Source organism: Paenibacillus sp. OT2-17, assembly GCF_009827695.1.
Classification (GTDB): domain Bacteria; phylum Bacillota; class Bacilli; order Paenibacillales; family Paenibacillaceae; genus Paenibacillus; species Paenibacillus polymyxa_B.
In genome coordinates, this window is record NZ_WUDQ01000011.1 from 1 (window position 1) to 51,248 (window position 51,248).

Consider the following 51,248-nt stretch of genomic DNA (forward strand, 5'->3'; position numbering starts at 1 on the left):
TCCTGTCGAACTGAATGCAGTGCTACTCAAATGCAAAAACGATCTGGAGGTCAAGGTGGCCGAACAGCAGCAAGAAGCAACAGAGCTGGATTATGAGTTTTTTCACAAGCTGACCCGGTATAAGCAACTGCTGCGTCTTTATTTTAATGAGCTGAACTGTGACGGGGTGAACTTAACCTGCAGGCAGGTTATGCAGGAGCTGGAGAGTTATGGAGCACCAAGTCCACATATGCTAGGCAGGCTGGTGCAGGAGCTTCTTTCCCTGCTGAAAGAGCTAGCAGCGGATAACGGGCTGGATAATTCTACGACAAAGGCAGGATTTCCACTGCCGCAGGATGCCGTGTCCTCTGTAGAACATGCGCTGGAATTCGTATCGTCGTGCTATGTTCAGGAACTGGATCAGCTCATTCGGCAGCGAAAATACAAAAACAAACTGAATTTAGAAGAGGTACGGCGATATATCGACAGTCACTTTGCTGGGCCGATTACACTGGAGCAGTTGGCGAAAAACTTTTTTGTGAGCAAAGAGTATATGAGCAAGGTATTTAAGCAGGAGTATGGTCAAAATGTAACGGACTACATCGTAGAGCGAAGAATGGAAAAGGCGCGGGAATGGCTGGCCAATAAACAGATTTCAATTAAAGCAGTTGCGGAGATGGCAGGATATGAGGATGTGTCTTATTTCTATCGGGTATTTAAAAAGCATTTTGGCATGGCACCCGGTGAAATGAGGAAGGAAGTTTAAAAAAGTCCAATTCAATAAGCTAAGGGTGTCCAATGGCAGAAGTGACCTCCCATCCTATAATGAAAGCGTATACAAAACAAGCAGTACAAAGGAATTTGGCCTTACGAAGTTCGCACAGAGCTGAATAGAGGTTGAAGACCGGCGGCATAGCTGCTTTGAATAACAGCTGATTTGCCGATGGGTAACAGTTATTTTCAAAATAGGGGAGGTCATTTTTCATGAAAGTGTGGAAAGGTGTATTGAGCACGATGCTGGTTGGCACGTTATTGGCCGGGTGTGGAGCGAATTCTTCAGGCAGTGACAGCAGCGGTTCCGGTGGAGACGGCAAAACGGTGAATCTCAAAATGTTTATTGCTCAGCCCCGTTTGAAGGAGCACTACGATAAATACATTAATGCGTTCGTAGCGAAAGAGAAGAAAGATAAAAATATCGACGTTACGGTCCAACTGGAGATGCCGCCTGCTGACAACGCCGCACAAATTTTGAAGACAAGACTCGCATCCAACGATGCGCCGGACGTATTTGCATTGCACGCGGTGAATGAAATTCCTCCGTTTTATAAAGCGGGCTATTTGGAGGATTTGTCCGGTCAGCCTTTTGTTAACAAATTGATGGATAGTGTGAAGCCTTCGGTGACAACCAAAGACGGAAAGGTCGTAGCGGTTCCTTTGGAGACGATCTCATGGGGCTACTTGTACAATAAAAAGATATTTAAGGATTTGGATTTGCAGCCGCCGGGAACGTTGACCGAAATGAAGGCTGTGGTCGAGAAGCTGAAAGCGAATAATGTGAAACCGTTCCTGTTGTCCTACAAGGAATCCTGGATTCCACAGCTGTTTGTGCCACTTACGGCAGGTGCAATGATGAACACACAGAATAAGGATTTTATCGACCGGATGAATCAGGATAAAGGCTCTTTTTCCGAAATGAAGAGCATGTTCGATATTATTGATCTGGTGAATAGCAACGGTACTGATAAGGCGCTAGAAATCGGCGGGGATGATGGATCGGCTGCGTTTGCCTCGGGTAAAGCGGCGATGTGGATTCAAGGGCCGTGGTTTGCGGAAACGATTTTAAAATCGGATCCGAAGATGGATTTTGGGGTAGCACCGCTGCCGATCAATGACGATTCCAATGCGACATTGATTAATTTGTCCACTTCGACTTCGCTGGCTGTATCCTCTACAAGCAAGAATAAGGAGGTTGCGCTCGATTTTGTTAACTATGTGCTGGATGACAAGGATTCTAGCGCGTTCTATGAAGCATTGAAATTTAACCCGATCTCCAAAGTGCATACGTTTAAAAGCTATCCTTGGGTTAATGACGCTACCGAATACGTGAAAGCAGGCAAGTCGTACCAAGATCCATCTATCCCGCAAGCGGTCAAGGACGAGGCAGGCAAATCGCTACAATCCTATTATGCTGGTCAGCTCTCGCAGGATGACGTAATTAAGGCGCTGGATAAGGCATGGAAATCGTATAACAAAGTGAACAAGTAACGGTAACCTACAGAATTACACCGGGAGGGAGAGACTCCATGCCTTTTAAAATCTATAAAAAATACGTCATGTTACTGGCGTTTACAGCCCCGGCGCTGATCTTTTATGCTATCTTCCTGCTCATTCCAACGATCAGCGGCATGTACTACAGCTTTACAGACTGGAACGGATTGAATCCTAATTACAGCTTTATCGGCTTGGGGAACTTTGTGGAATCGTTGAAGGAAGACCCCGATTTTCTCAATTCCCTTTGGTTTACCCTTAAATACGTATTGGTCATGATTGTGCTGCAAAATGTACTGGCACTGGCACTGGCAGTGTTGATTGAGTCGCGTACACGTACCAAAGGATTTTTTCGGACGATATTTTTTATGCCCAATATGATCAGTACCATTATTAGCGCATTTATGTGGACCTTCGTTTTTTCTTCCGTGCTGCCACAGATCGCCGAAAAGACGGCTATCGCCTTTTTGGGCCAATCGTGGCTGGGCGATCCGAAAGTATCTTTCTTCTCAATTATTATCGTGTCGCTCTGGAATGGTGTCGGTTATATGATGATCATCTATCTGGCTGCGCTTCAAGGTGTACCACAAAGCTTGAAGGAGGCTGCTATTATTGACGGGGCGAACGCATTTCAGACATTGCGAAGCGTAACGATGCCAATGATTACTCATGCGATTACGATCTGTTTCTTCCTGACGCTGAATGGTGCCTTCAAAGTGTATGAGGTCGTATACGGACTGACTGGCGGGGGGCCGGGGCGCAGTACACAGGTGATTACGATGAACATTTATGAGGAGGCGTTCTCCAACAACTTCCGTTATGGTTATGCGAGCGCCAAATCCGTTATTTTGTTCGCAATCGTTCTCATTTTCACCCTGATTCAGCTGCGTGTCATGAAGAAGAGGGAGGTGGAGGCATGAGGCTGAAGAAAGCCAATTCCTTGTTGATTACGCTGATTCTGTGCGTGGGCGCAGTCGTGTCCTTCTTCCCAATCTACATGGCGGTAATTAACTCGTTTAAAACACAGGGTGAGATGTTTGCATCCTTTACGGCGCTGCCGACAAAGCTTCACTTTGAAAATTACAGTCAGGCTTTTCATCAGACTCATTTGCTGAACAGCGCTCTTAATTCCACGATTATTTCTTTTATCGGCATTGGTGGCATTGTGATCTGTTCGGCACTGGCAGGCTACAAGCTGTCTCGTACACAGGGGAAACTGAGCAGTGCGATTTTCTTCCTGTTTGTCGCATCGATGCTGGTGCCGTTTCACTCTATTATGATACCGCTTACGCGAATGGCAAAAGATTTGTCCGTTCAGGGCAGTACGTACGGCTTGGCCCTGATCTATATCGGCTTGGGTGTGAATATGGCGATCTTTTTGTATCATGGATTCGTCAAATCCATCCCACGTGAGCTAGAAGAATCCGCGCAAATGGACGGCTGTAATGAGTTCCAAACGTTCTTTCGCATTATATTTCCTTTGCTGCTGCCGATCACAGTTACCATCGCGATTTTGGATTTTCTGTGGATTTGGAACGACTTTTTGCTTCCATTGTTAATGCTGACGGATGTGAACCATTACACCCTGATTCTCTCGACCAATATGCTGTTTGGAGAGTACAACAAGGATTGGTCGCTTATTCTGGCCGCACTTGTGCTGACCTCCATCCCGGTTATCCTGATCTACGCCTTCTTTCAGAAATTCATCATGGAGGGCATTGCGGAGGGAGCGGTTAAGGGATAACTGGAGGCGGCGGGCAGTCAGATGGTATTTCCCATCGCCTTCACAACATAAAGATCAAAGCCTTCCTATAAACAAGGAAGGCTTTTGTTTTGGAACAACTGTACACCCAACTTTCACTTCGAGAAAATGCTGATAATAAGCATTTTGCATAAATCCCAAGAGCGTTTTCAAATCAGTAATATATAGATCGAAACGCTTTAGTTCGTCTATATATTGTACTTACGAGCGTTGGAAATCAATTATGCAAAATACTGATAATAAAAAATAAAAGCGAAATGATGATCAAAAATAGATATATACTAGAAATCCGTTTTCCAATTGTAGCTCCAAACTCCTTAGGATTTTTATATCCAATGATTAAACTGGGAATAAAAAAAATACTGGATAGAAAAATGGTGTAGTGAAACCTAGTATTATCAACACTGTTAGACCAGGCGGGCAATCCTAAAAAGGAAAGCAACTGGTCTCCCAATATGTAATTGCCAAATTCGAAAGAAACAGCCATACCAAGAAGAGATAAAAGCAGTGAAAGCGATCCCCAGCCTATTTTTTTTCTGTTATTTCTCAACAATTCAAAGATAATCAGTAAAATTACAATTGCTTGTATGCTATATGTCAACATGATTGAAAACATAAAGTACCTCCTTGAACACCAGAATCAAATGATAAGATGTCAATTTCGGAAATGAGTATACCATTTTTTGGAATGTTTTCATATGCCTTTCAATACAGCGATCGTATGATCAAATGGAACGCGAAGCGGCCTTAGCCATACAATATTTCATCTGAATGTAAAAGGAGATGATTATGTTGGCTACCTTCTCGGCCGCGCTTCAAGTGAAAAAGCGGATGGCCAAGCGAGTTTTAAAAATGTCCGGTGTCCACGGCATTGGCGTAGGGTACAGGGACCCTGCTCATCCCAAAAGAGGAGCCGCTGTCATTGTGTACACGGACCGTTTAGCGTCGGCCTCTACTGGACTCCTGTCGGCCACCGCATTAGGAAAGAAAACGAACGTTCCAGTCCGAATTGTAAAGACTGGAAAGATCAGAGCCAATGCCACGGACTACAAAGTGCGCATACGCCCGGTCATCGCCGGCTACAGTGTCGGGACGATTGAAGGCTCCGGTTCAACCGGACTCATCGTTGCCCCAACTGGAGCGCCGGCGACACGTTATCTTTTTAGCAATAACCATGTCCTCAATCCCTCCAATACAGACAATCGAGAGGCTACAATTCAGCCAGGCGGAGCCGATGGGGGGACGGTTGCCCAGGATCGTATAGGACGGCTTTATCGTTACGTACGCTTGAATCCCACCGGAACGAACCTGATTGATGCGGCGCTTTCGCTTCCGACCCGTAACAACTTGCTCAATCCGCGTTATGCTACAGTAGGAGCAATTCCGGGTCATGTGACCGCATATCGCATAGGGGAAAGATTGAAGAAGGTAGGGCGTACGACCGGGCGGGTCAATGGCACGGTAGAGTCCGTCTATACGGACCTGCAAATCAATTATGGTGGAGAGTTGGGCTTACTGACCTTCGAAGATCAGACGGTTATTAGAGGTACGACTCCCGTATCACTACCTGGGGATTCCGGCTCTGTATGGCTCAGACAGTCAGATAATTATGCAGCTGCGGTCAACTATGCAGGTACGGCAGATGGTCGCTTATCCATAGCCTTTCCGGTGCAGTGGGCCATGCAGGTATTCAACACACGGGTAGCCCGCCCCAACGGGGCAGGCAGGGTGCTCAGGGTAGATACAGGATCTTCCCCTCGCTCTTATACTAGGCAGCTCACCAGTGAGGAACTGGTTCGCCTAAGACCAAGGACGACACGCATTAGACGGAGCTAAACGCCCTCCAGATGGAAAAGTTGCCGCTGATCGTCCCGGTAAGGCGGTCGCTTTAAATGCTTTCCATAGGGTGGCTCGCTCGGAAGCATCATCTCCCCGGATTTCTCCCCTGATTACAGACTTAACTTAAGAAATCCGGGGGTAGAGCTAATATAAGCAAGAATCATTCACGATACCAATCATTTACGACGCAAATGATTCACAGTACAAATCATTCACAATCTAAAACGTTAACGGCATGAATGAATGCGTAAATGTATTCTAATCTGCTCCTTCGGCATATGAACGGGCTCCCTCATCATGGGCTGTAATGGTGCTGCTTGCCGAGGCCAAGCCCCGGATTTCCTGAGCGGTCAGGGCTCTGTTGTAAATGATCAGTTCATCCACTGCACCGTTCAGATAGGGATCATCAAACTGGGATTTCCCAATATAGTTCCGGTCTGTCAGTCCAAGGCTGGAAGGCTTCAGCGTCATGTTGGTGTTACGCGTCGCCTCTACACCGTCCACATACATCATTCCAGTATTGCCTGACAAAGTCACGGCGACATGCTTCCAAACCCCAGTTGCCAGCTCTGGCGCATTCAACTGTTGTTCCTCTCCGTTCCCCGAGACGGTGATAGCAAAGCGCATGCCAGTTCCCTCGGCCTTGGGTGTCAAAAACATATACCGATCCGTGCCTGCTCCAAAATCAAACAGGCGTGCCCAGCCGTTATGCGTGTTCACCCGTACCCACGCGGCAATCGTAAAGTCATTTATGCTGCTAACGATACCACCGGGCAGGCTAGCATAGGCGTCTGTACCGTTAAAGTACAGGGCATTACCTTTTCGTCCGGCGCCCCACGCGCCTCCACTTACACTGGCCTGCTGTCCATAACCTGACGAATCGGCTGCGGTAGATCCGGCCGTTTCGTCAAATTCATAACGGGCTACAATGTCTCCGGCGGGAGACGGGTTGTCTGTACTCGACTGGATACGGATATCATAGTTGGCTGCCGTACCAATATTCAGTCTGACCGTGGTCGCAGAGCTGTTAGCAGCCGTGACTGACCCGGTTTTTGTGCCGTCTACGAGCACGTCATACGTACCTGCCGCGAGTCCGGTCAAGCTCATAACGGTGGTATGAGTCGTGCCTGGGGTCATATTTTTCAGTGTCAGACGGATGTTGTTCTTGGACTTGGACACGATGGCCAAGCTATATTGATCCCGATTCAGCTCCAAACTCAGCTTTTGGGTGATCAGATGCAGACGTTGGAATACACCGTCCTTTGGAGTAATCGCGTAGCTGTTACTGCTTTCTGTAACGTCACAGCCATAGCCGAACAAGCCGAATATTGGATCTACAGCAACATCCGAGCTTAGGATTTTGATGGCTCCAAACAGTCCCAGATCGGCTTCCCCGGACATGCCGCGCCATCCGTTAAAGAGAGGGCCACCGTCCAGACCGAGTGCGCCGTAATTGCCCTTGCCCGCCTGATATGTCCACGATACCGCCCCGATGTTGGCAGGATCAGAGCTGATCTGTCCCGAGTTAATCGCTCCGATGTTCGCCAGCTTGGCGGCATAGGATAGACGCTGATCCACTTCGGGCTTGGACGAATGCCGACATGTCCAGTCATCCATCACATAGCCGGCCAGTGAGGTGGTGTACTGGAAGTTCCACCAATTCTCTCCGGTGATGGTGACCGGATCGGTGTAATAGTACCAGACAGGCATATGACCGCGTGCAGCACGCGTTTTGGCGTTGATTTTGCTCATCATCGTCGTGTTGTTGTTCATTTTGGCGAGTGTATATACGGCTTCTTCGCCTGTATTGTCATAGTTATACTCAGAGCCATAAGGATAGGTGGTGTTTTTGAAATTGTTGTACTTGGTAGCCATTTTGCCAATCAGGTCGTTAGCCTCGGTGGTCAAGCCTTCTTCCTGAAGCGCTTTAATCATATCAGGTGTAGTTAGCTCACCCATGAGTCCCGTGTTCCAGTTATAAGCAACAGGGCCTTCATACAACGCTTTAAAAATACGATAAGCACGTAGCAAATATGTGTTTTTGCTATTGCGATAGCTGATCAGGTTGGGATACAGCTTGGCAATTTTATACATGCTAAAAAACGTATTATAAATGTGCGGATAGGCATAGCCACGGTACGTTGGTGTCGTGTTAGGCTGCGGCATGAGGAAATCAGGGACCAGATAATCGGTATGATGGCCTTCCATCAAATTCGTCCAGATGGCTACTTCCAAATAATCATCGACTGCCTTGATCTCAGATGCCACGGGCTTCTGAACGTTTTTCTCCGCCAGAAACTGGCCGTGAGTTAGTCCCCAATCATCACCCCAGCCCCAGTAACCAGCAAAGCTGTTGCGTCTAGCCTTGTACTGCATCATCCAGTCATCAAAGACCTTGTCCCTCAGGTCGCCCGGCACGTTCCATTGGGTGCTGTTGACCATGAAGGTAGAGTGACGCTGAAGTGCAGCTTCGACTGGCTCGATGGCATAGAACTGGAGAACGGTTTTTTCGCCGTTACCATAGTTTACAGTAATATTGTTATGTCCCAGTCGTCCCAGTGTAAGTTCATATATTTTATGGTTTGTAGGGGCTGTTTCCAGATAGCTGATGGTCGTTTCAGACGGATATTGCGCTGTGACAGAGGTAATGGATTTGCTGGTATGCAGATCGAATTTGGCCTTGAGATTCGTCGGGAAAATCATGCCCGGAACCACGGTCACATCCACATGTCCCTCACTGTACAGCCTGTCCTTTACGGCCTGCTCGTCCGCTACCTTGTAAAATTTAAAGGCATACGTTTTGCTTTCACCAGGAGCCAGCGACAGACTGGTGCTTCCAAGATAGCCACGGTTGGTGCTCTTGATGACATTGGAATGGATATAGAACACATTCAGTCCTTCGGACCAGCCACCTTGCTCCATAGCCCATGTGCTGCCTGGATGCTCCTCAGTTCTCCAATGGTCCTGATATTCGAGACCAGCACCCGTTGAGGCATCAGGGATCAGCAGTACATACGGTCCGATGCCGCTAGGTCGTCCAGCGGTAATAAAGGAGCTGTTATGGCCTACAAAGGAGTGTGAGAGTACTCTGGTTTCATAAATTTGTTCATTATTGCCGCCGGACCAGTACTCGTTAAACGGAAGCGGCAGTCCCCAATCTCCGATCTCCAGTGTTTGATTAGAGGTGTTCGTTACTTTCATTTGCCAATGCAAATAATCGTTAACCAACGAATAAGTTTCATGTAAAATGAAATTACGTATTCCCTGATTGTTTGATGAATTCTGATAGGCTACCTGGACACTGTTTCCAGAAGAGGTGATCTGGCGCGCATCAGCAGAATTACTTGTCCATGCCCGAGTCCACGCTCCGTTGCCGAGACGATAGGTGAACATCAGTTCACCCAGCCACTGATGATCCGACGTATTCTGTTTAGGTGCGTTGGAGCTGTTCATGACATAGTTGGTATTAAAAGTGTCCCCTACCAGCCGTAAGGAAGAGAGATCGCCGTAATCTCCGACAGAGATGGAGAACACTTGATTAGATAGTTGTACTGCCATGCTATCAACCTCCTAACAAAGGTTCGTGAGCGTGCTCACTACGTTAATATATGTGTGAGAAATACTTTTGCTACCCTATGTATGAGAATTGATAGAAAATAGATTCATATAGATGTCCTAGAGGGCTCTCAATCGTGGAGGTAGAGTTATTATGAAAATTAAAATGGAGTTGCCGAAAATTCCTGTGGACTTGCCCGTACTAAACGAAGAAATGTATTCCTTACGGTCCAAAGGCGAATATAGTATGGGGTCTGTAGAAGATATGATTTTGGATAATGTGGAAGCGGTTAAGGTTTCATTAGAGAAGATGACTTTTAAAAATGTAACGATCATGGAATCGTCATTACCGGAAAGTGAATGGACAGACGTCATTTTTGATAAATGCGATCTGTCTAATGTTAATTTTTCCGGTTCCTTTATCCATCGGGTAGAGTTCAAAAACTGCAAATTGCTTGGAACAGACTTTTCCAGAAGCAGGCTCCAAAACGTTCGTTTTTCGGATTGCTTAGCGGATTATTCGATGTTCCGTTTTGCTAATTTTAAGCAAGTTGGTTTTGAGGATTGTTCTTTAATAAGTGCCGATCTGTATCATTTAACACTACAAAAAACCTTTTTTAACCGTTGCAATCTGGATCAAGCGGTACTATCCGGGTCCAAGCTCAAAGGAATTGATCTGAGCGATTGCGAATTTGATGGGTTACAGGTGGATATAGAAGATTTGAATGGCTGCATCATCTCACCGCATCAGGCTTCATCATTTGTAGGGCTGTTGGGGCTAGTGATTAAATAAGGGAACTCCTCATTGATTTTTAATATGGTCCCAAGCCTGGCGCAGACGGTTAAACCCTTCAACAATTTGTTGCTCCGTTAAATGGGCAAAGATAAAGCAGGCTGATGGAGGTCCCGGTGTCAGTTGGTAATCGGCGGCATCACGCCATGTGACTCCGTAAAACTGTGTTGTCTGCATCAAATGATAATACTGGGCAGGCTCATGCTTCCAGATGGCATAGGCATGTAGTCCACAATCGTTCTGATGCCAGTGAAACAGTTCACTTAACTGCTGTATTTCACGTTGGAACACGTCGTAGCGTGATCTGTATATTCGAGTCATCCGTCGCACATGGCGAACGTAGTCGCCGCGCATCATAAAACGTGCCAGTGCGCGCTGTTCCAAGCGGGCAGGCGGCAGGGGATCGTATAGTCGTTTGGCAGCTGTCAGCGCTTGGGCTAATTCAACGGGCAAGATTGCAAACCCGAGTCGAAGGCTGCTGAACATGCTTTTGGAAAAGGAGCCGACATAGATGACACATTCTGTACGATCCAGTGCTTTTAATGGTTCAATGGGCCGTCCTGCCCAACGGAATTCACTGTCATAATCGTCCTCAATGATCCACGCTCCCTTGGATGCTGCCCATTGCAAAATATGTTGACGGCGTGTTAATGGCAACACTGCACCGGTTGGAAACTGTCGTCCAGGTGTAACAAATAGGAGTTTGGAATCCCAATCCTGTGGGACAATTCCATGTTGGTCCATTTCAGCAGCATGTATCTGTCCGCCTGAGGCAGTAACTGCACGGTAGATGCCGGAATAACAGGGATTCTCCAATACAATTCGATCTTGTTCATGAATAAGCAACTGACTTAATAACGTGATCACTTCCATGGAACCACTGCATAATACGACTTGATCCGGCGTGGCCGTAATTCCGCGTGTTCTGCCAACATGATGGCAAATCGCTTCACGCAGCCATTCATCACCGCTCACTGGTGCAGTCGTCGCGTCAGCCGAGGGCTTTTGCAGATCCTTTCCAGCGGCAGTCATTGCGCTTTTCCATGCGATCTGTGAGTTGCCCTCCAATACAACTTCTCCTGCCTGAAAAGAAATCAAAGGCTGTTGCGCACTGTCTCTATTTGTAGCAGAAGCAGGAGACCGCTGTAAGTTTCGTTCCCTTTCGATCTGCATGATTCGTTGTCCCCAAGCTGATAGAGCAGGGGCTTTTTGTTTTACAACAGGTGAATTCTGGTTCTGCTGGTTGATTAAAGATTTGTCGGGCAGCACCGCTGTCTGTTCCATAACAAAGGTTCCTCTGCCTACTGCCGAATCTATATATCCTTCTGCCAACAACATATCATATGCCTCTTTAACGCTCCCTCGCGAAATTCCATACATCACAGCCAGATCACGAGTGGAAGGCAGACGCGTACCACTGGCAAGGGAGCCATTGAGGATTCCCTCACGAAGAGCATGATACAATGCCAAATATTTTAAATGATACTTTTGAAGCGCACGCTGATAAGCCATCGTAATATCCATACTTTTCTCCTTCGATTGGGCCACTCATTTTCGTTCATATTGGATCTTTTTATGAATCCATTTTCAACATAATCTGAAATGTATCATTGGTCAATAGATGGAAGGAGAGTTCCCTGTGAGAAGAAAAGAATTTACGGTGGCAGAACTAGAGGAAATAGAGCAGTTTCTAAGCGAGGTCAGTTTCGGATTTTTAGGCATGAACAGCGAGGATGGTTTTCCGCGTGTGGTTCCCTTGAATTTCGCTTATGGAAATGGCGTTTTTTATATTCATGGCAGCCGTGCTGGAGAAAAGATGGAACGGATGAAAGAAGATAATCGAGTTACTTTTTCAGCCGCCAAAGAATATGCGCTCATTCCGTCTTATTTTACGGATGAACATATGGCATGTCCGGCGACTTCATTTTTTAAAAGTATTACCGTGCGTGGTCATGCGGAGCATGTAGTGGATCTGGAAGAAAAAGCATCGGCCTTTTCCATTTTTATGAGTAAGCTGCAACCGGAAGGCGGGTATGACACGATTGATGCCAGCGATTCTCGGTATGCTTCACGTTTAAAAGGGGTCGCTCTGATCAAAATTGTACCGGAGGAATGGACTGCCAAGTTTAAATTCGGTCAAAATGTTAAAGATCAGGAACGTCAGCAAATTATCGATGGCTTGCAACAACGGGGGTTGGATGATGATCTGACAACGATTGAGATGATGCGCAAATATTGTCCTCATCACTGATATATATCGAAAGTCAGGGTTGTGCAAAATCCTCAAGTATAAATATTTGAATTCGGCTTAATAATTCCTGCTCGCTCACCGTCAGATTGGTTAATTATACCTTGTAGGGAGATGCCCTTGATTTTCCAAAACGTTCAGTCCTTCTGTATTAGGACTTTTGAAGGACAGGTATATATCATCCTCAAGCCCGTTGTTCTTACTGCAAAGGAACTTTATAATACGATAGATTTGTGGCGTAAGGGGGCAAGACCGTGATGAGAGCAGGAGTCAGAAGTCGGGAGAGTCGACGGTTGTTACTGGAAGCGGGGGCTGAAGAGTTTGCTCAGACGGGGTTTTATCAGACAAAGGTAAGTTCGATCGCGGCACGTGCAGGATTGACGCAGCCGGATTTTTATATTCATTTTGAAAGCAAGGAACAGTTATACGAGGAGCTTGTGGAGAGCTTCGGTACTTTGGTGAATGATACGGTACAAAGCATGAAGATAGGCCCAGACCTAAGCGAGGCTGAAATTTTGAGACGGGGACAGGTGTTTCTAGAAGCTATTTTTCGTGTGTTGTCTAATAATCCGGCGATCACTCGTGTCGGTTTTTACCAGGCGACAGACTCGGTGCGTATTAAGGCGGAAATGGCTGAGCATATCAAAAAACATCTGCTGGCGGCGCAACGATGGGGCTCCTGCCGTGAGGAACTGGACCCTGAACTGACAGCAGAATGCGTGATCGGCTTGATTGAACGACTGACGTTAACTAAATTGCTGCCTGGACGTGAAAGTCCGTCTGTGCTTGCCAAGCAGGCACGAAACCTCCTGTATCACGGCATGCTCGGGTCCGAAGAATAACAGGACAGTACAACCCCAACCTAGATTTGGGCGGCAGGCGCGGCATTTGTCCCTATCATGGATGATGGCATAAGCATAAGATGCTCTTGTAAACCATGAAGGGAGGAATCACCATGTCTGGAGTAGGCGCTGGTTATGGAGCTTTTACATCTACAGGAGCGATTCTGGTACTTTTCATTCTGCTCGTTATTATTTCCAAAGCATTTATCATCTAATTCGTAGCTCAAGGATTTAAAATTCGGGAGATTTGCTGGAATCAGTAGGGAGGAGGAATACGAAATGGGTGAAGTAGATAGAGGTTGTGGCGGTTGTAACATGTTCACCTCCACTGGTGTTATTCTGGTTCTCTTCATTTTACTGGTTATCATCACTCGTACTTGTTTCATCTAAAGCTATATTCATGGGCTTGAGCACCGATGCTCGGGTCTATGACCGTACTAGTCAAAATAGGAACCGTCTCCAATTAGAGGCGGTTTTTTTTATATTGAAGTTTACGTTGACGTTAACGTTATAGAGGCGTAGTATTTATATATAATCTTTTTCATAAGGTGGGTGTCATGGTTACGTATAAAATTGATGAGGTCGCCAAACAAAGCGGATTAACCAAGCGAACCATTCGTTATTATGAGGAAATCGGCTTATTGCCCTCTCCGCAGCGCAGTGAAGGAAATATGCGCCTGTATACGCAGGAGGATGTGGACTTACTAAAAAAAATAGTGAGTGCCAAGGAAGTACTTGGATTCTCCTTGCAAGAGCTTCAGCGTTACATGTCCGCAGCGGAAATGCTTAAGGGTCAGCGGGAGGAATATCGCGAGCGAACGGAGCATTTGCAACCGAACGAGCGACGGGCCATGTTGGAGGATATGGAAAGTACATTGAACGAGCAGTTGGAATTAATGGAGGGAAAAATCAACAGCATCCGTATGCTCCAGACTGAGTTGGAGGAGTTACGGGTTAGGGTGCGTGAACGCAAGGTTCTTCTGGATGATGAACTTGATCACGACCCGTCATAACAAGAACATTTACATTCAGATGTGGAGGTAACATCATAATATGAGTTCACAACATGCATTACCTGAAGAGTTAAAAGAACGCTCAGGCTTGCTGTCTCAACCTAAAGCGGTCTGGGCAGTCGCCTTTGCTTGTGTTATTTCATTTATGGGTCTGGGATTGGTCGATCCGATTCTTCCGGCCATTGCTGATCAGCTTCATGCTACGAAAAGCCAAGTGTCATTGCTGTTCACCAGCTATAATCTGGTAACAGGCGTTGCGATGCTGATTACAGGCGTTGTATCTAGTCGATTGGGTGTCAAATGGACACTACTAACCGGGATTTTATTTATTATTGTGTTTGCTGGACTGGGCGGCACAGCCAGTACAGTTGGCGGAATTGTGGGCTACCGGGCAGGCTGGGGTTTGGGGAACGCTTTGTTTATCGCAACAGCGTTGTCTGCGATTGTAGGTCTGTCCACTTCTGGAACAGCTAAAGCAATTATTTTGTATGAAGCGGCATTGGGCCTCGGGATTTCAGTGGGTCCGTTGCTGGGCGGTGAGTTAGGTTCCATTTCCTGGCGCGGTCCGTTTTTCGGTGTAGCCGGACTGATGGTAGTGGGATTTTTGTTCATTACGTTTATGCTGCCTTCCATTCCAAAGCCCAAAAAACGCGGTTCCATTGCCGATCCGTTCAAAGCGCTCAGTTATCCGGCTTTGCTCACGCTCGGTATTGTAGCGTTGTTATATAACTTTGGATTTTTTACGTTGATGGCGTATTCTCCATATGTAATGAATCTGGACGAGCATGGTTTGGGTTATGTGTTTTTTGGCTGGGGAATTATGCTGGCCTTTACCTCGGTGTTTGTAGCACCGAAGATTCAAGCACGCTTGAGCGTGGTATCTTCCATTAGTATCATGCTGACGCTGTTTGCCATTGATTTAGGTGTTATGGCGATCGGGACGGTAGCTGGTTCACCAACGACTGTCATTGTCGCCGTCATTGTGGCTGGTATTTTTCTGGGGATTAACAATACATTGATTACAACTGCTGTTATGCAGGCTGCTCCAGTGGAGCGCTCGACAGCATCTGCGGCCTACAGCTTCATGCGGTTTTTGGGCGGGGCAATTTCGCCGTGGCTTGCAGGGAAGCTGTCAGAGTGGTACTCAGCAGAAACCCCATTTTATTTTGGAGCATTGATGGTACTGATTGGCGTAGCTGTGCTGATCGTACGTCGTCGACATATGCAGGATATTCAGGTGGATGCACACTAAGATCGAACTTCTGAGGAGGAAAAGAGTATGAGCGAATACAAACATATTCTGGTCGCGATTGATGGTTCGGAACATGCTATGAATGCGTTGCAGACAGCCAAAACGTTGTCTAAGCAGCTTCAGGGGAATCCACATCTGACTGTATTACATGTAAACCCAGCTTTATCCATGAATGAGCCCCCGGTTGGGGTTGATGTGGATGAGCGAATCGAAGAGGAAGGTCGTCATATCTTGGAACCAGCATCCGACTATTTGAAGGACGAGGGTATTTCTTACCGTATGCTGGCGGGTCACGGTGATCCGGCGAGTGTCATTTGCGAAAGTGCAAAGCAGGAAAAGACGGATTTGATCATTATGGGAACGCGGGGCAAAGGACTTGTTTCTGAAATGATACTGGGTAGCGTGAGCCATCAGGTGATTCAGCATGCACCTTGTCCGGTGTTGACGGTAAAATAGATGGTAAAAGGAACGTTGATATCAAGAGAAGGAGGAAAAAGCATGCAGCAGCATTTATTTATCGGTGGAGAATGGAAAGCAGCTTCATCGTACACGACGTTGAAATCACCGTATTCCGGGGAAATCATTGCTGAGGTGGCAGAGGCCACAGCAGAGGATGCCAAGGCTGCTATTCAGGCGGCCTCTGATGCACGCTCGGAGATGCGGACCATGCCAGCGCACCAGCGGTCAGCCATTTTGGAGAAGCTGGCTGACCTGCTGGAAGAGCGGCGTGAGGATGCAGCGCGCATCATTGCACGTGAAGCATCCAAACCATGGAAGGCTGCGCTGGCGGAGGTTGACCGGACGGTGCAAACCTACAAGTTCGCAGCTGAAGAAGCCAAACGGATTCACGGGGAAACCATTCCGCTGGATGCCGCACCGGGCGGCGAGGGCCGTATGGCCTACACGCTCAAAGAACCTGTAGGGGTAGTAGGAGCTATCACACCATTTAACTTCCCGATGAATCTGGTTGCTCATAAAGTGGGTCCCGCGCTGGCAGCAGGCAATACGGTCGTATTGAAGCCTGCGGAGCAGACGCCGTTGTCGGCTTACTTGATTGCGGAGCTGCTGGAGCAGGCTGGATTGCCTGCGGGCGCTCTTAACGTGATCAGCGGCGATGGTAAAACCATTGGCGACGTACTTGTCACTGATCCACGCGTCAGCTATATCACTTTTACCGGTAGCCCGGCGGTCGGTACAGAAATTCGCTCCAAGGCTGGCTTGAAGCGGGTCACGCTGGAGCTGGGTTCCAACGCGGCCGTTATTATCGACCGTGATACGGATGTAGACGCGGTCATCGACCGTTGTGTGAGTGGAGCCTTTGCCAATCAGGGGCAGGTATGTATCTCAGTTCAACGTATTTACGTTGTCGATGAACTGTATGATACCTTTGTATCCCGATTTATAGAAGCAACTCAACGTTTAAAAATTGGAGATCCGCTAGAGCCGGACACGGATGTATCCGCGCTTATTTCAGCCAAGGATGTCGAACGTGTCCGTGAATGGCTGGAAGAAGCGGTTCAAGCAGGCGCAAGGATCGCTCTGGGTGGCCAAGCCAAGGGAGGTATTCTGGAGCCGACGGTTTTGCTTAATGTGGACCCGACCTCCAAGGTGTCCTGTCGTGAAGTGTTTGCCCCGCTTGTGCTGATTCATTCTGTTAGCTCTATAGATGAAGCCGTAAACCATGTAAATGATTCGATCTATGGCCTGCAGGCGGGAATTTACACTCGTAATATCACGACCGCGCTGGATGCAGCGGACAAGCTTGAGGTGGGCGGCGTGATGATCAATGACATTCCAAGCTTCCGTGTTGATCATATGCCGTATGGTGGTGTGAAGCAAAGTGGCACGGGACGCGAAGGTGTAAAGTATGCCATGGAAGAAATGCTGGAAACAAAGCTGATCGTTATTAAACGGTAGTAGTTATATAAAAGCCTATCTGATGGACATAGATAATACGTTTTGCGTATGTCTGCTCATTAGATGGGCTTTTTTTTCACCTTTTGCGTGATTGTCAGATGAAAATAAAGTGTTAGACCGTTGGAACTGTTCCACCGTCAATATTATATTCACTTCCTGTAATTGAAGCGGCCCGGTCGGATACCAGAAAAGCAACAAGCTCAGCGACTTCTTCTGGTAGTCCTGGACGACCAATTGGAATTCCTCCCAACGAGTCCATCAGTTGCTTTAATGCACTTTCTCGGTCACCTGTCGTCTCAGCAATCCGATCAATCAAACTTTGTGCTGCCTTCGTTTCGATAAAGCCTGGCGCAACTGTATTAATACGAATGCCTTGAGGTGAAAACTGCTTGGATAACCCTTTGCTGTAAGTAGTTAAAGCTGCTTTGGCCGCAGCATAAGCCAATGTTGCATCATATAGCGGCAAGCGACGTTGAATGGATGAAATATGAATAATAACACCGGAACCCTTTTCCACCATAGCCGGCAGCAGTCCACGGTCTAAACGGACGGCAGCAAACAGATTGGCGTTAAAAGTTTGCTGCCAATGCTCGTCTGTCAAGATAAGAGCTCCCCCAGATGGGGCTGACGAGCCTCCAACATTGTTGACAAGAATATCTACACCGCCTAGGCGCTCAAGAACACTGTTTACTACTTGATCTACACCTTCAGGCGTACTAATATCGGCTGGAATAAACAGGTCTGGATTTTCTAAATTAACTGGAGTCGTTCGAGCCGTAGTTATTACGGTAGCACCTGCAGCCGTAAGTCTCTTAGCAATAGCCTCTCCCATTCCTTTGGTACCGCCTGTGACCAAGGCCCTTTTGCCTTTAAACTCACTTAATATGCTTTCTAATTGAAAACTCATGCGAATAATTCCTCCTAAATTTTACAATGTGGTTGAGGAATACCTCTAGGTATCTCCACTCCGAGAATAGAGTTGGAGTTCAGTTTGATCGGCACTCTGTTCACGTATAAAAACAACATAAGCAGGCATATTCGTTTTCCCTTTCTTATTTTTTAAATTCCTTTATGGAAGTGTAATAATCAGTTCTTTAATTTTATTGTTGTTTACTAGAAATTGATGTTTAAGGAGGAGTGGGTCGGGAAGATTCGATTTATCAAAGTCTCCGTCTACTTTCGCAATTACGACGATGGTATTATTACTGTCATCCATATCCACGATCTCGAAGGTGACATTCGGCTCCAATATTTCTGCTTCACACCATGATTTTATGGCTTCCATACCTTTGATTTCGCGATGATTATCCAAGATCAACGCATCTTTATCGAAAGCGGAAGTAAATACTTCAAGCTGGGATTTGTTCGCTGATGTAAAGTAAGTTTCTACTGCCGGTGGCATGGTTTTATGTGGATTCATTAATCCTTCAACCTCCTATGGTGAGTATGTTGTGAGCGATAACTTCAAACTCATCATAGCAGTAATAATATGACTACATAGTGTCATATTATAGAGGATCATTTAAATTTCTTTTCATCGTTTCTAAATGAGACAATATTCTTGTACGTACTTGTTCGGGGCTAACCTCTATAAGGAGGGGACCAAAGGACAGCAGATAACTGTCCAGCCAATTGCCTACAGGAAATTGTGCCGTGACGGTATAAGAGCCGTCTTCCTTCTGAGTAATTGTTTTCTCGGCAAATTCATCGTATACGCGGTAAGCTCCTTGAGCAGAAATGTGAAGAGTTACTTCAATGGTATGAAGCAAGTCGTTCATCTTTGTATCTGTAGATGCTACGACTGTTCTTGGCTCATAACTAATTTCGGTAACTGCAATCTCTTTCATTCGGCTAATCTTAAATACACGATGACTTTCCGTATTTAAACAGTAACCTTCCACATACCAGGATTTATCTTTAAACAAGAGCTTGGCAGGTTCGACGCTACGATAACTCTGTTCCCCGGCGACGTTATAATAGCGGAACTTTATAACACGGTTTGTGATTATTGCGTTGCGTATAAGAGTGAATAGCTGTCTCTGGCTGTTTTGGCTTCCCCATGGCGAAAAATCTACTTCGATCCAGTTTCCCATGTCTTTTTTAAAAAGCCTACTCAACTTGTTTAGCACTTCTTCTACCTGTGGGATGGTAGCTGTAGCCACACTCTGAAGGGCCATTAAGATATCATCTTGTTCCTGCTCGGACAGTAAAGAGGTGTTAAAGACATAACCCTCCATCAATGATATTCCGCCACCCTTGCCTCTACTGCTGTAGATGGGAATCCCAGCTGCGCTTAAGGCATCTATGTCCCGATAAATCGTTCGTGTGGAAACCTCAAAATGCTCTGCCAATTCATCAGCAGTCACTTTTTTCTTATGGAGTAACATATAAACGATTTCAAAATGTCTGCTTAACGGCATACGCTTCACCTCTCTCAGTAGCATACAACTTATAATATGACATTATAAAGTCATATTAAGTGATTGCTTGACATCACACCATGATGGACATCAATCTGTTTAAAACCAACTGGGGGACTTAATTTACTTTGAACAGCGATAATAACACTGTTTTGGGATCAGACCTTTTTACAATCTTTTATATAAAGTTGAACAAAAAGCACTTGTAAAGTAAAAAGGAATATACTATACTGAGGCCAATCATTAGTAATTGATCAATCACTAACTAAGCAACGGAGGTGATATTCATGAGCAGGATACCGCTAAAGTTTACTCAAACGTATCTTTATCCGAACTATGGATTGAGCATATTCAGTTGATTGAAGGAGTACGTAGTTAAGTGATTGATCAATCACTTATTTTAAAGTAAATGGAGGAGAGAACATGAAGCATCTTATTATTTACGCACATCCATCCGAGGGAAGCTTTAATCATGCAATTTTGACCACAGCAGTCGAGGGGCTAAAGCAAAAAGGACATGATGTGGTTGTTCGTGATCTATATGCAATCAACTTTCAACCTGTGATTAGCAGCAGCGAGGTCATTGAAGGAATCGGAGAAGATGTTGTACGGGAACAGGAATTTTTGCAATGGGCAGAGGTAATCACCTTTATTTATCCTATTTGGTGGACGGGGATGCCAGCCATTATGAAGGGGTATATAGACCGCGTATTCTCTTACGGATTTGCTTATAAATATGTAAATGGAGTGCAGATGGGACTGCTCAAAGGAAAGAAAGCCATTATCCTCAATACGCAAGGAAAATCACATGCGGAATATGCTAGCAATGGCATGGATCAGGCACTTCGCTTGACGTCCGACAAAGGTATATTTGAATACTGTGGGCTTGACGTCATGTATCATCTGTTCTTCGAGTCGGTACCCCAATCCGATGAGGATACACGTAAAGTGTGGCTTCGCCAGATTGCAGACATGGCCAGCAAAGCCTAATGGAAATATGTTTAGGAGCAGAGGATTAAGAATTAGGGGAATCGAAGTAGCCAGTGGCTAATCCAAAAGGCATCGCGTGCATTTGCAGGCGACGCCTTTTTGTTTGGTCCAATATTGAATGTGTTCCAATCGACACTCGCTCATGGCAAACGGCAATTGCTACAATAAGGGTTGGGTATTAGTTTTTCCGATTTTTCCGATTGGCGCTACGAGATCCACCGGAAGGCCACTGTGATCCACCACCTTGACCATGTTGAGGCCACCACTGTGATCCACCACCCTGACCGCCACCTTGACCATGTTGAGGCCACCACTGCGACCCACCGCCCTGACCGCCGCCTTGACCATGTTGAGGCCACCACTGCGACCCACCGCCCTGACCACCGCCTTGACCGTGAGGAGGCCAAGGCGATCCACCGCCTTGATGACCGCCCTGACCACTGCTTTGTCCTGGAATAGAAGGCATACTTGGATAAGGGCCTTGTGCCTGACTGATTTGAGTTACATCAATATATGATTGTGTACCATTAGGATATAGCACTAACATTGATTTGTTAGCGGGATCTACGCTTTTTACAAAAGCAACGATCTGTTGACCATTCACAGTAAATATTCCCCATAAATTAACAAAATTGCTCACTTCAGTAGTGGTCGCGAAATGTGGTTGTAACGGCCCCATCGAACGATGAGAAGAATGTTTAGACAAGGTGTGTATCTCTCCTTTAGATTGAATTTTGTGACATCATATGTGCAAACGTACTTGTTGGAATGGGCAATGTTGCTACAAGATATTTTTTTGGAAAAATTCATTGTCCCAAAAAAGTACAAAAAGGAGCATTTTTGCAACGGTCCCTATTGTTAGCCCGTTAATTAAAAAAGGCAGTCCATCCCTTTTGGACGGCTGCCTTTATTAGAAGTGTGCGGTAGTTTACTATAGAAAAATGAATAAATAAATGAAATGACCTTCTCTAATTAAAGAAGGTCATTTTTTAATTCAGGAACCATTATTAAATGTAGCACAGCCTTCTGCTTATAGGCGTTCTCGCTTGCAAGTCATTCACTGGTTCTTTATACCTAGTGTGGAATTTTCGCATGGACGTTCATGCGTTTTGTCGGTTAGCTATGATGCTGCGTATCACGGTTCAAAAGTAGCTACACATGATGAAATCTCTGGTGTATATCTATGTAGGGTATCAAGCTGTAGTTAGAGCATTTTTTTGAGCTGGGATATACGGGCTTGGGAAACCTCAAGTATTTTGGCATATTCGTGCTGTGCTGCATTGGGGTGTTTTTGCATTAATTCTTTTAGACTTTCGATCATCTGTTGTGTCGATCGCCGCAGACGTTTGGACTCTTTATTAGATCGTTGTGAGTTGGATAAAGCTGACTTGGCTGGTCTTAGGATAGGGCTAAAATGTATTCCCTTTTTTAAACTTTCAATACATTCCCCGCAAATAAAGCTGTCTCTAAAATAAGTTAATTGTTCTGTTGAACCACACATTTTACACGTCACCCCAGTATATTTTCGAAAGGCAAGAATACCAGTTTCCTCATCTGCAAAAATCTCAACAGGATCACCCACATTATAATCCATGGAAATTCGCATTTCTTTGGGGATAACGATACGGCCTAACGCATCTAGGGGACGTGTCATACCTGTACTTTTCAAATGATAACCTCCTTTTTTTATATCCTTATAATACTAAATAGTTATGATAAAAAAGAATAGGCTTAGAGAAGCAATCGCATATATTTAGTAAACTGTTGAAAAGTATACAAGTAATTTCCAAAATATGTTTTATTATTGGAGAAAACGTGTTGAGGAGATTATAAAGAATTTCCGATATATATTCATAAAGAATATTCTAGTTGGCAATGAAATTGTTAGTAACACGGGATAAGGAGCTGTGAATTACATATGAGAATATTTCAGTTTTGGAAGAAGAATAAGAAAGCTGTAGTGGCAATCGATTTGGATACTGCTATTCGGTGTGTACGATTGGACGCAGTATAAGGCGGTGCGGATACTAACTCGATTAGCACGTGAAGGTCTTCAGACCGACCAGATTGTGGACGATATTATCAGCCATGTCGACGATTTTCGTTATGAGGCACAGATGCCCACGTTCTATTTTCTGTCTGGACTGACGGGCAATAAGAAGGTTGCTTCGCTGCTGCAAAGGCATTTCCTTGAGAATCTGGAATACGATCCGATTGATGCCTTTGATATTTTCGAGAATTTGTACCGTTGTTCGCCGGATGTTGCCATGAGGCATGCCGATTTTCTCAAAGCAATTGCCCGTGGTGAAGGGTTAGAAGGCCGTTCTCCCTTGCTGGATGGAGCTATAGGGACTACCGATGAGAATGGCAAGCAAGAGTACCACTGGCCCGACGATGAACCTGTCGAGGAGCATCACCAATTACGAGCTGCCATATTTTATTATCGACTGCACCCTCTGGATGAGGAGGTTAATCGGCTGTTGGATCATTGGGAAGTGAACCATCCGGAGGAGAATGTTAGGAGTTATATTGGGAAATTGAGAGAAGAAGGACAGGGAGAGGGCTAGCTTTTCTGCTAGACGAATATAGGAATCTTAATTTTGCACTCTTTACTATGAAAACTTATACTAATCGTTAAAGCTGACTTGAAGAGAAAATAAAAGAATAAGGAGTGGAATTAACCATGTACTCCATTAAAGAAGTTCAAATCAAGAGCGGATTGCCCGCATCCACCCTTCGTTATTATGAAAAAGAAGGCATATTACCTGATGTCGGTCGGGATGAAGGTGGAAGAAGGGTATATACCGAAAAACAAATCGATTGGATTAGATTCCTTATGGCTATGAAAGATACAGGGATGACTATTGAAGAAATTAAGGCATACCTTGAGCTAAATGTAAAAGGAGAAGCTACAATCCAAGAGAGAAGAGATTTTCTTGTAGCCCACAAAAAGAAAGTGGAAGCACATGTGGCACAAACGCAGCACAATTTGGAGAAAATTATTCAAAAGATAGCTTTTTATGATCATGTGGTTATGGGGAAAAGCCTCTCTTAACTAAGCAATTGCTGCAAAGGTAAAAAAGCCAAAGCCGCCTGCTTACATAGTAAACGGCTTTGGAGGTAGCGGGGTACTATATATTTCTAGTAACCTCATAGGCGTCCCAGACAGCATACATAATATTTTGTACTTGCTTGGCATCGCCGATTAAGTAGGACTCGGAAACCTCATTTTGGATGTCTTCATAAAGCGATTGCTGAGGAGTATATCCTACAGCCAGAATCGCTGAATCTGCGTTTAGAATCGTTTCTTCACCATCTTTATTTTGAAGAACGAATTCTTGATCGTTGGCATCGACAATTTTGGCGTTGGTCAGGAGATGGATATCCTTGTATGCAACAAGGTCACGCAGCATATCTTCATTTGCATGGCACAGGGGGCCGCCGACGGTTAAAATATCTTCTTGCATTTCCACCAGCGTTACTTTTTTACCTTGATCAGCAAGCCAAAGTGCAGTTTCGCATCCCACAAGCCCACCTCCGACAATTACGGTGGAAGCACCGGGATCTTTTTTCCCAAGCAAAACTTCTTCTGCGGAATACACCTTAGTAGATGTACCAATGGAGAAGGTTTTGGGAGAGGAGCCGGTAGCAAAAATAACAACATCTGCTGCATATTCATTTACGGTAGTCCGATTAACCTCGGTATTCAATTGGACGTCAACTTTTAAATCCTTTAGCTCCCCTTCATACCAGGTCGCAAGTAAATGATCGTCTTCTTTGAAGTCTGGAATTCCACCCGGGATCAGATTACCTCCCAATCGGTTATTTTTATCGAATAAGGTAACGTGGTGTCCGCGAATAGCAGCTACACGGGCAGCTTCACATCCTGCGGGTCCTCCACCGATCACCAAGACTTTTTTGGACTGATCTGCTTTTCCGAGTGCATAGTCTTTTTCTCTGCCGCAAGCCGGATTAACGGCACATGAAATCGTTGCAAAAGATGCCAATCGACCCATGCAGCCCTCCTGGCAGGAGAGGCAAGGACGAATCTTTTCTATTTTCCCGGCCTTGATTTTGTTGGGGATGTCAGCATCAGCCAACAATGGCCGACCCAGTGCAATCATATCGGTTTTTCCTTCACGTATAGCCTTGCTGGCCAAGTCTGGATTATCCAATCTGCCAGCAGTAATGACAGGTACCTTTAGAATGGTTTTTAAAATTTTGTTATAAGGAAGATAGAGTCCTTTTTCCTGATACATTGGTGGATGTGCCCAATACCATGAATCGTACGAACCAACATCACCATTAAAAGCATCATATCCAGCTTCCTCTAATATTTTGGCCGCTTCAATTCCTTCTTCAATATCCCGTCCCTGTTCCTGAAACTCTTCGCCTGGCAATCCACCCTGACGCCAATCTTTAATAAAGCTTTTGATGCTGTATCGAAGAGATACCGGGAAATCCTGTCCACATTCGGCTTTGATGGCTTGGACGATCTCTATGGCAAATCTTAAGCGGTTTCTCAGATTTCCGCCGTATTGGTCTTTCCGATGGTTAAAGAAAGAAATCGCAAATTGATCCAGTAAATAGCCTTCATGAACCGCATGGATTTCAATACCGTCAAAGCCTGCCTTTTTGGCAATAGCCGCAGATTCCGCAAATTTTCTGACGTAGGTGTGAATTTCATCGATAGTTAGCTCACGACAGATTACATCGGGAAGCCAGCGATGAGGGATAGGAGAGGGAGCGACAGCCGTTTTACCTACAATTGAAGGGATGCTTACCCGTCCAAAGCCTGCGGATAATTGTAGAAATATTTTTGTGCCGTATGCATGAATCCGCTGCAGCTCGTGGGGTTATGTACAACTGGTGTCTTCATGATGGCGACTCGAATTTAATTGTAAATATGCGTGAATATATGAGTCGTCTGATCACGATCTTTAAACAAAAGAATTGATTGTATCCTTGTCACAGGGACGGTTCATCACACGCTTAACGGGTAAAATTGTAGTACCAAGGTGGGCAAGTGGGGTGTTGACTCTCACGCCACGTGAGACACTAGACTGTCAAGCAAGGGAGGTGAAGCGGAATGGCCTATACGGTAAAGGAAGTATCTAATCTGTCGGGAATCAGCGTACGAACTTTGCATTATTATGATGAAATCGGATTGCTGAAACCGCATCATATTGGAAATAATGGATATCGCTATTACGAACATGAACAACTTTTGAGGCTTCAGCAAATCATGGTGTACAGGGAACTGGATTTGCCTTTATCTGAAATTGGAAAGGTGCTGGAGCAAACCAAGGAACAAAAAGCTGAGGTTTTACAGGAGCATCAAGCCAAGGTCGAGGCCAAAGTCTTCCGCTTGCATACTCTCCTACAGACCATCGACGAAACGGTGGCTCATTTGAAAGGGGAACAAGCAATGAAACCAGAGCACATGTACCAAGGGTTTAACCCGGAAAAGCAGGAAATGTACGAACGTGATTTGACAGACCGTTATGGTCAAGAGGCTCAGGAAACAATTCAGGAAAGCAAGACGGCGACAAAGAACTGGAGCAAAGAGGATTATTTGGATTCACAGGCAGAGGCTGATCAGATTCATCGGCAGCTGGCTGAAGCCATGAATAAAGGATTGAAGCATAATAGTGAAGAAGTACAGGCGCTGATCCGCCGTCATCTTCAATGGGTAAGCCGATTCTATACTCCTACAGCAGAAATTTATAGCGGGCTGGGAGACTTGTATGTGGAGCATGAGGATTTCAGTAAAATGTATGAAGGCTATCGCCCCGGACTAGCTGAGTATTTGCGAGACGGGATGAAGGTTCTAGCCAAACGGGAATTAAATTAACAAAGTTTGGAAGAAGGGCTGTAAAAGGTCTGAAAAAGAGGTGAACAACAAGCCAATTCCGATGGCCTGCTGTTCACCCTTTTTGTGTGTAGAGCAGTTTACATGCTGCTTTGTGTCGCTCTCATGCCTTGCTGGCTGTTGTTTCCGTACTGCTGCATGCCACTACCGCTTACATAATGCTGTCCAGTCGTCCCCATGTGTTGCGGGAAGCTGTGATTCATGTGGCTTCCTGCATTATAGGAGGATGGTTGCATACTGCGTGAGGCGTAGCTATCGCCAAATCCGGGCTGAGTCATTTGACTGCTGGAACGGATGGAGTTTTCCAACTGACTACACAGTTGAATAACTTGCTGGTACTGCTGCATAGCCTGCTGGTGATGCTGAATTGCAGTTTGGATCATTTGAGCTGCACTTCGTTCACGTTGCACCAGGCTTTCAAGACTGGATGCATTTTGTTGTTCCTGTTGCAGCAACTGCTGATACATGGCAGTTCCTTGCTGTGTTTGTTGTACCAATTGCTGCATGATTTGTTCACATTGATGAAGTTGTTGTTGTGGAGCCATGTTGTTGTACATGAATCATCAATCTCCTTCGCCGCATAATTTTGGGTTTCAGACCCTCATTTATTGTGGCGAAGGGAGACCATATATATGCACAATTTTGGTTACAAGCTAGACACCAGAATAGCCGTAAATTCCTCTAGGAATACACGATCTTCGTGATCAAAGCGGCCTTTTAGCGGGCTGTCAATGTCCAGCACTCCAATCAGTTCCCCATTCTTGACAAGGGGAATAACAATTTCACTATTGGAAGCAGCGTCACAGGCAATATGTCCTGGAAACGCATGCACATCATCTACAACAAGTGTTCGTTGTTCAGCTGCTGCGGTACCGCATACGCCACGTCCCAATGGAATCCGTATACATGCAGGTAAGCCCTGGAAAGGACCAAGTACAAGCTCAGTGCCATCATAAAGATAGAAACCGCTCCAATTAATATCTGGAAGGAAATGACCAAGTAGTGCTGAAGCATTCGCCAGATTGGCAATGGTATTGGATTCATCATGAATAAGTGCCCGGAGTTGTCCGAGAACCGATTCGAATTGTTCATGACGTGTGCCCTCGTAAGGTATAGTTTGAAACATGTAGAGTTCACGCTCCTAACATTAAATTTTTACATCAACTGTTGTATATATCGTCAAAAATAGGTAATTATGCAATTCGCTTTTACCATTGGTTAATTAATTTAAGATATAACGATTGTATATATTCAGTCAAGTGAAAAATCACTCTGTAACCTTTTGGTATCTCCATACTCTAACCTCTGTACAGAACCATTTTGGGAAGGGGATAAGCTATACGTTTTAGCGGGGCAAACAGTATAGAAAGTAATCCAGCAAGGGTTGCCCTCATCTGTTTCCAGCTTATCCTCTATGGGTAAAAACAGTGTAACATGGTTGGCCTAGGCCAGGGAGGAGTTGCAATTATGCATGCAGATGTTCAGAACTTGTTTATCCGTATACAGATGCTTTCTTATGCACATCAGAACGATCTCACGGTAAGAGATATTCAACCTGCGTTGGAAGAACGCGGTTACCGTGTAGGAGAACGTGAGGTCAAGCAGGAGCTTGAAAACTTGACGCAGGAAAACTTTCTGACACCGCATGATGATATGTTTAGCATTACCGGTGCAGGGATCGATGAATTACAGGAAATTCAGTCGATGCTAGGCGTACTGTACAAGGATGTTGTGAAGAAACCGACTCGCACCACTACCCGAGTCTCTTCTTAAAGGCTTAGACGCTCGATAATTTTGAATCGGAAGACAAGCTCGCACGGTTTAATTTCTTATAATATAGAAGATGCCCTTCTAATTCCTAATCCTAGGAACAGGAGGGCTATTTATATATTTAAGCTTCTCAGCTTTAAATAAGGTTGTGTTTGTTAAAGGTGTATGCTTAAATGTAGCGTATATTTATTGTCATTTTAATGTTGGAAGGATGATTGAACATGTGTGCATATGCATGTAAGGGGCATATACCACCGCTGGAAAGTCCACGTCTTCGGCTACGAAGAATGGAAGGTGGGGATGCGACTACAATGTTCGCTTGCTGGTCTGACCCGGAGGTTCACCGTTATATGAACCTTTCTGGTATGTCAGGACGTGAGGACGCAGAGGATATGATTGAGCTGTTGAATGAGCTGGCGAAGACGGAGGATGCGCTGCGCTGGGGAATAGAACTGAAGGAGAATGGGAAGTTGATTGGAAGCTGTGGTTTTAATTATTGGCAGACGGAGGGAGCTTATAAAGCCGAGATTGGTTATGAGATAGCCAAGCCTTATTGGCGTCAGGGTTACATGACCGAGGCGCTACGCTTGGTGCTGTCATTCGGGTATAACACGATTCGGTTGAATCGGATCGAAGCGCTGGTGGACCCGCGTAATACAGGCTCGCAAGCCCTGCTGTCCTCGATGGGCTGGACACAGGAAGGACTGTTGCGGCAGGTACAGCATACATCTACAGGCTTTAAGGATATGCTGATGTATTCTTTACTGCATGAAGAATGGCTCAGACTGGAGGCACAACGAAATGCTGTTTCAGTATAACGGCGGTTCGTCGCCGCTGCACAGGCTAGGGCCGTTAAGTAAGCTAATATGGGTGGGGTGCTTTAGCCTCCTGTCGATGGCATGGGATTCGACGTTGCGGGAAGCAGCACTCTTGGCTGTACTGATTGCTGTGGCTGGCTTGGGCGCACGTTTGACCTTAGCACGCCAATTTCGGGCTATGTCGTTCCTGATTGGTTTAGGTATCCCGTATTTTATACTGTCTATCCTAGCGATTCGAGAAGGACATACCGTGGCTTCATGGGGACCCATTGTCATTACAGCAGAGGGACTGGATATCGCAGGGGCGTTAACGTTGCGGATTTTTGTGTTGTTTTTGGCATCTTATATCTATCTCTCGACGACCGATCCCCGAGATTTTGTGCAGGCATTGAATCTGCGCTTGCGTGTTCCTTATCGGTTTGCGTTCGGTATTTCAGTGGCACTGACGTTTCTCCCCTTATTGGAAGAAGAAGGGCGAACAATTATGGCAGCACGGCGTGTTCGTGGACAGGAACCACCACGAGGGTGGGGCAATCGGTTATCATGGTGGAGCGGGTATGCGGCTGCCGTGTTGGTGAATGCTGTAAGACGGGTTCAGCAGACGGCGCTGGCTATGGAGGGCAAAGGTTTCGGCGCTTATGCAGAACGGACATATCTTCGTACACTGAACAATGGGCGTGTAGGCAACTTATGTGCTGTGACTGCTGTATTAACTACGGCTGTTTTATGGTGGAGCTTATAAAGTGAAGCCTCTTATTTTTGTTCTTATTGTCAACCCGTAAAATATAATTAGGTTGACAATAAGGCTGCAAATGAATACATTTATACAGTAGCAGCTTGTACAAGGATCAGAGCTGTAATCTTATAGATTAGATAGGGAGAGGAGTCAAGAAATACATATGAAGGAATCTCGTATGTTTGCAAAGTTTACAACGCTGGATATCGTACTCATGGCGATGCTGGCCACGTTGAACGGCGTCATGACCGTGTATTTGTCGCTCATTAACAAAACATTAAACAGTCTGGGAGGGCCTATCGCAACTTCCGCTATTGTCGGGCTGTACATGATATACGGCTTGTTGGCCTATTATATTATTCGTAAGCCGGGTACGGCGGTTATTGCTTATGCATTTGGCGCGGTAGTGCAGTCTTTTATGGGCTCTGCCTATGGAATTGCTTCTATTATCGCGGCGGCTGTCTGCTATATGATTGCGGCTGAGTTGGTATTTGCCTTGTTGCGGTATCGGCGCTGGAACGCAGTTTCGCTGATGCTAGTGGGTGGGGCTATGGTTCCGCTGTGGTTTATTGTCGCAGCCAATATGTTTGGCTATATGCATTGGGGGTGGAAGGTGCTGACGATTGCACTGGTCGTTCGTATCCTGAGCGGCATTGTCCTGTGCGGTCTGCTGACGAAAGTGCTGGGCGATGCCTTAAATCGTACGGGACTGTTAAAACGGTTTGAACTGGGACGCGCTTCACGTGCATAGCCGTGGCTATGCATGTGGTTATATCTTCAACAATGGGGATCGAGGATATTTCAGTTATGATTGAACATAGCGATTATAATTCTAGCCGTAAAATAGCCGTATCCTTGAAGAATTTTGGCTATCGGTATGATGATCAGGTAGAGCCAGCGTTACATGGTCTGACACTGGACATTGCGGTGGGTGAGCATGTAGCCATTGTCGGAGCTAGTGGAAGTGGAAAGTCTACGCTATGTCATCTGCTTCATGGTGGATTGTCCCGTTCCGGTGAGGGCGAACGGACAGGGGAGCTGACCGTGTACGGGATGGACCCCGATATCGCTGATCTGGCTACTGTCGCCACCACTGTTGGCGTCGTGCTTCAGGACCCGGATGCCCAGCTGGTGCAGGGAATCGTCGAAGATGAGATTGCTTTTGGGCCGGAGAACCTGCGCGTGCCTCCGGCAGAAATAGCGCAGCGCATTGCTGCTGCGCTGGAGGCCGTCGGCCTAGCTCCCGAGCGCGACTCCTTCGTGCGGCGCCTCTCGGGAGGCCAGCGCCAACGCACCGCGATTGCTGCGGTACTGGCGTTGGAAGCGCCGCTGGTCGTGTTCGACGACGCAGCTGCGCAGTTGGACCCGCCGGCTGTATGCGACTTCGTAGAGTTATGTCGGCGGCTCCATGCGGCAGGCCGGACGGTGGTTACCGCGTCCGGCCGCATAGACGATGGCGTGCGGGCAGCGCAGCGCGTCATCGTCTTGAAGGGCGGGACTGTACAACTACAGGGTCCGCCCGAAACGCTGCTGCGCGAACATGGTGCGCAGCTGGTCGCCTTGGGGCTGCTCCCCTCTCCCGCAGGGAGGGGAGACATGCCGCGTGAGCCGGAGGTGAATCCCGGCTCAGCGGCGGACCGCGCTGGGCAGCCGTTGTTGGAGGTGAAGGGATTGACCTTCACCTATCCCGGTAGCCAGCGGGCAGCGCTAAAGGGCGTGAGCCTAGCTCTTGCGCCCGGTGAACGAGCCGTGTTGCTGGGTGAGAACGGCTCGGGTAAAACCACGCTCGGCAAGTTGCTCATGGGCCTGCTCCCAGCACCGAAGGGGTGCATGCGGTGGGAGGGGCAGGATATGGCGAAGCTGCCCATTCACCAGCTGGCTGCCGGAATCGGCTATGTGTTCCAGCAGCCAGAGCACCAGTTTGCAGCTGCAACGGTGTGGGAGGAGTGTTTATACAGCGTGCGCGCCAAGCTTGGTTTACGGACCGGGGAGCCGGTTCCCGCCGCATATGTGGAACGGGCGCAGCGCTTACTGGCCGCCGCCAGGCTGGAGCACAGACTGGATGCCTCCCCGTACCTACTAAGTGGAGGCGAAAAAAGACTGTTGAGCGTTGCGGCACAGTTCATCTTGCCCAAAAAGCTATACATTCTGGATGAGCCTACCGCAGGAACGGATTACGAAGGGGCGAGAATTCTGCTCCGTATGTGCACAGAGCAGTCTGCCGAAGGTGCGGCTTTTCTGGTCATCACCCACGATATGCAGGTGGCTGAAAGCTTTGCCAGCGATGTTCTGTGCATGGAAGAGGGTCATCTCTATAAAGTGGAAAATAGTGAGATTTATCATACGATTACAGTTGACAAAAATTAACGACATGTAGACAATAATATATATACATCGTACAAAACAGGCGGCCTATATAGGCCGCCTGTTTACGATTATGCAGTGCGGGTAATAATCCAATCTGGAAAGGCAAACCGCACACAGATACAACACAGTTTTTATAAGGGAAGGATTTGTGATTTGCTTGGCAAACGATAAACCCATGAAGCGCGGACTCGTGCTGACAGGTGTTCTATTGGCCACTTTTCTGGCCGCAATTGAAGGAACGGTTATCGGTCCGGCGGGACCGACGATTGTTAGCGAGCTGGGCAGCGTGAATTTGCTCAGTTGGATTTTTACGGCATATTTGCTGACTATGGCTGTGACCACACCCATTTTTGGCAAGCTTAGCGATTTGTTTGGCCGAAAACCCATATTTTTAATCGGCTGTTCGTTGTTTGTACTTGGCTCTTTGCTTTGTATGCTGGCTGGTAGTATGGAGCAACTTATTATCTACCGGGCCATTCAGGGTATTGGTGCGGGTGGTGTCATTCCCGTTACTTTTACCATCATCGGTGATATATACAAAATGGAGGAACGCGGCAAAGTCCAAGGCATGATTAGCTCCGTATGGGGGATTTCTTCCCTGATCGGGCCTCTCTTGGGTGGTTATGTGGTTACCTATTTTGGCTGGGAGTGGATTTTCGGTTTTAACGTTCCCTTTGGATTGCTGGCTATGTTCTTCATCGCCCGTTACTTGCGGGAACAGGTAAGCAAGCGTACTGCGCGTATCGACGTGCCGGGAGCGGTTACCTTTACCATCGGGATGACAGCCCTCTTGCTCGTATTGGCACTGGGCGGGCAGTATATCGGCTGGGCTTCTCCTGAATTGTTGGCCTTGGCTGCCGTAGCCATTTTGTTCCTGATTCTGTTTTTGGTTATCGAAAAACGCGCTCAGGAACCGATGGTGCCACTAAAGCTATTTCGGATACGGGATATCGCTTTTTCCTGTGCCGCAGCACTGTTAGTCAGCACCCTGCTGATCGGACTGACTAGCTATCTTCCACTATGGATTCAAGGTGTACACGGTGGAGATGCCGCTTCATCTGGTCTCGCGCTGGCTCCAATGTCCGTAGGCTGGCTATTTGGCTCCATGATCGGAGGACGCATTTTGCTGACCCTGGGCTCACGTCGAACCTCTTTGATTGGGCTGACCCTGATTGCTTTGGGGGCTTTCGTCATGACCTTGATGGGCCAAACGGCTCCGATCTGGCTGCTGTTCCTGTCTACATTGTTGTATGGACTGGGGTTTGGCTTCTCGATGACTGTGTTTACGATTATTGCCCAGTCCTCGGTCGGGTTCCAGTTGCGTGGCGCGTCTACAGCTTTGAATACATTCCTGCGCACGTTGGGGCAAACGATCGGGGTTGCAGCCTTCGGTTCATGGCTGAATTATCGCATTGCTGCCCAGACAGCAGACGGACAGCTTACACAGCAAGGGGTAACGCAGGAGGATATTAACGGTCTGCTTGCACCTCATGCTTCACAGAGTCTAAGTGACAAGGTTGCTGGATTACTTCGTTCTGTATTGGAAAACAGTCTGCATTCTCTGTTCGTTATCATGGTCGTTATTGCAGTTATTAGCTAGTTTGTCGTCCTCGGACTGCGGAACCGTCCGCCGGGCACTGAAGAAGAGGCAGATCAGCGCGTAAAGACACCACAAAGAGAACATGCATAAAAAATAATATAAATCTTTCATGATAAAGAGACAGTCCGCTACACCAAATAAGGGTCCGGGCTGTCTCTTTATGCAATGGTCTCTCCTCCTACTGATTCAGCAAAATAGCCACCTCGTATAGGACCGATAAATTCCCCAGTATACAAAAAGGAGATAAAAACCCCCTTGAGTTGCTATATATTCATAGGGTATAGGTAACAAAATGGTAAAAAAGTCTTAAGAAATTGTAACAAAAAATATGTTTCTGAATTGAGCTGTAGGGTACTAAGGAACCATTTTTTTGAACCCGCTTACAAATCGGGCTTTGTATGATTTATTTTAGAACGATTTTGCATGTGAATGAAGCAACCAACCTAGCAAAATGGGACACGGAAAAAAATCAAGTAGCAAATTATTCTGAATGTAATAGGAATGAAAAAAAAGGAATTTTCAGAAAATTACTAGGAAAATATGAGGATGAAATTCATAAAGGAACCTGTTTTCTTACCTCACATAATAGGGCTTTTCAGTCTATATCAATCGTTTGACATACCATATAAAATGGCCCTACCAACCAAAAAGTTGGGTATCAAATCTAGAAGCACAATTAGATTAAGGGAGATGGAGTACTTGAAGTTTAACAAATGGTTCAGTAAAGCAGCCACTGCAACAGTAGCAACTACCTTGCTGTTAGGAGGCGGCGTTCAGGCTTTTGCCGAGGAAAATGATGCATCTGATCTCAAAACAGACAATGCATTTACCCAAATTACGCGTAATGACATGCTGAATATTTTCAAACAGCAAGGCAAAGAAAAATATGAGGTTCCGTCCTTTGATGCCTCTACAATTAAGAATATTCCTTCTGCTATTGGTCGCGACAGCTCAGGCAAGCTAATTGATTTCGATGTCTGGGACTCTTGGCCGTTACAAAATGCCGATGGCACAGTAGCCAATTACAAAGGGTATAATATCGTTTTTGGATTGGCAGGCGATCCTAAAAGAGGCGAGGATACATTCATATACCTGTTCTATCAAAAAGCGGGCAATACTTCACTGAGCGGCTGGAAAAATGCCGGCAGAGTATTTAAAGACAATGATAAATTGCTTGCCAACGATCCGATTCTAAAAAATCAGTCAGAAGAATGGTCAGGTTCAGCTACCTTAACCTCTGATGGACAAGTACGTTTATTTTATACCAGCAGACAGCCCTATGATCCGAATAACAAATTATACGGCAAGCAAACCTTGAGCACGGCTCAAATTAATGTCTCTCAGCCTGATGATAAGACACTGAAAGTAGATGGAGTCGAGGATTTGAAATCGATCTATGACGGTGGAGATGGGAAAACCTATCAAAATGTGCAGCAAAGCGTCGGAGTGGATATGGATAACCATACGTTTAGAGACCCTCACTATGTCGAGGATCAAGGCCACAAATATATTATATTTGAAGCCAATACAGGGACAGAGACAGGCTACCAAGGCGAAGATTCGCTTCAAAACTCAGCTTATTATGGCGGCAATAAGAAATTCTTCAGGGAAGAGCTTTCTAATCTGCAGCAAAGTCCTAAGAAAAAAGGAGCTGAGCTGGCGAACGGCGCACTGGGCATCGTTGAATTGAATGATGATTATACGTTGAAAAATGTAATGCCTCCTTTGATTGCTTCCAATCTGGTAACAGATGAAATTGAACGGGCGAATGTGTTCAAAATGAACGGTTTGTGGTATTTATTTACGAGTACAAGAGGTTCCAAGGTGACTGTAGATGCGATCGGAGACGATGATATTTACATGCTGGGTTATGTTTCTACTTCCTTGACAGGGCCTTATAAACCGTTGAATGGAACCGGTCTCGTTCTTCATCAGGATCTGGATCGTGATGATATTACCTGGACGTATGCCCATTTTGCTATCCCGCAAGGCAAAGGCAATAACGTAGTCGTTTCGAGTTATATGACTAATCGAGGGCTTTTCCCGGATCACAAATCTACTTTCGCGCCAAGCTTCCTGCTGAATATTAAAGGCTCGAAAACGTCTGTTGTGAAAAACGGTATTTTGGAGCAAGGGCAAATCACGGTTGATCCAACGAATGACAAAAAAGAATCTCCAAATGAGTATGGGAAGAAATAAGTAGGTATATGCAGTATGTCCGAAGGCGGCGGTTTGGTAGCTTACCGATCTGCCGTCCGTCGGACGATACATAACAATGCAATGAGAGGTAAGGAGGATCGTCATAATGAGAAAAAAAGCTCCCAAGAGCATTTGGATACGATCCGTTGTAATCATCACAGGCTTAACTATATTTATAGCTATGGGTTGGAGTATGTACCAACAGGATACAGCCGAACCCCCAAAATCTGCTGCAACTCCAAAAAATCAAGCGAATCAAAGTAAGCAAAAAACACCGACCTACCGGTCAGCCTATCATTTTACCGTTCCGGATAAGTGGAAGAATGATCCTCAACGGCCTATTTATTTTGATGGAAAATATCATTATTACTATTTGTATAATCGTGACTATCCCAAAAAGAACGGTACAGAATGGCGACATGCCACATCAACCGACCTGGTACATTGGAAAGATGAAGGGGTGGCGATTCCAAAATATACGAACCCAAATGGAGATCCTTGGTCCGGTTCGGTCGTGATCGATGTTAATAATACCGCGGGTTTTGGAAAAGGCACTCTAGTAGCCATTGTGACGCAGCCCTCCGCAGATGGCGGAAAGCAGGAACAATTTTTGTGGTACAGTAAGGACAAAGGCAAGACGTTTACTTCTTACCGCAACAAGCCTGTGATGTCCAACCCCGGTACAAAGGACTTCAGAGATCCCAAAATCATCCGAGATACTCAACGTAATCAATGGGTGATGGTCATGGCAGAGGGAACAAAGATTGGCTTTTATGAGTCTGATAATTTAAAGAATTGGCGGTATACGAGCGGCTTTCAAACGGAAAATATCGGACTTGTGGAATGTCCTGACCTTTACCGGATGCGGGCGGATGATGGAACCTATCAATGGATTCTAGGCGTGAGCGCCAATAGCAAATCAACAGGCGGACCCAACACGTATGCCTACTGGACGGGAGATTTTAATGGAGAAGCATTTCTCCCTGATCACAGTGTACCTGAGTGGCTGGATTATGGGTTTGACTGGTATGGTGCAGTTACGTTCGAGGAAGGAAAAGACAAAGATAAATATAGTCACCGTTATGCTCTGGCCTGGATGAACAATTGGGATTATGCCAATAACACGCCTACCCTAAAGGAAGGCTTTAATGGAATGGATTCAATTGTTCGCCAAATTCGACTGAAACATACGGCAGATGCTGGATATCGTTTGGTTTCACAGCCGGTACCCAATTTGGAGCGATTCCAAACATCCAAAAAATCATTAGGAACGATTAAAGTAGAGGGTGCTCACCGGCTTCCGGTAGCAGGCGATGCCTATCAGCTAGAGACGGATGTATCTTGGTCCACGATTAAAAATGTAGGATTGAGGCTTCGAGAGTCGACGGATGGCAAGCGTCATGTCGATGTGGGTGTCTCAGTGGACGGTCAATACTCTTACGTAAACAGAGCGAACACGGGGCAGCCGGATCAGAGTGGAAAATATGTAGAGAGCAAGGCGCCATTTGATCCCGATAAGAAAAAGGTACACCTGAACATTCTCGTCGATAAAACCAGTATTGAAGTGTTTGTCGATGGTGGAGAAGTAGCTTATTCCTCTTTAATATTTCCACGGTTAGAGGATCAGAAAATCACTCTGTTTTCCGATGGCGGTCCAGCAATTTTTAATAATGTAGTGGTCAAACACTTTAGTCGATAGTAGGTACTTATGCTGCTCGTAAGCTTGGGCATATTTCGCTCTATTCAGGTATATGAAAAGTCCACCCATGAATATAAGGGTGGACTTTTTTGTGTAAATCTAAATTTTCGTTTAGCACAGCTATAAGATTGTTCGTTTATTCACAAACGATCAGTTGCTAAAATTACTATTCGTTCTATTTGTGATAAGGTGACAGGTTATCAGCGCTACGGCCCAATTTTTTGAGCAAGCCGATGAGTTGATCTCTTTCGGTTTCACTGATTCCGCTAAAGGCACGTTCAATCTGACGTGTATAATCAGGATAAATTTCGTCCATGACACGTTGTCCTTCGTCCGTCAATTCTGCATATATAATCCGACGATCTTGGTCGCACGGGTGACGGTGCAAATAACCGCGGCTCTCCAGCTTGTCAATAACATAAGTGACATTTCCGCTTTGCAGAAGCAGCTTTGCTCCAATTTGTTGGATTGGCTGCGCGCCCTTGTGATATAAAACTTCCATCACGGCGAAGGCCGTTGGGTTGAAGCCCACCGTTTTGATGCCAGCAACCGCATGTTCGTTTACACTTTTGAATGACTTGGCAAACACGCTATACAAATGCATGGATTGCTGTGTCACCAATGTTCGGTAATCTATCATCTTCATTCCGCCTTTATGTATGGATTTGGGCATCCTTTGACCGCTCGGCTCGGATGACCGGGCAACCATACCCTTGTTACTAGCATAAAGGGATTTACGTAGCGAAAACATGCGATTTGTCACAGTAGCTGCTTTTTTAACTATTTAATTTCAAAGCTTTAAAGTAAATTTTTGAAAAATAAAGGTTTTGAATGTAAAAATACTGTTCCGGTTGGTTATATTAAAAATAACATACCTAACCTAATGAACCCCAATTAACAAAATAAGCTACTTCAGAGGAGATGAAACACATGGATACGGGTTCTTTCCGTTTTCAATTTCGTGATCCGCAGCAAGCCACCCAAGCCTGTGAAACATTAAAGGAAATTGGATACTCCGCCAGCACAAATGGTGACACAGGTCTCAGTGTTCATATTGAGAACCAGGATGTGTTGTCTGCATTGGAGATTTGCCAAGCCTATGAAGGAAGTATGATTGAGGTAGGAACTCTTTTCTCTAGACCGGATGCAATTCCCGATCTGCAAGGAAATGTCGGTGTACAAAATCCAGGTTATAGCCCGGAGGACTGGATTATCCCGGCGCACACGATCAACGAGGATTGGAGTGAAGCGTATAAAAACGGTTCCTCTCGAACGTACAGCAACACAACTGTGGAGCACAACGTCAGCTCTGATCAACAACCGGAAGACGAAGTGGATGGATTTTCTGGAAGCATCCATATTTGACCCAAATGATGACGCTATGTCGATTAGGCGGTTGTTTATGTTCCAAATGTTTTGTGAAGTAAAAAGCACCAGTAAACCTTGAGCGGGTTAGCTGGTGCTTTTTTATTGATAAAGAAGAGTCATTCATTCACATGAAATATATTGGAGAGGGCAATCTAAATAATGGAGAGATCTGTCCCAAAATCTAGGAGTAGGGTGATTTTTTAATGGACAAACCGTCTGATATGCAAAAGGAACAAAAACTAAAATGGTGGCAACTTAGCTTGTTAGGAGTTGCAGGTACTATCGGTACAGGATATTTTCTGGGGTCCGGCTTAGCGATTTCTATTGGCGGTCCAGCCGTACTGATTGCGTACTTTTTGGCAGCGGTTGGAACATATGTAGTGTTTGATGCTCTTTCGCGAATGACGGCAGATCATCCTGAACAGGGTTCCTTCCGTTCCTATGCCCAAAAAGCATTTGGAAGTTGGGCAGGATTCGGCTGTGGCTGGGTATATTGGTTTTCGGAACTCCTTATTAATGGGAGCCAGTTAACTGCGTTATCTATATTCTCACGTTTTTGGTTTCCTCAGGTACCGATGTGGATCTTTGCGGCAGGCTTCGGGATTTTAGGGCTTGTGATTGTTTTTTTTGGCAATAAGGGTTTTGATCGAGTTGAAAATGTATTGGCCATCATTAAGATGGCAGCTATTGTTATGTTTCTGGTCTTGGCCGTTGCTCTTTTGGCAGGCTGGATCGGAGGAGGAAAATATAATCCAAAGCTCCCCATCAGTTACAAAGAGTTTTTCCCTACCGGCGGTATAGGATTGTGGTCATCTTTTATTTTTGCCTTTTATGCATACGGAGGTATTGAAGTGCTCGGAATTATGTCAAATCGGCTTCAAAAACCGGAGGATGCACCTAAAGCAGGAAAAGTAATGCTGGTTACACTGGTTGCAGTGTATGTGCTTTCGATTGGTCTGGCTGTGTCTATGGTGCCATTAAGTGCCTTTAACCCCAAAGAAAGTCCTTTTGTGCTTGCGCTCAGCAGCGATCATCTGGTTTTTATGCCTCATTTATTTAATGGAGTGCTTATTATTGCAGGGTTCTCAACAATGACAGCATCCCTATATGCAGAGACATCTATGATGATTACACTCGCACAGGAAGGAGATGCACCCACATTATTTTCACGGAAGTGGAAGGGTAAATATCCTCTATATGCACTTAGTTTGATCTCCGTTGGATTAATCTCAGCCATCGTAATGTCGTTGCTACTACCGGGAAAAGTATATGAATATATCACTACTGCAGCGGGTTTAATGCTGTTGTATAATTGGTGCTTTATTTTGCTGTCTTCAGGTAAGCTACTGGAATCGAGTAGATCAAACCATATTAAACGTTGGATTGGATTATTGTTGATAGCTATGGCTGTGGTTGGATCATTTTTTCATAAGCTTAGCCGCCCGGGAGTTTACATCAGCTTATTGCTTGTCTTGTTAATTGCAATATGTGACCTTATCGTACAATGGATTCGCCGAAAACATACGAAGGTATCTCGGTAATTTTGCCAAGAAGCCAAGAGTTAGTGTAAAAAAAGTAATTGAAATGCTTGTACACCAAAATAAAAGCCAAAACCGATAAGAGATAATCCAGACATCCAAGAGATGGTTTTAAGCAATCCGGTTTTTAGAAACCTACGGAAAATACTTGAAGCGGCTGCCATAGTCACATCCCAGAGTAACACACCTAATACAATCGCTCCGCTAAAGATCATTAGCTGTTGTACTGGATATGAATTAGCGACGTTTGCGAGTATGGACCCGTAAATCCCAAGCCAGAACAGGATGGAGAGGGGATTGAATAATGACATCAGGAAGCCCGCTAGAAATGAGTTGGTTAGGGTATTACCATTTCCCCTTAATTCAGACTCTGAAATCACACCTGCATTTTTGATGCTTTCAACACCTGTATACACAAGTACGAAAAAACCAAACATCCATAAAAAAGCTTTGACAAACGGGGCATTAAGAAGGTGGATCATTCCCAAATAAACAAGCAACATATAGATTATATCTGCGGTTATTGCACCAAGCCCGATAAACCAGGCGTGCCAAAACCCATTCTTAATACCTCGATCCAACTGTGCGGCATTAATCGGTCCAATGGGAGCGGAAAGTGACAAACCAAGAAAAATATATCCGATAAATGTATTAATGCTGTTTTTCCTCCTTGATTATGAATTGGATGTTATGTATTTGTCTATTTAAGTTTATTCGGACAAACTCATCTGTAAGACCATTTTTTTGTACGTATATTGCAGGAGTAGCCTCTAATCCCTTACATAAAAGGATTAGAGCTTTTTTAATGACAGGTTATAAAAAAAGTCTATTTGATCGAATAATTGGGCTTGACACTTTTATTGAAAGCGCTTATATTTATCTCGTAAACAATACGTTATATAACGTTATATAAAAGGGAGAGATAACAATGAATGTACATCAGACGGTTCAAACGATTTATGAACAAGCGAGTGGGAAGATTTCAGAGGTTTATTTAGTAGCCTGCGGGGGCTCATTAGTCGATATGTATCCCTCAAAATATTTTCTGGATAGTGAAGCAAAGAAGCTGGTAGCAGGCATGTATACGGCGAATGAGTTTGTGCACGCGCTGCCAAAACGTTTAGGTAAAAACGCAGTAGTCATCGTTTGCTCCCATGGTGGAAACACGCCGGAATCGGTTGCGGCTGCTAAATCAGCCAAAGAGAAAGGCGCTTACACCATCGGCTTAACCCACAATAGTGAAGCGACACTGCTCAATTATTCCGATTATTCATTCCTCTACGAATGGGGAGATGAGAGCGATGTTAAAAATAATCCTATGGCCATTATTTTAGAGCTTACTGTTGAGCTGCTTCAGATCGCTGAAGGCTATGTGCATTATCAAGCTTTCCAGAACGGCTTGGGAGCAATCAATGGAATTATTAACCGGGCAAAAATACAAGTTGAACCCCGTGCCAGTGTATTTGCTGACAAATATCGCAATGAAGACCTTTTCTATATCCTGACCAGCGGAGCTTCTTATGGACATGCCTACGGATTTGCTATCTGTTCTCTGATGGAAATGCAATGGCTCCATGCGGCTTCAATCCATTCCGGTGAATTTTTCCACGGTCCGTTTGAAGTAACGGATAAAGAAACTCCATTTATTCTGATGATCAACGAAGGACGCACACGGGCACTGGATGAGCGGGCACGGACTTTCCTGAGTCAATATGCCGAGAAAGTGGAAGTGATCGATGCGAAGGAGCTTGGAATCGGAACCATTGCCGACGAGGTCGTCGAGTTTTTTAACCCGGTTTTATTTTACAGCATTGTATGTGTTTATCGTGAAGCACTCGCAAATGTACGCAATCACCCACTGGAAACTCGCCGTTATATGGGCAAAGTAGCTTACTAAGCGCTCTTACCAACAGGAGGAAACCATCATGAAAGTTCTAGGCATCGGCGATAATGTGGTAGATAAATATGTTCATCTGCGCATGATGTATCCTGGCGGCAATGCGCTTAATTTCAGTGTATTTGCCAAAAAAGCGGGAGTAGATGCAGCCTTTATAGGAGTATTCGGAGATGATAACGAAGCACAGCATGTAGAACACATTCTCCGTGAGCTGGAAATTGACATTTCACGGTGCAGATATCACAGCGGTGAGAACGGCTGCGCACGTGTAACCCTGGAAGACGGAGACAGAGTATTTCTGGGCAGCAATGAGGGAGGAGTTACACGTCTCCATCCGCTAGAGCTGAGTGAAGAAGACAAGGCCTATGTTGGCGGGTTCGACCTTATACACACCGGCTTGTACAGTCATACAGGGCACTTGCTGCCTGAATTGGACACGCTGGGAATCCCTCTTTCTTTTGACTTTTCGGATGATTTCGTAGATGCACAAGTGGAGAAATATATTGCGTATGCCGATTTCGCTTTCTTCTCTTGCAGCCATATGACGGATGAAGAGACACAGAACTATATCCGCTCCAATCGAAAAAAAGAGGGGCAAATCCTGGTAGCCACACGCGGTGGAGATAGGTCTATTGCCTATGATGGTACTAAGTTCTATTTTCAAATGCCTGATTCCGTTGACGCTGTGGATACGATGGGGGCAGGAGACTCTTATATAACCGCCTTTTTACTGAGTTTTTTAAAAAATAGCAACATTCAGGACGCTATGGCAGAAGGCTCGAGGGTTGCCGCCCAGAGCTGTCTGGTAGAAGGTTCTTTCGGATACGGCGTCCGCTACTAATAAAATATTTTCAAATATCTTCACTTGTAAGAATATGTAACATTTGATACTCTAAGTGGGAGTAATATAACGTTATATGACAAGTGAGGGCACATTATGTTGAATTCAGACCAAGCAGAGCCATTATATATTCAATTACAAAAAGCGGTCAAAACCGCTATTCATAATGGAACGTTTACGCAGGGAAGTCGTATACCTACCGAAACTGAGCTAAGCGAGACCTACAATGTAAGTCGAATTACCGTAAGAAAAGCAATTGCCGAATTGGTTCATGAAGGTTATCTGACCAAACGTCAAGGAAAAGGTACCTTTGTCAATGTACCCAAAATTGGGCGGAAGATTGAACATATTATCAGCTTTACAGCTGCCTGCAAATCCAACGGCCTCTCTTCACACAGTGTGGTCACAGAACGTGAAATCATAGAAGCAGATGAGAAAATTGCACATCAGTTGCAGCTGCCACAAGGAGAAAAAGTGTTATTTATTCAGCGCAAGAGATACGCCGGTGATCGACCGCTAATGCTGGAGAATAATTTTTATCCTTATGACCGATTTTCTTTTCTAATGGAAGAACAGTTGGAGGGCTCTGTATACGAACTGCTGCGTCATAAATACAGCATCGATCCTAACCAACCGGGAGAGACGATATTACAAATCGCTTTGGCGGATGAATACCAAGCAAAGCTGCTGGAGACGGCCATCGGACAGGCGTTGTTCTACATGCACACGATTATTTATGATCAGCATGGAAGCCCCGTTCATGTAGGTAAGCAGTACATCATTGGAGACCGTTATCAATTCTCAATATAAATCCGTTGCCTGTTAGGTAATGTTATTCAGGTACGGCGCAGCTTCTGCTTCCACTTCATAAGAGAAGCAGAAGCAATGTTATAACGTTATATTACGTTATGTTGTAGGGCGGATAAATAATGAGGGGGTGAAATTGTGCAAGGGAAGAATGACACATTAGCGGACAAAGTTTTACTGTCAAATGCTATTTTTAATGGCTTGGAAAATGAGGCCTCACCTGGGTTTATTGCACTGCGAGGAGAATGTATTGCAGCAGTGGGGCGTCCCGAGGAAGCACAAGCTTGGATAGGAGCGGGAACGGTTGTCTGTGATTTGGGTGATGCTTTTATCATGCCAGGAGTTCATGACAACCATGTATTTTTTACCGGATATATGTCGATGCTTCGGGGCGTGGATTTGACTCATGCAGCCTCGATTGAAGAAGCAGTGGAATCAATGCTACAAGCGGCAAACAATCTTCCGCCAGGGAAAGATGTAACCGCTTACGGTTGGAGCGAGGAAGGATGGGGCAAGCTGCCTGAGCAAAGCTTGTTGGACGAGCTGTTCCCTGATCGGGCGGTAATTGCCATTAACCTAAATAAAAGCTACTGCTGGATGAACCGACTGGCTCAGGAGAAATATCAATTTTTGCCGGATCAATGCAGTGCTGAGGCACGCGCTTTGCTGCTCCAAGCTATGATGCAGGACCACAGTCTTGTCAAACAAGAGTTTATGAAGTTTGGCCGCATACTAGCTGCACGAGGAGTTACTTCCATAAAAGATATTGGCTTTGACCGGCATAGCGAGTTGCTGCCGATTCTAGAAGAATTGAAAGAAACAGGGGAACTGCCACTCCGATTTCATTTCTCGCTTGAACCCGTTGTTGAATCGCTTGATATTGCCACCGGTATGAAGTATAAAGCACTTTATAATGGAGACCTTATTCGTTTCCAAGGATACAAGCTGATGCTTGACGGTGTCGTAGCAGATCATACGGGGGACATGCTGGAACCTTACGCAGATATGCCCGGAGTAACGACTTTGAGGACGGTTGACTACAAAAAGATTGAAGCCTCTGTGCTGGAAGCAGACAGCCAAGGTATCAAATGTTGTCTAACTGCAGAAGGTGATGCTGCGATTCGCCAAGCGGTATCCATGATTGAAAAATGCCGCGAACAACAAGGTAATAACCTTATCAGACATTCTATCAGTGATCTAGAGTATCCTCATCCAGATGATCTGATCAGAATGGGCGAAAACGAAATTTTTGCCGAAGTCTACGCTCAAATCCTGCTACTGAATCCAACCTATGAAGAGGCCTATATGCCTGTTGTGGTAGGCAAAGGTAATGAAAATCGGTTTTATAATTATAAATCTATGCTGGAGGCTAATGTGCCAATAACCATTGGGACTGATCTGCCCTTATTTATCACGAGTGTTCCCGATTCACTGTACTCAGCTTCTCATCGGTTATTTCCGGACGGATCACCTGCTGGAGGCTGGTATCCCGATCGGGGGATGCCGCCATCCGAAGTTTTAAAGGCATGGACCATTAATGGAGCCAAACATTGTTATATGGAAGAGGTTACAGGCACGCTAGAGGCTGGAAAATATGCTGACATTGCCGTTTTTGATCGCGACCTCCTTAACGCATCCGCTGGTGACATCAGGGACGCCCAAGTGATATTGACCATTATGGGAGGGAAGGTTACGTATAACCATTCTTGGAATGAGGGATAAACATGAACATCAAGAATATGAAATGGAAATTATCCTTGCCCCATAGCTATACTTTAATATTTTTGATTATTATTACAGTCGCCGCATTGACATGGATTGTGCCCAGCGGACAATTTGAGCGTCATGAAGTGACAGTAAACGGCGTGACCAAAACGGCGATCGTTTCGGGAACCTATCACACTGTACCCAAAACTGGTGAGAACGGTGATTTAAGACAAGGCCTCCCTCAAATCCTAAGCGCTCCTATTGAGGGGATTATCAATGCCGCGGATGTCGTCTCTTTTGTCCTTATTGTGGGCGGCTCCTTCGGGATTATACTGCAGACGGGAGCCATCGATCGTGCCCTGACAGCTCTTGCCAGACGGCTGAAGAATAAGGGGATTCTGCTTATTCCAATTGCCATGGTTATATTCAGTCTCGGAGGCTCTACCTTTGGGATGAGCGAAGAAATTATTCCGCTTTATGCGATTTTTATTCCGTTAATGTTTGCCCTAGGCTTCGATTCTATGACTGCTATTCTCATTCTATTTCTGGGAACGCAAATTGGCTATGTTGGTTCGACTGTTAATCCATTTTCAGTATTGATTGCCCAGGGGATCGCAGGAGTGGAGGGGAATCCTCAGCTCTGGCTGAGATTTATTGAATGGCTTGTATTTACTATGATTTCTATTGCCTTTACGATGTGGTATGCGCATCGTGTTAAGAGAAATCCGCAGAAATCCATTGTTTTTCAGAGTGATATTATAAATCGTGAGCAATTTATAAAAGAAAATACAGGTGAGGACGTCGTCTTCACGTTTCGGGACAAATTAATAATAGGTGGATTTATTGTAACGCTTGGAGCAATTGTTTGGGGAATTTTGTCCAAAGGCTGGTATATGACTGAAATTGGTGCCCTTTTCTTCGCACTCGGTCTTTTTGTCGGGGTAGTTACTAAAATGAGCCAGAAGGAAATAGCTGAGAATTTTGTAAAAGGGTGTGGAGAATTCATCTACGCTGCAGTGATCATAGGTCTCGCCCGCGGAATTCTGATCATCGCCGAGCAGGGTATGATCATCGATACCGTATTGAATGCACTCGCAAGCATTCTGGAAGGATTGCCAAGTTACTTGTTCACTACCATTATGTTGGTTGCACATAATATTATTACTTTCCTGGTCCCATCTTCTTCGGGGGAAGCAGCACTAACCATGCCTGTACTTGCACCGCTTGGCGATCTTGTAGGTATCAATCGTGAAGCAGTAGTCACAGCGTACCAATTCGGTAACGGGTTAACCAATCTAATTTCACCGACAGGCGGAGTACTGCTGGCGGGATTGGCCATTGCCCGGATCAGCTTTGGACAGTGGCTGAAGGTAATCTTCAAGCTATTCCCGATCCTGTGGTTAGTTGCTGCTATTTTTGCTGCTATTTCGGCTGCGGTGGGTATCTAATAAATCAAGTGAGAGCCCCTGTCTTTTAGAGACAAGGGTTTCTTTTTGTGCATAAGTTTACGTGGAAAATGAATAATATGGATAGCATTTTCCTAAGGAGGAAATAAAATTGATGCATGCTGATAATAGATTACTCATTGCTGCTCTAGGCGGTGTTAATGAAATCGGGAAAAACATGTATTTTATCCAATACGATCAGGATATTGTCGTTATCGATTGTGGTTCCAAGTTTCCTGATGAGAACTTGCCTGGTATTGACCTCATTGTGCCGGATGTCACCTATCTGCTGGAAAATCAGGATAAAGTCAGAGCGCTCATTGTGACTCATGGGCATGAGGATCACATCGGAGGTATTCCCTATCTGCTGAAGCAGATTAATATGCCCGTTTATGGAACAAAGCTCACCATCGAATTAATTAAGATTAAGTTAAGGGAGCACAACCTTTTACGTGATGCTGAGCTTCATCTTATAGATGCGGATTCAACCGTTCAAGCGGGAACGATTCAGGCATCCTTTTTCACTACCGTCCACAGTATCCCGGATTGCCTGGGTGTCTTTTTTCAGACACCGGAAGGAAATGTGGTCCATACCGGGGATTTCAAATTCGATATGTCTCCCGTTAGTGGACCTTTCCCCGATCTTCATCGCATGGCTGAAATAGGAAAGAAGGGGGTAAAAGTGCTGCTCTCCGAAAGTACAAATGCCGAAAGGCCAGGATTTACTCCTTCAGAGCGTTTGGTTGGCGGACATATTTTGGATGCTTTTGCCAGAGCCAAACAGCAAGTATTTATTTCTACGTTTGCATCCAATGTGAACCGTGTCCAACAAGTCATTGACGCGGCTGTAGAAACAGGCAGAAAACTCGTTCTACTGGGTCGCAGCATGATAAATGTGGTGTCAGTGGCTAAGGAGCTGGGTTTCTTGCACATGCCTGAGGACTTGTTGATTGAGGCGGGAGAAACAGAACGGTTTCCTGCAGAAGAAATTGCTATTTTATGTACAGGAAGTCAGGGTGAGCCAATGGCTGCACTGTCCCGTCTAGCCAATTCCCTGCATCCCAGAATCGAAATTTTGCCTGGTGATACTGTAATCATTGCTGCAGGAGCCATACCCGGGAATGAACGGAATCTTTCCCAGGTCATTGATAACCTGTACGTACTGGGCGCCAACGTTATTTATGGATCAGGCAGCACCACAGGGATGCACGTGTCCGGTCATGGCAGCCAGGAAGAATTAAAATTAATGATGACCCTGATGAAACCCGAGTTTTTAATTCCCATACACGGCGAATTCAGGATGTTGTATCAGCATCGTCAGCTAGCGGAGTCTGTGGGGATTCCGATGGAGAATGTATTTATCGTCCATAACGGTGACACTGTTCAAATCGAAGAGGGAAGGGCATCCCTAGGCCGCAAAGTAGCAGCAGGCAATAGCTTGGTAGACGGATTGGTCACAGGGGACGTAGGTAATATTGTACTGCGAGACCGTAAAAAGCTTTCATCAGACGGAATGCTGATTATTGTGATGACGTTGAGCAAAAACGAGAAGCAAATGCTCGCAACGCCAGAGGTCATATCAAGAGGGTTTGTATATGTTAAGGATTCCGAAGAGCTCATGAGCCAGATCCACGACACGATTATGTCCACAGTGAACGAGTTAACAGAAATCGAAATGAGTCAGTGGGGACTGATTAAGCAGATGTTAAAAGATGATGTTGGCCGGTTTATTTACAGTCAGACGAAGAGAAGACCCATGATTTTACCTATCATTATTGAGGTATAGAATAGCGGCAAACGTCAAAACAAGATGGAGCTTGTTCTTTACGCCATTTTTAAAAAAAGGCTTAAATCAGTAACATGACTGATTTAAGCCTTTTTGATTTCCTTCCTACTTTTCCTATAAGAATGCGGATGTAATGGCGGTTTCTAGCGAAGCGGAGGATTTGAATCTGGAGAAGCGACAGCGTTCGTAAGATCAAATCCTACGCGCAGCGTCTTAATCGCTTACGGCCGCTTGGGTTCCTGCTGTATGCCCTGTCGTAAACGCTGCTGTAATATTATAACCTCCAGTGTAACCATGAATATCGAGAATCTCACCGCAGAAGAACAATCCAGGCATCAGCTTGGACTCCATTGTTTTCGGATTAATTTCCTTCAAATTCACACCGCCCCCGGTAACAAATGCTTCCTTCAGAGAGAGCGTACCGTTCACACGGATTGGAAACGCCTTAATGCGATGAGCAAGTTCTTGCCACTGCTGCTTGGGAATATGATCATAGGTCAAGTCCTCACGCAGTTCGGCTTGCTGGAGCAACAATGGAATTAAGCGTTCCGGTAAATAAGGCTTAAGCACGTTTTTGATCGCTTTTTTAGCATCGACCGATGCCAATTCCAGCGTCTCACGGTAGACTTCATCGGCATGTTTGTGAGGCTGCAAATCGAGAGTCAATAACACCGTGTTCACCTTATCCTTTTTCATTCCCTTGACGACAAACTGACTGCACCGCAAAGCAGTCGGGCCAGATAGACCAAAATGTGTAAAAATCATATCTCCTTCATGGACGACAACTTTCTTTTGCTTCGCATTCCATACGGTCAGACTGATGTCGCGTAAGGATAGTCCCTGAAGCTCTTTCGTCTGGATAAACGTCTCGCCTGAGGTCAACGGCACCTCTGTTGGATACAGCTCCGTAATGGTATGCCCTGCTTGTTCTGCCCATGCATAGCCGTCACCTTCCGAGCCTGTATGCGGGACGGATTTGCCACCAACGGCTACAATGACATTACGGCTATGTAGGATTTCACCGGAACGCAGTCGCACCCCAGCTGTATGACCTTCATTGTAAATAACCTCTTGAACAGGACAGCTTGTCCGAATCTCGACTCCTTGAGAGCGTACCTTGTTGATCAAAGCATCGACAACTGTTTTGGCTTTGTCCGTCACTGGAAACATACGCCCGTTGTCTTCTTCCTTTAAGGCTATACCCAACTGTTCAAAAAAGGCGATGATATCCCGATTGCCGAAAGCCGCCAGTGCACTGTGCAGAAATCGGCCATTGCCGGGAATGTGCCGAATGAGTTCGTCCAGCTCTTTGGCATTCGTGACATTGCAACGGCCTCCACCAGAGATCCCCAGCTTACGCCCGAGTTTATTTCCCTTTTCCAGCAAAATCACCTTGGCACCTTCACCGCTGGCAGCAGCAGCAGCCATTAATCCGGCTGAGCCGCCTCCGATCACAATAACGTCGTAAGTCATTAACCTCTTCCTTTTCGTCGACAAATTTTCAAAATCATTCAGAACGGCGTAACCGATTTTTCATCATAACGTAATACCGTCACTTTAGATACCTTTCGAGTATAGTAAACGCACATATCTTTCAATTGTAGGGATTTGGATTGCGTAAAAACGCTCCTCTTATAAACATCTAGTATTTAGCAAATTTTGTCGTTCTACACCGGGATTTTAACACATATATTGTAATATATTGTAGCCTGTGCTTTAATTCAACTAACGGCGTCAAGGAAAGATGATGAGGGGGAGAAGTCCTTGTTAATTGCGTTGAAGGAAAGTGTGCTCCAAGTTCTCCTTGCCGTTATATCGGCGGGTTTTTTCTCTATATTAACGGATTATGGGGATAAGAAAAAGGTTTGGGGTGGCAATCTGCTTCCTGGACCCAATCAAGGAATACTGTATTTGTGTTGC

At 45.5% G+C, this 51,248-nt stretch carries 47 protein-coding genes; 33 read left to right on the forward strand and 14 right to left on the reverse strand.

All coding sequences use genetic code 11. The features are described from left to right. The 4 genes from GRP75_RS05110 to GRP75_RS05125 form a co-directional block, all read left to right on the forward strand. The coding region (locus tag GRP75_RS05110; protein ID WP_160788757.1) for an AraC family transcriptional regulator at positions 1 to 745 on the forward strand (745 nt) is incomplete at its 5' end. A gap of 218 nt (positions 746 to 963) precedes the next feature. Then, positions 964 to 2,244 (forward strand): ABC transporter substrate-binding protein, encoded by a 1,281-nt coding sequence (locus GRP75_RS05115; RefSeq protein ID WP_023986929.1) that lies wholly within the window; start codon positions 964 to 966, stop codon positions 2,242 to 2,244. A 38-nt stretch (positions 2,245 to 2,282) separates the two neighbouring features. Next, a complete protein-coding gene (locus GRP75_RS05120) occupies positions 2,283 to 3,167 on the forward strand; it encodes a carbohydrate ABC transporter permease (RefSeq protein WP_023986930.1) in 885 nt (294 codons plus the stop codon). Then, a complete protein-coding gene (locus GRP75_RS05125) occupies positions 3,164 to 3,991 on the forward strand; it encodes a carbohydrate ABC transporter permease (protein WP_013308681.1) in 828 nt (275 codons plus the stop codon). Before GRP75_RS05120 ends, GRP75_RS05125 begins: the two co-directional genes overlap by 4 nt. 235 nt (positions 3,992 to 4,226) lie before the next feature. Here GRP75_RS05125 and GRP75_RS05130 read toward each other — a convergent pair whose 3' ends face one another. Then, positions 4,227 to 4,625 carry a hypothetical protein gene (locus GRP75_RS05130; protein WP_160788758.1) on the reverse strand — a complete coding sequence of 133 codons (399 nt, stop codon included), beginning with the start codon at positions 4,623 to 4,625 and terminating at the stop codon, positions 4,227 to 4,229. 173 nt (positions 4,626 to 4,798) lie between these two features. Here GRP75_RS05130 and GRP75_RS05135 point away from each other — a divergent pair, with 173 nt between their 5' ends. Beyond that, positions 4,799 to 5,845: a hypothetical protein gene (locus GRP75_RS05135; RefSeq protein ID WP_028541041.1), complete on the forward strand. Its 1,047-nt coding sequence runs from the start codon at positions 4,799 to 4,801 to the stop codon at positions 5,843 to 5,845. 261 nt (positions 5,846 to 6,106) lie between these two features. On the opposite strand, the gene GRP75_RS05140 is transcribed toward GRP75_RS05135, so the two are convergent. Next, a complete protein-coding gene (locus tag GRP75_RS05140) occupies positions 6,107 to 9,406 on the reverse strand; it encodes a DUF5695 domain-containing protein (RefSeq protein ID WP_160788759.1) in 3,300 nt (1,099 codons plus the stop codon). A gap of 151 nt (positions 9,407 to 9,557) precedes the next feature. On the opposite strand from GRP75_RS05140, the gene GRP75_RS05145 reads away from it, so the two are divergent. Beyond that, positions 9,558 to 10,196, forward strand: a complete 639-nt coding sequence (locus GRP75_RS05145; RefSeq protein WP_023986936.1) for a pentapeptide repeat-containing protein — start codon at positions 9,558 to 9,560, stop codon at positions 10,194 to 10,196. Between the two features lie 9 nt (positions 10,197 to 10,205). On the opposite strand, the gene pdxR is transcribed toward GRP75_RS05145, so the two are convergent. After that, positions 10,206 to 11,720, reverse strand: coding sequence for a MocR-like pyridoxine biosynthesis transcription factor PdxR (gene pdxR / locus GRP75_RS05150; RefSeq protein WP_160788760.1), 1,515 nt, complete (start codon positions 11,718 to 11,720; stop codon positions 10,206 to 10,208). Between the two features lie 115 nt (positions 11,721 to 11,835). Between pdxR and GRP75_RS05155 the strand changes: the two genes are divergently transcribed. The 7 genes from GRP75_RS05155 to GRP75_RS05180 all read left to right on the forward strand — a co-directional run bounded on the left by GRP75_RS05155 (position 11,836) and on the right by GRP75_RS05180 (position 17,468). Continuing rightward, the gene (locus GRP75_RS05155) at positions 11,836 to 12,447 is read left to right on the forward strand and encodes a pyridoxamine 5'-phosphate oxidase family protein (RefSeq protein WP_023986938.1); all 612 of its coding nucleotides are present in this window, start codon (positions 11,836 to 11,838) and stop codon (positions 12,445 to 12,447) included. 254 nt (positions 12,448 to 12,701) lie between these two features. Continuing rightward, positions 12,702 to 13,286, forward strand: coding sequence for a TetR/AcrR family transcriptional regulator (locus GRP75_RS05160; protein WP_023986940.1), 585 nt, complete (start codon positions 12,702 to 12,704; stop codon positions 13,284 to 13,286). Between the two features lie 113 nt (positions 13,287 to 13,399). Next, a complete protein-coding gene (locus GRP75_RS29510) occupies positions 13,400 to 13,501 on the forward strand; it encodes a hypothetical protein (protein WP_023986941.1) in 102 nt (33 codons plus the stop codon). Between the two features lie 342 nt (positions 13,502 to 13,843). Then, positions 13,844 to 14,299: a MerR family transcriptional regulator gene (locus tag GRP75_RS05165; protein WP_023986943.1), complete on the forward strand. Its 456-nt coding sequence runs from the start codon at positions 13,844 to 13,846 to the stop codon at positions 14,297 to 14,299. Positions 14,300 to 14,339: 40 nt separating this feature from the next. Beyond that, positions 14,340 to 15,551: an MFS transporter gene (locus GRP75_RS05170; protein WP_023986944.1), complete on the forward strand. Its 1,212-nt coding sequence runs from the start codon at positions 14,340 to 14,342 to the stop codon at positions 15,549 to 15,551. Positions 15,552 to 15,578: 27 nt separating this feature from the next. Continuing rightward, positions 15,579 to 16,007: a universal stress protein gene (locus GRP75_RS05175; RefSeq protein ID WP_023986945.1), complete on the forward strand. Its 429-nt coding sequence runs from the start codon at positions 15,579 to 15,581 to the stop codon at positions 16,005 to 16,007. Between the two features lie 42 nt (positions 16,008 to 16,049). Next, entirely contained in the window at positions 16,050 to 17,468 is a 1,419-nt protein-coding gene (locus GRP75_RS05180; protein WP_160788761.1) for an aldehyde dehydrogenase family protein, read from the forward strand. A 112-nt stretch (positions 17,469 to 17,580) separates the two neighbouring features. Here GRP75_RS05180 and GRP75_RS05185 read toward each other — a convergent pair whose 3' ends face one another. From GRP75_RS05185 to GRP75_RS05200, 3 genes are all read right to left on the reverse strand, one after another. Continuing rightward, positions 17,581 to 18,375: an SDR family oxidoreductase gene (locus GRP75_RS05185; protein WP_023986947.1), complete on the reverse strand. Its 795-nt coding sequence runs from the start codon at positions 18,373 to 18,375 to the stop codon at positions 17,581 to 17,583. Positions 18,376 to 18,537: 162 nt separating this feature from the next. After that, a complete protein-coding gene (locus GRP75_RS05195; protein ID WP_023986948.1) occupies positions 18,538 to 18,888 on the reverse strand; it encodes a nuclear transport factor 2 family protein in 351 nt (116 codons plus the stop codon). Positions 18,889 to 18,976: 88 nt separating this feature from the next. Further along, complete coding sequence (locus GRP75_RS05200; protein ID WP_023986949.1) at positions 18,977 to 19,888, reverse strand: helix-turn-helix transcriptional regulator; 912 nt, start codon at positions 19,886 to 19,888, stop codon at positions 18,977 to 18,979. Between the two features lie 423 nt (positions 19,889 to 20,311). On the opposite strand from GRP75_RS05200, the gene GRP75_RS05205 reads away from it, so the two are divergent. Further along, entirely contained in the window at positions 20,312 to 20,878 is a 567-nt protein-coding gene (locus tag GRP75_RS05205; protein WP_023986950.1) for an NAD(P)H-dependent oxidoreductase, read from the forward strand. A gap of 178 nt (positions 20,879 to 21,056) precedes the next feature. Here the strand turns inward: GRP75_RS05205 and GRP75_RS05210 are convergent, their stop codons facing one another. Next, positions 21,057 to 21,584: a hypothetical protein gene (locus tag GRP75_RS05210; RefSeq protein ID WP_071559321.1), complete on the reverse strand. Its 528-nt coding sequence runs from the start codon at positions 21,582 to 21,584 to the stop codon at positions 21,057 to 21,059. A 498-nt stretch (positions 21,585 to 22,082) separates the two neighbouring features. Further along, positions 22,083 to 22,547: an AbrB/MazE/SpoVT family DNA-binding domain-containing protein gene (locus GRP75_RS05215; protein WP_023986953.1), complete on the reverse strand. Its 465-nt coding sequence runs from the start codon at positions 22,545 to 22,547 to the stop codon at positions 22,083 to 22,085. Between the two features lie 349 nt (positions 22,548 to 22,896). Here GRP75_RS05215 and GRP75_RS05220 point away from each other — a divergent pair, with 349 nt between their 5' ends. Beyond that, a complete protein-coding gene (locus tag GRP75_RS05220) occupies positions 22,897 to 23,445 on the forward strand; it encodes a hypothetical protein (protein WP_237448926.1) in 549 nt (182 codons plus the stop codon). Positions 23,446 to 23,561: 116 nt separating this feature from the next. After that, positions 23,562 to 23,933, forward strand: coding sequence for a MerR family transcriptional regulator (locus GRP75_RS05225; protein ID WP_013308707.1), 372 nt, complete (start codon positions 23,562 to 23,564; stop codon positions 23,931 to 23,933). Positions 23,934 to 24,009: 76 nt separating this feature from the next. Here the strand turns inward: GRP75_RS05225 and GRP75_RS05230 are convergent, their stop codons facing one another. Next, complete coding sequence (locus GRP75_RS05230) at positions 24,010 to 25,725, reverse strand: oxidoreductase (protein WP_080751594.1); 1,716 nt, start codon at positions 25,723 to 25,725, stop codon at positions 24,010 to 24,012. A 242-nt stretch (positions 25,726 to 25,967) separates the two neighbouring features. Between GRP75_RS05230 and GRP75_RS05235 the strand changes: the two genes are divergently transcribed. Continuing rightward, the gene (locus GRP75_RS05235) at positions 25,968 to 26,732 is read left to right on the forward strand and encodes a MerR family transcriptional regulator (protein WP_160788762.1); all 765 of its coding nucleotides are present in this window, start codon (positions 25,968 to 25,970) and stop codon (positions 26,730 to 26,732) included. Positions 26,733 to 26,830: 98 nt separating this feature from the next. On the opposite strand, the gene GRP75_RS05240 is transcribed toward GRP75_RS05235, so the two are convergent. Both GRP75_RS05240 and GRP75_RS05245 read right to left on the reverse strand, forming a co-directional pair. Next, the gene (locus GRP75_RS05240; RefSeq protein WP_023986958.1) at positions 26,831 to 27,307 is read right to left on the reverse strand and encodes a hypothetical protein; all 477 of its coding nucleotides are present in this window, start codon (positions 27,305 to 27,307) and stop codon (positions 26,831 to 26,833) included. Positions 27,308 to 27,396: 89 nt separating this feature from the next. Then, positions 27,397 to 27,876, reverse strand: a complete 480-nt coding sequence (locus GRP75_RS05245; protein ID WP_023986959.1) for a GAF domain-containing protein — start codon at positions 27,874 to 27,876, stop codon at positions 27,397 to 27,399. 341 nt (positions 27,877 to 28,217) lie between these two features. Here GRP75_RS05245 and GRP75_RS05250 point away from each other — a divergent pair, with 341 nt between their 5' ends. The 8 genes from GRP75_RS05250 to GRP75_RS05285 all read left to right on the forward strand — a co-directional run bounded on the left by GRP75_RS05250 (position 28,218) and on the right by GRP75_RS05285 (position 37,939). Next, entirely contained in the window at positions 28,218 to 28,523 is a 306-nt protein-coding gene (locus GRP75_RS05250) for a toll/interleukin-1 receptor domain-containing protein (protein ID WP_160788763.1), read from the forward strand. 218 nt (positions 28,524 to 28,741) lie between these two features. Next, on the forward strand, positions 28,742 to 29,338 hold the full coding sequence (locus tag GRP75_RS05255; protein WP_160788764.1) for a GNAT family N-acetyltransferase: 597 nt from the start codon (positions 28,742 to 28,744) through the stop codon (positions 29,336 to 29,338). Beyond that, on the forward strand, positions 29,322 to 30,080 hold the full coding sequence (locus GRP75_RS05260; RefSeq protein ID WP_053324619.1) for an energy-coupling factor transporter transmembrane component T family protein: 759 nt from the start codon (positions 29,322 to 29,324) through the stop codon (positions 30,078 to 30,080). The genes GRP75_RS05255 and GRP75_RS05260 overlap by 17 nt, the downstream gene beginning before the upstream one ends. A 157-nt stretch (positions 30,081 to 30,237) precedes the next feature. Further along, positions 30,238 to 30,825, forward strand: a complete 588-nt coding sequence (locus GRP75_RS05265; protein WP_023986963.1) for an ECF transporter S component — start codon at positions 30,238 to 30,240, stop codon at positions 30,823 to 30,825. A 56-nt stretch (positions 30,826 to 30,881) separates the two neighbouring features. Then, positions 30,882 to 32,441, forward strand: coding sequence for an ABC transporter ATP-binding protein (locus GRP75_RS05270; RefSeq protein WP_160788765.1), 1,560 nt, complete (start codon positions 30,882 to 30,884; stop codon positions 32,439 to 32,441). A gap of 175 nt (positions 32,442 to 32,616) precedes the next feature. Then, positions 32,617 to 34,041 carry an MDR family MFS transporter gene (locus tag GRP75_RS05275; protein ID WP_237448927.1) on the forward strand — a complete coding sequence of 475 codons (1,425 nt, stop codon included), beginning with the start codon at positions 32,617 to 32,619 and terminating at the stop codon, positions 34,039 to 34,041. Positions 34,042 to 34,740: 699 nt separating this feature from the next. Further along, complete coding sequence (locus GRP75_RS05280; RefSeq protein WP_023986966.1) at positions 34,741 to 36,240, forward strand: glycoside hydrolase family 68 protein; 1,500 nt, start codon at positions 34,741 to 34,743, stop codon at positions 36,238 to 36,240. Between the two features lie 106 nt (positions 36,241 to 36,346). Beyond that, positions 36,347 to 37,939, forward strand: coding sequence for a glycoside hydrolase family 32 protein (locus GRP75_RS05285; protein ID WP_160788766.1), 1,593 nt, complete (start codon positions 36,347 to 36,349; stop codon positions 37,937 to 37,939). 175 nt (positions 37,940 to 38,114) lie between these two features. Here the strand turns inward: GRP75_RS05285 and GRP75_RS05290 are convergent, their stop codons facing one another. Next, positions 38,115 to 38,579 carry a MarR family winged helix-turn-helix transcriptional regulator gene (locus GRP75_RS05290; protein WP_013369372.1) on the reverse strand — a complete coding sequence of 155 codons (465 nt, stop codon included), beginning with the start codon at positions 38,577 to 38,579 and terminating at the stop codon, positions 38,115 to 38,117. 290 nt (positions 38,580 to 38,869) lie between these two features. Here GRP75_RS05290 and GRP75_RS05295 point away from each other — a divergent pair, with 290 nt between their 5' ends. Continuing rightward, entirely contained in the window at positions 38,870 to 39,304 is a 435-nt protein-coding gene (locus GRP75_RS05295; protein WP_160788767.1) for a hypothetical protein, read from the forward strand. Positions 39,305 to 39,510: 206 nt separating this feature from the next. Beyond that, entirely contained in the window at positions 39,511 to 40,848 is a 1,338-nt protein-coding gene (locus GRP75_RS05300) for an amino acid permease (RefSeq protein WP_160788768.1), read from the forward strand. Positions 40,849 to 40,868: 20 nt separating this feature from the next. Here GRP75_RS05300 and GRP75_RS05305 read toward each other — a convergent pair whose 3' ends face one another. Beyond that, a complete protein-coding gene (locus GRP75_RS05305; RefSeq protein WP_202403992.1) occupies positions 40,869 to 41,468 on the reverse strand; it encodes a LysE family transporter in 600 nt (199 codons plus the stop codon). A 305-nt stretch (positions 41,469 to 41,773) separates the two neighbouring features. On the opposite strand from GRP75_RS05305, the gene GRP75_RS05310 reads away from it, so the two are divergent. The 6 genes from GRP75_RS05310 to GRP75_RS05335 all read left to right on the forward strand — a co-directional run bounded on the left by GRP75_RS05310 (position 41,774) and on the right by GRP75_RS05335 (position 49,328). Then, positions 41,774 to 42,742 (forward strand): SIS domain-containing protein, encoded by a 969-nt coding sequence (locus GRP75_RS05310; RefSeq protein WP_053324625.1) that lies wholly within the window; start codon positions 41,774 to 41,776, stop codon positions 42,740 to 42,742. A gap of 28 nt (positions 42,743 to 42,770) precedes the next feature. Beyond that, a complete protein-coding gene (locus tag GRP75_RS05315; protein ID WP_160788769.1) occupies positions 42,771 to 43,583 on the forward strand; it encodes a PfkB family carbohydrate kinase in 813 nt (270 codons plus the stop codon). A gap of 96 nt (positions 43,584 to 43,679) precedes the next feature. Next, positions 43,680 to 44,393 (forward strand): GntR family transcriptional regulator, encoded by a 714-nt coding sequence (locus GRP75_RS05320; protein WP_023986973.1) that lies wholly within the window; start codon positions 43,680 to 43,682, stop codon positions 44,391 to 44,393. A gap of 135 nt (positions 44,394 to 44,528) precedes the next feature. Beyond that, a complete protein-coding gene (locus tag GRP75_RS05325; protein WP_160788770.1) occupies positions 44,529 to 46,112 on the forward strand; it encodes an amidohydrolase family protein in 1,584 nt (527 codons plus the stop codon). Between the two features lie 2 nt (positions 46,113 to 46,114). Then, complete coding sequence (locus GRP75_RS05330) at positions 46,115 to 47,545, forward strand: YfcC family protein (RefSeq protein WP_160788771.1); 1,431 nt, start codon at positions 46,115 to 46,117, stop codon at positions 47,543 to 47,545. Positions 47,546 to 47,657: 112 nt separating this feature from the next. After that, on the forward strand, positions 47,658 to 49,328 hold the full coding sequence (locus GRP75_RS05335) for a ribonuclease J (RefSeq protein WP_160788773.1): 1,671 nt from the start codon (positions 47,658 to 47,660) through the stop codon (positions 49,326 to 49,328). A gap of 213 nt (positions 49,329 to 49,541) precedes the next feature. Here GRP75_RS05335 and GRP75_RS05340 read toward each other — a convergent pair whose 3' ends face one another. Beyond that, positions 49,542 to 50,801, reverse strand: a complete 1,260-nt coding sequence (locus tag GRP75_RS05340; protein WP_076295364.1) for a BaiN/RdsA family NAD(P)/FAD-dependent oxidoreductase — start codon at positions 50,799 to 50,801, stop codon at positions 49,542 to 49,544. Positions 50,802 to 51,248: the final 447 nt, after the last annotated feature.

Bases quoted from the DNA above. Each gene is read 5' to 3' on its own strand.
- GRP75_RS05115 (WP_023986929.1), top strand. From the start codon at position 964: ATGAAAGTGTGGAAAGGTGTATTGAGCACGATGCTGGTTGGCACGTTA.
- GRP75_RS05120 (WP_023986930.1), top strand. From the start codon at position 2,283: ATGCCTTTTAAAATCTATAAAAAATACGTCATGTTACTGGCGTTTACA.
- GRP75_RS05125 (WP_013308681.1), top strand. From the start codon at position 3,164: ATGAGGCTGAAGAAAGCCAATTCCTTGTTGATTACGCTGATTCTGTGC.
- GRP75_RS05130 (WP_160788758.1), bottom strand. From the start codon at position 4,625: ATGTTTTCAATCATGTTGACATATAGCATACAAGCAATTGTAATTTTA.
- GRP75_RS05135 (WP_028541041.1), top strand. From the start codon at position 4,799: ATGTTGGCTACCTTCTCGGCCGCGCTTCAAGTGAAAAAGCGGATGGCC.
- GRP75_RS05140 (WP_160788759.1), bottom strand. From the start codon at position 9,406: ATGGCAGTACAACTATCTAATCAAGTGTTCTCCATCTCTGTCGGAGAT.
- GRP75_RS05145 (WP_023986936.1), top strand. From the start codon at position 9,558: ATGAAAATTAAAATGGAGTTGCCGAAAATTCCTGTGGACTTGCCCGTA.
- pdxR (WP_160788760.1), bottom strand. From the start codon at position 11,720: ATGGATATTACGATGGCTTATCAGCGTGCGCTTCAAAAGTATCATTTA.
- GRP75_RS05160 (WP_023986940.1), top strand. From the start codon at position 12,702: ATGAGAGCAGGAGTCAGAAGTCGGGAGAGTCGACGGTTGTTACTGGAA.
- GRP75_RS29510 (WP_023986941.1), top strand. From the start codon at position 13,400: ATGTCTGGAGTAGGCGCTGGTTATGGAGCTTTTACATCTACAGGAGCG.
- GRP75_RS05165 (WP_023986943.1), top strand. From the start codon at position 13,844: ATGGTTACGTATAAAATTGATGAGGTCGCCAAACAAAGCGGATTAACC.
- GRP75_RS05170 (WP_023986944.1), top strand. From the start codon at position 14,340: ATGAGTTCACAACATGCATTACCTGAAGAGTTAAAAGAACGCTCAGGC.
- GRP75_RS05175 (WP_023986945.1), top strand. From the start codon at position 15,579: ATGAGCGAATACAAACATATTCTGGTCGCGATTGATGGTTCGGAACAT.
- GRP75_RS05180 (WP_160788761.1), top strand. From the start codon at position 16,050: ATGCAGCAGCATTTATTTATCGGTGGAGAATGGAAAGCAGCTTCATCG.
- GRP75_RS05185 (WP_023986947.1), bottom strand. From the start codon at position 18,375: ATGAGTTTTCAATTAGAAAGCATATTAAGTGAGTTTAAAGGCAAAAGG.
- GRP75_RS05195 (WP_023986948.1), bottom strand. From the start codon at position 18,888: ATGAATCCACATAAAACCATGCCACCGGCAGTAGAAACTTACTTTACA.
- GRP75_RS05200 (WP_023986949.1), bottom strand. From the start codon at position 19,888: ATGCCGTTAAGCAGACATTTTGAAATCGTTTATATGTTACTCCATAAG.
- GRP75_RS05205 (WP_023986950.1), top strand. From the start codon at position 20,312: ATGAAGCATCTTATTATTTACGCACATCCATCCGAGGGAAGCTTTAAT.
- GRP75_RS05225 (WP_013308707.1), top strand. From the start codon at position 23,562: ATGTACTCCATTAAAGAAGTTCAAATCAAGAGCGGATTGCCCGCATCC.
- GRP75_RS05235 (WP_160788762.1), top strand. From the start codon at position 25,968: ATGGCCTATACGGTAAAGGAAGTATCTAATCTGTCGGGAATCAGCGTA.
- GRP75_RS05240 (WP_023986958.1), bottom strand. From the start codon at position 27,307: ATGTACAACAACATGGCTCCACAACAACAACTTCATCAATGTGAACAA.
- GRP75_RS05245 (WP_023986959.1), bottom strand. From the start codon at position 27,876: ATGTTTCAAACTATACCTTACGAGGGCACACGTCATGAACAATTCGAA.
- GRP75_RS05250 (WP_160788763.1), top strand. From the start codon at position 28,218: ATGCATGCAGATGTTCAGAACTTGTTTATCCGTATACAGATGCTTTCT.
- GRP75_RS05255 (WP_160788764.1), top strand. From the start codon at position 28,742: ATGTGTGCATATGCATGTAAGGGGCATATACCACCGCTGGAAAGTCCA.
- GRP75_RS05260 (WP_053324619.1), top strand. From the start codon at position 29,322: ATGCTGTTTCAGTATAACGGCGGTTCGTCGCCGCTGCACAGGCTAGGG.
- GRP75_RS05265 (WP_023986963.1), top strand. From the start codon at position 30,238: ATGAAGGAATCTCGTATGTTTGCAAAGTTTACAACGCTGGATATCGTA.
- GRP75_RS05270 (WP_160788765.1), top strand. From the start codon at position 30,882: ATGATTGAACATAGCGATTATAATTCTAGCCGTAAAATAGCCGTATCC.
- GRP75_RS05275 (WP_237448927.1), top strand. From the start codon at position 32,617: ATGAAGCGCGGACTCGTGCTGACAGGTGTTCTATTGGCCACTTTTCTG.
- GRP75_RS05285 (WP_160788766.1), top strand. From the start codon at position 36,347: ATGAGAAAAAAAGCTCCCAAGAGCATTTGGATACGATCCGTTGTAATC.
- GRP75_RS05290 (WP_013369372.1), bottom strand. From the start codon at position 38,579: ATGATAGATTACCGAACATTGGTGACACAGCAATCCATGCATTTGTAT.
- GRP75_RS05295 (WP_160788767.1), top strand. From the start codon at position 38,870: ATGGATACGGGTTCTTTCCGTTTTCAATTTCGTGATCCGCAGCAAGCC.
- GRP75_RS05300 (WP_160788768.1), top strand. From the start codon at position 39,511: ATGGACAAACCGTCTGATATGCAAAAGGAACAAAAACTAAAATGGTGG.
- GRP75_RS05310 (WP_053324625.1), top strand. From the start codon at position 41,774: ATGAATGTACATCAGACGGTTCAAACGATTTATGAACAAGCGAGTGGG.
- GRP75_RS05315 (WP_160788769.1), top strand. From the start codon at position 42,771: ATGAAAGTTCTAGGCATCGGCGATAATGTGGTAGATAAATATGTTCAT.
- GRP75_RS05320 (WP_023986973.1), top strand. From the start codon at position 43,680: ATGTTGAATTCAGACCAAGCAGAGCCATTATATATTCAATTACAAAAA.
- GRP75_RS05330 (WP_160788771.1), top strand. From the start codon at position 46,115: ATGAACATCAAGAATATGAAATGGAAATTATCCTTGCCCCATAGCTAT.
- GRP75_RS05335 (WP_160788773.1), top strand. From the start codon at position 47,658: ATGCATGCTGATAATAGATTACTCATTGCTGCTCTAGGCGGTGTTAAT.
- GRP75_RS05340 (WP_076295364.1), bottom strand. From the start codon at position 50,801: ATGACTTACGACGTTATTGTGATCGGAGGCGGCTCAGCCGGATTAATG.